Source organism: Pseudotabrizicola alkalilacus, from assembly GCF_003443995.1.
Taxonomy (GTDB): domain Bacteria; phylum Pseudomonadota; class Alphaproteobacteria; order Rhodobacterales; family Rhodobacteraceae; genus Pseudotabrizicola; species Pseudotabrizicola alkalilacus.
Map to the genome: position 1 here is coordinate 1 of NZ_QWEY01000012.1, position 57,671 is coordinate 57,671.

47 protein-coding genes and 5 pseudogenes (1 of these 52 running past the window's edge) are annotated in these 57,671 nt (G+C 60.0%); 17 read left to right on the forward strand and 35 right to left on the reverse strand.

Annotation, left to right across the window (positions count from 1 at the left end):
- Positions 1-281 precede the first annotated feature (281 nt).
- From D1012_RS18000 to D1012_RS18035, 8 genes are all read left to right on the forward strand, one after another.
- Complete coding sequence (locus tag D1012_RS18000; RefSeq protein ID WP_118155533.1) at positions 282-962, forward strand: SOS response-associated peptidase; 681 nt, start codon at positions 282-284, stop codon at positions 960-962.
- Entirely contained in the window at positions 946-1,581 is a 636-nt protein-coding gene (locus D1012_RS18005; protein ID WP_233517174.1) for an ImuA family protein, read from the forward strand. The genes D1012_RS18000 and D1012_RS18005 overlap by 17 nt, the downstream gene beginning before the upstream one ends.
- The gene (locus tag D1012_RS18010; protein ID WP_118155534.1) at positions 1,508-3,007 is read left to right on the forward strand and encodes a Y-family DNA polymerase; all 1,500 of its coding nucleotides are present in this window, start codon (positions 1,508-1,510) and stop codon (positions 3,005-3,007) included. Before D1012_RS18005 ends, D1012_RS18010 begins: the two co-directional genes overlap by 74 nt.
- A complete protein-coding gene (locus D1012_RS18015) occupies positions 3,004-6,366 on the forward strand; it encodes an error-prone DNA polymerase (protein WP_118155535.1) in 3,363 nt (1,120 codons plus the stop codon). Before D1012_RS18010 ends, D1012_RS18015 begins: the two co-directional genes overlap by 4 nt.
- 89 nt (positions 6,367-6,455) lie before the next feature.
- Positions 6,456-7,895 (forward strand): IS1182 family transposase, encoded by a 1,440-nt coding sequence (locus D1012_RS18020; protein ID WP_118155536.1) that lies wholly within the window; start codon positions 6,456-6,458, stop codon positions 7,893-7,895.
- A 917-nt stretch (positions 7,896-8,812) separates the two neighbouring features.
- On the forward strand, positions 8,813-10,447 hold the full coding sequence (locus tag D1012_RS18025; RefSeq protein ID WP_118155537.1) for an FAD/NAD(P)-binding protein: 1,635 nt from the start codon (positions 8,813-8,815) through the stop codon (positions 10,445-10,447).
- Positions 10,448-10,484: 37 nt separating this feature from the next.
- The gene (locus tag D1012_RS18030; protein WP_118155538.1) at positions 10,485-10,955 is read left to right on the forward strand and encodes a YciE/YciF ferroxidase family protein; all 471 of its coding nucleotides are present in this window, start codon (positions 10,485-10,487) and stop codon (positions 10,953-10,955) included.
- 290 nt (positions 10,956-11,245) lie between these two features.
- Complete coding sequence (locus tag D1012_RS18035; protein WP_118155539.1) at positions 11,246-13,321, forward strand: catalase; 2,076 nt, start codon at positions 11,246-11,248, stop codon at positions 13,319-13,321.
- A 559-nt stretch (positions 13,322-13,880) separates the two neighbouring features.
- Here D1012_RS18035 and istB read toward each other — a convergent pair.
- The 5 genes and pseudogenes from istB to D1012_RS18060 all read right to left on the reverse strand — a co-directional run bounded on the left by istB (position 13,881) and on the right by D1012_RS18060 (position 21,986).
- A complete protein-coding gene (gene istB / locus D1012_RS18040; protein ID WP_199489556.1) occupies positions 13,881-14,696 on the reverse strand; it encodes an IS21-like element helper ATPase IstB in 816 nt (271 codons plus the stop codon).
- A complete protein-coding gene (gene istA, locus D1012_RS18045) occupies positions 14,693-16,159 on the reverse strand; it encodes an IS21 family transposase (protein WP_118155540.1) in 1,467 nt (488 codons plus the stop codon). The genes istB and istA overlap by 4 nt, the downstream gene beginning before the upstream one ends.
- Before the next feature lie 279 nt (positions 16,160-16,438).
- Positions 16,439-17,071, reverse strand: a pseudogene (locus D1012_RS18050) (tyrosine-type recombinase/integrase).
- Between the two features lie 93 nt (positions 17,072-17,164).
- Positions 17,165-20,419, reverse strand: a complete 3,255-nt coding sequence (locus D1012_RS18055) for a PAS domain S-box protein (RefSeq protein ID WP_118155541.1) — start codon at positions 20,417-20,419, stop codon at positions 17,165-17,167.
- Positions 20,420-20,753: 334 nt separating this feature from the next.
- A complete protein-coding gene (locus tag D1012_RS18060; protein WP_118155542.1) occupies positions 20,754-21,986 on the reverse strand; it encodes a GAF domain-containing sensor histidine kinase in 1,233 nt (410 codons plus the stop codon).
- Positions 21,987-22,157: 171 nt separating this feature from the next.
- Here D1012_RS18060 and D1012_RS18065 point away from each other — a divergent pair, with 171 nt between their 5' ends.
- The 3 genes from D1012_RS18065 (at position 22,158) to D1012_RS23270 (ending at position 23,349) form a co-directional block, all read left to right on the forward strand.
- Positions 22,158-22,394 (forward strand): alcohol dehydrogenase catalytic domain-containing protein, encoded by a 237-nt coding sequence (locus tag D1012_RS18065; RefSeq protein WP_118155543.1) that lies wholly within the window; start codon positions 22,158-22,160, stop codon positions 22,392-22,394.
- Between the two features lie 71 nt (positions 22,395-22,465).
- Positions 22,466-22,615 carry a hypothetical protein gene (locus D1012_RS22715; protein ID WP_158569392.1) on the forward strand — a complete coding sequence of 50 codons (150 nt, stop codon included), beginning with the start codon at positions 22,466-22,468 and terminating at the stop codon, positions 22,613-22,615.
- Positions 22,616-22,806: 191 nt separating this feature from the next.
- Positions 22,807-23,349 carry a helix-turn-helix transcriptional regulator gene (locus D1012_RS23270; RefSeq protein ID WP_118155544.1) on the forward strand — a complete coding sequence of 181 codons (543 nt, stop codon included), beginning with the start codon at positions 22,807-22,809 and terminating at the stop codon, positions 23,347-23,349.
- A 29-nt stretch (positions 23,350-23,378) separates the two neighbouring features.
- Here the strand turns inward: D1012_RS23270 and D1012_RS18075 are convergent, their stop codons facing one another.
- From D1012_RS18075 to D1012_RS18085, 3 genes are all read right to left on the reverse strand, one after another.
- Positions 23,379-24,386, reverse strand: a complete 1,008-nt coding sequence (locus D1012_RS18075; protein WP_118155545.1) for a nucleotidyl transferase AbiEii/AbiGii toxin family protein — start codon at positions 24,384-24,386, stop codon at positions 23,379-23,381.
- On the reverse strand, positions 24,379-24,969 hold the full coding sequence (locus D1012_RS18080) for a DUF6088 family protein (RefSeq protein WP_118155631.1): 591 nt from the start codon (positions 24,967-24,969) through the stop codon (positions 24,379-24,381). Before D1012_RS18080 ends, D1012_RS18075 begins: the two co-directional genes overlap by 8 nt.
- A 66-nt stretch (positions 24,970-25,035) precedes the next feature.
- Entirely contained in the window at positions 25,036-25,350 is a 315-nt protein-coding gene (locus D1012_RS18085) for a hypothetical protein (RefSeq protein WP_199489563.1), read from the reverse strand.
- Here D1012_RS18085 and D1012_RS18090 point away from each other — a divergent pair.
- Positions 25,343-25,531: pseudogene (locus D1012_RS18090) on the forward strand (transposase); the annotation flags it as partial. The gene D1012_RS18085 and the pseudogene D1012_RS18090 sit on opposite strands and share 8 nt — an antisense overlap.
- A 511-nt stretch (positions 25,532-26,042) precedes the next feature.
- Here the strand turns inward: D1012_RS18090 and D1012_RS18095 are convergent.
- From D1012_RS18095 to D1012_RS18155, 12 genes and pseudogenes are all read right to left on the reverse strand, one after another.
- Positions 26,043-27,104: a serine/threonine-protein kinase gene (locus D1012_RS18095; protein WP_118155547.1), complete on the reverse strand. Its 1,062-nt coding sequence runs from the start codon at positions 27,102-27,104 to the stop codon at positions 26,043-26,045.
- Positions 27,101-28,165, reverse strand: a complete 1,065-nt coding sequence (locus D1012_RS18100) for a serine/threonine protein kinase (protein WP_118155548.1) — start codon at positions 28,163-28,165, stop codon at positions 27,101-27,103. The genes D1012_RS18095 and D1012_RS18100 overlap by 4 nt, the downstream gene beginning before the upstream one ends.
- Positions 28,166-28,167: 2 nt before the next feature.
- On the reverse strand, positions 28,168-29,235 hold the full coding sequence (locus D1012_RS18105) for a PP2C family protein-serine/threonine phosphatase (RefSeq protein WP_118155549.1): 1,068 nt from the start codon (positions 29,233-29,235) through the stop codon (positions 28,168-28,170).
- Positions 29,236-29,368: 133 nt separating this feature from the next.
- The gene (locus D1012_RS18110; protein WP_118155550.1) at positions 29,369-29,605 is read right to left on the reverse strand and encodes a hypothetical protein; all 237 of its coding nucleotides are present in this window, start codon (positions 29,603-29,605) and stop codon (positions 29,369-29,371) included.
- Between the two features lie 23 nt (positions 29,606-29,628).
- The gene (locus D1012_RS18115) at positions 29,629-30,009 is read right to left on the reverse strand and encodes an N-acetylmuramoyl-L-alanine amidase (protein ID WP_118155632.1); all 381 of its coding nucleotides are present in this window, start codon (positions 30,007-30,009) and stop codon (positions 29,629-29,631) included.
- Positions 29,916-31,757 carry a prohead protease/major capsid protein fusion protein gene (locus D1012_RS18120; RefSeq protein ID WP_233517175.1) on the reverse strand — a complete coding sequence of 614 codons (1,842 nt, stop codon included), beginning with the start codon at positions 31,755-31,757 and terminating at the stop codon, positions 29,916-29,918. Before D1012_RS18120 ends, D1012_RS18115 begins: the two co-directional genes overlap by 94 nt.
- Positions 31,758-31,762: 5 nt before the next feature.
- Positions 31,763-33,286, reverse strand: a complete 1,524-nt coding sequence (locus tag D1012_RS18125; protein ID WP_118155551.1) for a phage portal protein — start codon at positions 33,284-33,286, stop codon at positions 31,763-31,765.
- Entirely contained in the window at positions 33,283-33,492 is a 210-nt protein-coding gene (locus D1012_RS18130) for a phage head-tail joining protein (RefSeq protein ID WP_036640093.1), read from the reverse strand. Before D1012_RS18130 ends, D1012_RS18125 begins: the two co-directional genes overlap by 4 nt.
- Complete coding sequence (locus D1012_RS18135) at positions 33,492-35,474, reverse strand: phage terminase large subunit family protein (RefSeq protein WP_118155552.1); 1,983 nt, start codon at positions 35,472-35,474, stop codon at positions 33,492-33,494. The genes D1012_RS18130 and D1012_RS18135 overlap by 1 nt, the downstream gene beginning before the upstream one ends.
- 107 nt (positions 35,475-35,581) lie before the next feature.
- Positions 35,582-36,043, reverse strand: a pseudogene (locus tag D1012_RS18145) (DUF2793 domain-containing protein); the annotation flags it as partial.
- A gap of 2 nt (positions 36,044-36,045) precedes the next feature.
- Positions 36,046-36,426, reverse strand: a complete 381-nt coding sequence (locus tag D1012_RS18150) for a type II toxin-antitoxin system VapC family toxin (RefSeq protein WP_118155553.1) — start codon at positions 36,424-36,426, stop codon at positions 36,046-36,048.
- Entirely contained in the window at positions 36,426-36,638 is a 213-nt protein-coding gene (locus tag D1012_RS18155; RefSeq protein ID WP_118155633.1) for an AbrB/MazE/SpoVT family DNA-binding domain-containing protein, read from the reverse strand. Before D1012_RS18155 ends, D1012_RS18150 begins: the two co-directional genes overlap by 1 nt.
- 70 nt (positions 36,639-36,708) lie before the next feature.
- Between D1012_RS18155 and D1012_RS18160 the strand changes: the two are divergent.
- A pseudogene (locus D1012_RS18160) lies at positions 36,709-37,671 on the forward strand (phage tail tape measure protein); the annotation flags it as partial.
- Positions 37,672-38,035: 364 nt separating this feature from the next.
- Here D1012_RS18160 and D1012_RS23275 read toward each other — a convergent pair.
- Positions 38,036-38,203 (reverse strand): annotated as a pseudogene (locus D1012_RS23275) (alpha/beta fold hydrolase); the annotation flags it as partial.
- 271 nt (positions 38,204-38,474) lie between these two features.
- Here D1012_RS23275 and D1012_RS18170 point away from each other — a divergent pair.
- The gene (locus D1012_RS18170) at positions 38,475-39,206 is read left to right on the forward strand and encodes a LysR family transcriptional regulator (RefSeq protein WP_199489562.1); all 732 of its coding nucleotides are present in this window, start codon (positions 38,475-38,477) and stop codon (positions 39,204-39,206) included.
- Positions 39,197-39,784: a hypothetical protein gene (locus D1012_RS22875; RefSeq protein WP_199489558.1), complete on the forward strand. Its 588-nt coding sequence runs from the start codon at positions 39,197-39,199 to the stop codon at positions 39,782-39,784. Before D1012_RS18170 ends, D1012_RS22875 begins: the two co-directional genes overlap by 10 nt.
- Before the next feature lie 232 nt (positions 39,785-40,016).
- On the opposite strand, the gene D1012_RS18180 is transcribed toward D1012_RS22875, so the two are convergent.
- Genes D1012_RS18180 through D1012_RS18200 form a run of 5 tightly spaced genes read right to left on the reverse strand, consistent with a single transcriptional unit; the run spans position 40,017 to position 44,898 of the window.
- Positions 40,017-41,090: a DmpA family aminopeptidase gene (locus tag D1012_RS18180; protein ID WP_118155556.1), complete on the reverse strand. Its 1,074-nt coding sequence runs from the start codon at positions 41,088-41,090 to the stop codon at positions 40,017-40,019.
- Position 41,091: 1 nt separating this feature from the next.
- Positions 41,092-41,928 carry an ABC transporter permease gene (locus D1012_RS18185; protein WP_118155557.1) on the reverse strand — a complete coding sequence of 279 codons (837 nt, stop codon included), beginning with the start codon at positions 41,926-41,928 and terminating at the stop codon, positions 41,092-41,094.
- Positions 41,921-42,805, reverse strand: coding sequence for an ABC transporter permease (locus tag D1012_RS18190; RefSeq protein WP_118155558.1), 885 nt, complete (start codon positions 42,803-42,805; stop codon positions 41,921-41,923). Before D1012_RS18190 ends, D1012_RS18185 begins: the two co-directional genes overlap by 8 nt.
- Positions 42,805-43,872 (reverse strand): ABC transporter ATP-binding protein, encoded by a 1,068-nt coding sequence (locus D1012_RS18195; RefSeq protein WP_118155559.1) that lies wholly within the window; start codon positions 43,870-43,872, stop codon positions 42,805-42,807. The genes D1012_RS18190 and D1012_RS18195 overlap by 1 nt, the downstream gene beginning before the upstream one ends.
- Positions 43,873-44,898, reverse strand: a complete 1,026-nt coding sequence (locus D1012_RS18200) for a polyamine ABC transporter substrate-binding protein (RefSeq protein WP_118155560.1) — start codon at positions 44,896-44,898, stop codon at positions 43,873-43,875.
- Positions 44,899-45,018: 120 nt separating this feature from the next.
- Between D1012_RS18200 and D1012_RS18205 the strand changes: the two genes are divergently transcribed.
- A complete protein-coding gene (locus D1012_RS18205) occupies positions 45,019-45,885 on the forward strand; it encodes a MurR/RpiR family transcriptional regulator (RefSeq protein ID WP_118155561.1) in 867 nt (288 codons plus the stop codon).
- 233 nt (positions 45,886-46,118) lie between these two features.
- Here the strand turns inward: D1012_RS18205 and D1012_RS18210 are convergent, their stop codons facing one another.
- The 9 genes from D1012_RS18210 to D1012_RS18255 all read right to left on the reverse strand — a co-directional run bounded on the left by D1012_RS18210 (position 46,119) and on the right by D1012_RS18255 (position 57,277).
- Positions 46,119-47,135, reverse strand: a complete 1,017-nt coding sequence (locus tag D1012_RS18210; RefSeq protein ID WP_118155562.1) for an alpha/beta fold hydrolase — start codon at positions 47,133-47,135, stop codon at positions 46,119-46,121.
- Complete coding sequence (locus D1012_RS18215; protein ID WP_118155563.1) at positions 47,128-48,813, reverse strand: carbamoyltransferase family protein; 1,686 nt, start codon at positions 48,811-48,813, stop codon at positions 47,128-47,130. The genes D1012_RS18210 and D1012_RS18215 overlap by 8 nt, the downstream gene beginning before the upstream one ends.
- Positions 48,813-49,064, reverse strand: coding sequence for an acyl carrier protein (locus D1012_RS18220; RefSeq protein ID WP_158569394.1), 252 nt, complete (start codon positions 49,062-49,064; stop codon positions 48,813-48,815). The genes D1012_RS18215 and D1012_RS18220 overlap by 1 nt, the downstream gene beginning before the upstream one ends.
- 11 nt (positions 49,065-49,075) lie before the next feature.
- Positions 49,076-51,229, reverse strand: a complete 2,154-nt coding sequence (locus D1012_RS18225; RefSeq protein ID WP_118155565.1) for a cytochrome P450 — start codon at positions 51,227-51,229, stop codon at positions 49,076-49,078.
- Positions 51,226-52,926, reverse strand: coding sequence for an AMP-binding protein (locus tag D1012_RS18230; RefSeq protein WP_118155566.1), 1,701 nt, complete (start codon positions 52,924-52,926; stop codon positions 51,226-51,228). The genes D1012_RS18225 and D1012_RS18230 overlap by 4 nt, the downstream gene beginning before the upstream one ends.
- Position 52,927: 1 nt before the next feature.
- Positions 52,928-54,457: a B12-binding domain-containing radical SAM protein gene (locus D1012_RS18235; RefSeq protein ID WP_118155567.1), complete on the reverse strand. Its 1,530-nt coding sequence runs from the start codon at positions 54,455-54,457 to the stop codon at positions 52,928-52,930.
- Between the two features lie 821 nt (positions 54,458-55,278).
- Complete coding sequence (locus D1012_RS18245; protein WP_118155569.1) at positions 55,279-55,710, reverse strand: YqaA family protein; 432 nt, start codon at positions 55,708-55,710, stop codon at positions 55,279-55,281.
- Positions 55,711-55,712: 2 nt separating this feature from the next.
- Positions 55,713-57,020 (reverse strand): MFS transporter, encoded by a 1,308-nt coding sequence (locus D1012_RS18250; RefSeq protein WP_118155570.1) that lies wholly within the window; start codon positions 57,018-57,020, stop codon positions 55,713-55,715.
- Entirely contained in the window at positions 57,020-57,277 is a 258-nt protein-coding gene (locus tag D1012_RS18255) for a metal-sensing transcriptional repressor (RefSeq protein ID WP_118155571.1), read from the reverse strand. Before D1012_RS18255 ends, D1012_RS18250 begins: the two co-directional genes overlap by 1 nt.
- 342 nt (positions 57,278-57,619) lie before the next feature.
- On the opposite strand from D1012_RS18255, the gene D1012_RS18260 reads away from it, so the two are divergent.
- Positions 57,620-57,671 carry the beginning of an NCS1 family nucleobase:cation symporter-1 gene (locus tag D1012_RS18260; RefSeq protein WP_118155572.1) on the forward strand. It continues 1,388 nt past the right edge of the window, so the window shows 52 of its 1,440 coding nt (coding positions 1-52); the start codon lies at positions 57,620-57,622; its stop codon lies off the right edge, out of view.

Sequence of the window (57,671 nt, forward strand, 5' to 3'; positions counted from 1 at the left end):
GAGTGATCCGCTGCGGAAACCTCTGTCGAGCCCCAAAGCTGACCGACTCGATGCCCCCTCCGCTATGTGCTCGGGGCACATCTCAGCAGTAGCCTCGTCTCGAGGTTCCCCCAGTCCCAGGTCAGTGAAAATTCGTTTGTCGCTAATCCTGACTGTTGCGCGACCCGCCTCATACCGCCGTCGCTCTTGGCCCGCCGGTGTGATCCGCCCGCCTCTCTCAGGACTGGACAAGTTCCCCGAATGTTCGCACCCTTGGGTCTTCCCGATTCCGGACCCCGCCGATGTGCAATTTGTATTCCCAGACCAAGAGCCAGGACGCGATGCGTCATGTGTTTGACGACATCGTGGAGGGTGGTGAAGGGTTTGACGACCTGACCGGCAACCTGCCACCGATGCCGGGGATTTACCCTGATTACCCGGCGCCGGTGTTTCGCCATGGGGTGCAGGGCGGCTGGCAGCTGTCGATGGCCCGCTGGGGGATGCCGACGCCACCGCAGTTTCTTGCGGGCAAGCGCACCGATCCCGGTGTCACCAACATCCGCAACCTTGCCTCGCCACATTGGCGGCGCTGGCTGGGAGTGGAACATCGCTGCCTCGTGCCCTTCACCAGCTTTGCCGAGCCGGACAACCGCCCCAGCCCCGGCGAGGGCAAACCGGTGTGGTTTGCGCTTGGGACGGATCAGCCGCTGGCGTTCTTTGCCGGCATCCGCACTGACTGGACCTCGGTGCGCAAGCTCAAGGAGGGCGAGGTGACGGTGGATGCCTTCGGGTTCCTCACCTGCGCGCCCAACCGCGAGGTGGAGCGCATTCACCCCAAGGCCATGCCGGTCATTCTGGTTCGGCCCGAGGAATGGCGCACCTGGCTGACCGCGCCGATCAAACAGGCGCTGCATTTGCAACGCCCCCTGCCGGATGGCGAGCTGGACATCGTGGTGGAGGATGTGCGTGACAACCCTGCATAACCTTGCTTCCCGCCCGGCACCTGCCGATCCGTTCACCCTGACCAAGACCCGGGTGCATGAGGCTGAGGGCCCGGGGCGGCGCAGCTTTGCGCTGTTCCAGACCCTGCGCCATCCCGGCGCGGTGCTTTGGGTGCTGCCCGCGCATGAGCCGCAACGCCCGATGCTGCGCGGCCTGCCTGTGGGACTGTCGGAGCGGTTGCTGCTGCTGACCCCCAGGAGCGAGACGGATCTGTTGTGGTGCGTCGAGGAAGCGTTGCGCGCGGCTCCGGTCGCACTGGTCATTGCCGAGCCGCAGCAGCTCTTGTCCCTGACCGCAGGCCGCCGGTTGCAACTGGCGGCAGAGACAGGGCGGACCACCGGGCTGATGCTGATCCGCGAGGATCACGGCAGCTCTGCCACCGAGACGCGCTGGCGCTGCGACCCTGTGTCCGCACACGTTCCCGTGTCCCGGGCTGCGACACATGCGGCAGCGGACTCGACTTTGCACCGCTGGGCCCTTAGTAAGAACAAAAAGGGAACAATTGGACATTGGGTTGTGAACTGGCATGGTGCGTCGGCTGCTTTCGATCTGGTTCCCGAGACTGGCGAGCGACGCCAGCCTGCGGAACCGGCCCGTTGAAGGGCCGTTTGCGCTGACCCATCGGTCGGGTAATTCCGATCATCTGCATTGTCTGAACTGTGCTGCGGAACAGCGTGGGCTGCATCGCGGCATGCCGCTCGCCGATGCCCGCGCGATCTGCCCCGATCTCTCCACTCGCCCCACCGATCTGGCACGTGAAGTGGCAGCACTGGCCAGCCTGCGCCGTTGGGCCAGCCGCTATGCCCCGATGGTCGCCAGTGACGGGGCTGATGGGCTGATGGCCGACATCACCGGCGTCGCGCATCTGTTCGGCGGTGAGGCGGAGCTCCGCTCTGACCTGCACGCCCGGCTGGAGCGCGCCGGGCTGTCGGTCAGCAGCGCCATCGCAGGCACGCGCGGGGCTGCCTATGCGCTGGCACGCCATGGCGGTGGGATCATTGCCGATGGCGATCTGGCGCAGGGTGTCGGGCGACTGCCGGTCTCGGCTCTGCGCATTGACCATGCCACCGCGGAGGCACTGGCCCGTGTCGGCCTGTCGCAGATGCGCGACCTGATCGCCCAACCCCGCGCGCCTCTGGCCCGCCGCTTTGGTCAAGCGCTGGTGCTGCGGCTCGATCAGCTGCTTGGTCACCAGCCTGAGCCGGTTGCCGCCGGAGCGGAGCCACCGCATTTCGGGGTGCGGATGACCCTGCCGGAACCGATCGGCCTGCAGTCCGATGTGATGGCGGGCCTCTCGCGCCTGCTCGACCGGCTCTGCGCCACGCTGGCGTTGCATCACCACGGCGCGCGCCGTCTGCGGCTGGAGCTGCGCCGGGTCGATCATGGCACGGTGCAGGTCGAGATCGGTCTGGCGCGCGCCATGCGCGATCCGGTCCGCATGGCAGCCTTGTTCGCCAAAGGCGTGGATGAGGTCGACGCAGGCTTTGGCATCGACGCGATGCGCCTGTCTGCCCCGATCACTGAACCGCTGCCGCCCGAGCAGATCGGCAGCGGCCCCGTCCTGCGGCATGAGGATGCGCTGGCCGATCTGATCTCACGCCTTGGCAACCGGATCGGCTTTGACCGCGTGCTCCGGATGCAGCCTGCCGACAGTAAGATCCCCGAGCGCAGTTTTCAGCTGGTCGCTGCGGCGTGGTCCGAGCCCGTCGCTGCCCCGCCTCGGCACGGCCCGGCGCGGCCCCTCACGCTGTTTCCCCCCGAGCCCGTCAGCCATGCTTCCGGACACCCGCCGGCGCAGTTCCGATGGCGGAGGATGCGTTTCACCACCCTGCGCGCGCATGGCCCGGAACGGATTGCACCGGAGTGGTGGTTCGATGATCCGGCATGGCGCAGCGGTATGCGCGACTACTGGCGGATCGAGACCCGCGAGGGTCCGCGCCTGTGGCTATTCCATACCCCGCAAGCCCCGGACTGGCCTGTGCCCGCAGGAGCGCAAAACTGGTGCGTGCAGGGGGAGTTCATATGACCCCCTACGCCGAGCTGTGCGTGACGTCGAACTTCACCTTCCTGACCGGAGCCTCGCACCCCGAGGAGTTGATGACGCGGGCGGCGGAGCTGGGTCTCAGCGCCATCGCCATCACCGACCGCAACTCTGTGGCGGGCGTGGTGCGGGCGTTTTCGGCACTTAAAGAGCTGACCCGGCAGCGCGAAGAGGCATTGGCCACCGATCAGGCCGCGCAGGACGGGCCGAGCATCCGGTCGCAGCACGTCACCGACCATTCCAGCCGTCAGACCGTGCCGCATTTCAGCGGGGCAACCGCCGCCCCTGTCCTGCCCGACACGCCGCTGCCCCGGTTGATCCCCGGTGCGCGGCTGGTGCTCACCGACTCTGCCGTCGAATGGCTGGCCCTGCCGACCGATGTCGCGGCATGGTCGCGGCTGACGCGGCTGCTCTCCTTGGGCAAGCGCCGTGCGCCCAAGGGTGACTGTCATCTAACCTGCGCCGATCTCTTGGACTGGGGCACAGGACTGATCCTGATCGCCTTGCCACCCGATCTGATGGAGGCCGATGCCCGGCAGCTTGCCGCCGCCCGCGCCGATATGGCCCGCATATCAGCGGCCTTTCCCGGCCAGTGCTTTCTGGGCGCTGCCCCGCATTACGATGGCCGCGATCAGCCGCGTCTTGACCGGTTTGCCACGCTTGCCCAAGGCGTGGCCCTACCACTGGTCGCGGTCGGCAATGTGCTGATGCACCGCGCCGCCCGCCGCCCGCTGGCCGATGTGCTGACTTGCCTGCGCCTTGGCTGCACCATCGACAATATCGGCCAGCACCGCCTGACCAATGGCGAGCACCGGCTGAAGTCCGGAGCCGAGATGGCGCGGCTGTTCCACCGCTATCCCGCCGCGATCCGGCGCACGGTCGAGATCGCAAATGCCTGCGGCTTCCGGCTGGATGAGCTGCGCTATCAATACCCTGATGAGGCACAGGATGGCGAACCCGCACAGGCAAGGCTGGAGCGGTTGACGCGCAACGGGCTGATCTGGCGCTATCCCGACGGCGCCTCGCCCAAGATCATCGCCCGCGTCGAGAAGGAACTCGCCCTGATCCGCGATGTCGACTATGCGCCCTATTTCCTGACCGTGCATGATATCGTGGCCTTCGCCAGATCGCGCGGCATCCTGTGTCAGGGGCGCGGATCGGCGGCCAATTCGGTGGTGTGTTATCTTCTGGGCATCACCGAGGTGCCGCCCGAATCCATCACCCTGATCTTTGAGCGCTTCATCAGCAAGGAACGCGGCGAGCCGCCGGATATCGACGTGGATTTCGAACATGAACGCCGGGAAGAGGTGATCCAGTGGATCTATGAGCGCTATGGCCGCGAGCGTGCCGGCTTGACCGCCACCGTGATCCATTTCCGCTCCCGCGCCGCCATCCGCGAGGTCGGCAAGGTCATGGGGTTATCACAGGATGTAGTAGCCCGCCTCTCAGGCCAGATCTGGGGCTGGTCCTCCTCTGCACCCGGCCAGGACCGGATGCGCGACGCAGGCCTTGATCCGACCGACCGGCGCATGATGCTGACCACCCGGCTGATCGGCGAGATCATTGGTTTTCCGCGCCATCTGAGCCAGCATGTCGGCGGCTTTGTCATCACCCAAGGCCGCCTCGATGAACTCTGCCCGATCGAAAATGCCGCGATGGAAGATCGCACCGTGATCGAATGGGACAAGGATGACATCGACGCGCTGGGGTTGCTGAAGGTCGATATCCTCGGCCTCGGCATGCTGACCTGTATCCGCAAGGCGTTCAAACTGCTGGCCGATCATCGCGGGCTTGGCCTGACGCTGGCCAACACCCCGGCCGAAGACCCAGCAATCTATGACATGCTGTGCCGGGCCGATGCGATCGGGGTGTTTCAGGTCGAAAGCCGGGCGCAGCTGAATTTCCTGCCCCGGATGCGGCCACGCGAGTTCTACGATCTGGTCTGCGAGGTCGCCATCATCCGCCCCGGCCCCATTCAGGGCGGCATGGTGCATCCCTTCATCAACCGCCGACAGGGGAAGGAGGCCGTCGAAGATCTCGGCCCCGCCATGATGGAGGTGCTCGGCCGCACCTACGGCGTGCCGCTGTTCCAGGAGCAGGCGATGCAGATCGCTGTCGTGGCGGCGGGCTTTACCCCGGCAGAGGCTGACCGCCTGCGCCGGTCCCTCGCCACCTTCAAACGCATGGGCACCATCGGCTCCTTCCGTGACCGCTTTGTCTCCGGCATGCTGGAACGCGGCTATGACGCTGATTTCGCGGCCCGCTGCTTTGCGCAGATCGAGGGCTTTGGCAGCTATGGCTTTCCTGAAAGCCATGCCGCCAGCTTTGCCCGGCTGGTCTATATCTCCGCCTGGCTCAAGTGCCATCATCAGGCGGTGTTCACCTGCGCCCTCCTGAACAGTCAGCCCTTGGGTTTCTACGCCCCGGCGCAGCTGGTGCGCGATGCCCGCGACTGCGGGGTCGAGGTGCGGCAGGTTTCGGTCAACCATTCGCTGTGGGATTGCACGCTGGAGCCTCGCGCCGATGGCGTGCTCGCCCTGCGGCTGGGGTTCCGCCAGATCAAAGGGCTGCGTGAGGAGGATGCAAACTGGATCGCCGCTGCACGTGGCAACGGCTATCCCGATGTCGAAAGCCTGTGGCGCCGCGCCGGGGTGCAGCCCGATACGCTGGAGCGGCTGGCCGAAGGCGACGCCTTTGCCGCCCTCGGCCTTACGCGCCGCGATGCGCTCTGGGCGGCCAAGGCGCTGCGCGCCCCTGCGCCATTGCCGCTGTTTGGGCCGGATGGTGAAGGGGGCGTCGAGCCTACAGTCACCCTGCCGCGCATGACCCTGGGCCAGGAGGTGATCGAGGATTACCTGTCGCTCCGCCTGTCCTTGCGCGCCCATCCGATGGAACTGCTGCGCCCGCGGCTACCCGAAAGCCTGCCGCATGATCGGCTGCCAGAGGCCAAAGGCCGCGTCACCGTTACCGGCCTTGTTATCACCCGCCAGCGCCCCGGCACCGCCTCCGGCGTGATCTTCCTGACGCTGGAGGATGAGACCGGCACCGCAAATATCGTGGTCTGGAAAAAGGTCTACGAGACCTTCCGCAAGGCGGTGATTGCCGGCCGCCTCATCCGCGTGCGCGGCCGGATCGAACGGGACGGTCCGGTGATACATCTGATCGCAGAACAGGTCGAAGACGTCTCGCCGCTGCTGACCACCCTCGGACGTCCGGTGATGATCCCGTCCAACGACGGGCGGGCGGATGAGACGAAACGGCCTGTCGGTGGCAGGGAGCAGTCCAGCGCCCGCCACCCGCGCGAACAGGCAAGGAAGCTGTTCCCAAGCCGGGATTTTCATTAGAGGGAAAAGGCAATCGAATGACGCGAAGGGCGGAGGCTGTGTAGAAACCCTGATTTATGCTATGCTTACGCATGGTTGGGAGGCTTTGCATGGCAGGTTTCATCGAGGGTGTCAGCCGCGATCAGACGACGCTTTTCCCTGATCGGTTGGATGACTGGATCGGGGAAGATCAACTAGTGCGCGTGGTCGATCTGTTTGTTGACCAGCTGGATCTGACCGCACTCGGATTTCAACGTCATACCGCCGCGCGCACGGGGCGGCCTGGGTATCACCCGGCTGTGCTGCTCAAGCTTTTCATCTACGGCTATCTGAACCGCATCCCCTCCAGCCGCCGCCTGGAAAGCGAAGCCGGTCGCAATGTCGAGGTGATGTGGCTGATCGGTCGACTGGTTCCTGATCACAAGACCATTGCGGATTTCCTGCGCCAGAATGGCCCGGCGATCCGTAAGGCATGCGCGAAGTTCGTCGAACTCTGCCGCCGGATTGGCGTGCTGAAGGGCGAGGTCGTGGCCGTGGATGGCAGCAAGTTCAAAGCGGTGAACAATCGGGACCGGAATTTTACCAAAGGCAAGATCGCCAGTCGCCTTGCGCATCTGGAAGTCGAGGCCGGCCGCTATATTGAGGAAGCCGACCGGATCGACCGTCAGGAAGCTGGCGCAGCACGGGCTGAGCGGTCGGCGCATTTGACCGGCCGATATCACCGTATCCGACAGGAGATAGAACGCTTGCTGGCCATGGACAAAGCACTGGCCGATGCACCAGACGGGCAGATCTCGCTCACAGATCCCGATGCCCGGGCAATGGCGACACGCGCACAACATAGCGGGCATGTCGGCTATAATGTTCAAAGTGTTGTTGATGCGGAGACGCATCTGATCGTGACGCACGAGGTCACCAATCAGGGGCATGACCGGGATCTTCTGACCAAGATGGCCACACAGGCGAAGGCTGTTCTGCAGCGCGAGGAACTGCACATCCTTGCCGACAAGGGCTACTTCAGCGCCCTCGAAATCCTCGCTTGCCACAAGGCGGGTATCACCGCGACTGTGCCGCGATCGGACACGTCCGGTGCTCGGTCAAAGGGGCACTTTGTGAAGGCTGACTTTGCCTATGAACACGATGCCGACATCTATCGCTGCCCGGCGGGGCAGGTGCTGACACACCGCGCCACCACCGAGCAGCAGGGTCTTCAAATGCGGCGGTATTGGACCAACGCGTGCAAGGATTGCGCCCTCAAGAACCGCTGCACCACGGGGCACGAAAGGCGGGTCTCCAGATGGGAACACGAACACCTGGTCGAAGCCTCGAATGCCCGCCGCCGCAGCCCGGCCGCCCCAATGAGCGTCCGCCGCTCTACAGTCGAGCACCCGTTTGGCACGATCAAGTCCTGGACGGGACCCTGCCATTTCCTGACCCGACAGCTTTGGGGCGTGCGCACGGAAATGGCGCTGAATGTGCTGGCCTACAACATCAAACGCATGGTTGCCTTGGTTGGGATCAAGGGACTGAGGGCGGCAATCCCAGGGTAGATCGGGCCAGGATGGGCTTCCATCAACGGTTTGGCGTGCGTCAAGGCGTCTTTTCGAGCCCCCAGGCACGTCCACAACCAAGTTTGCGGCCGATCCGAGCCAAAATCCACGCGCAGGACAAAACCGCGACCCGCGCCCCCCTCGTCATCGAGTTTTCACACAGCCTCGGCGGAAAGCCGACCGATGCATATGCAGCAAACCTATAAGCGCTCTGCCAGAGGTCGCTATTCGATCTCGATGCAAGCAGCGGACGATGTTACTGGTTCGGATAAGCGCAGAGAGCCTTTAGCGGACGGTGGCGGCCACCCATAGCAGAGCCTTCACGCCAAAGTTTTTCCACGGTTACGAACTAGATAAAAAGCCGCACTGTGTCGCCGCTGGACGGTTCCGTCCGATCATGCCGCCCCTCACTTCCCGGTCCTAGGCATGAGCTTTCTTGCCAAAAAATCGTTGGCCACGGCTAGCTCTCCGATCTTGGCATGCGGGTCACGGACCGTGTCTTGGCGACCTCGGCTGCCACAGCGACCTTGCCGCCTCGCTCAAAGATGCCTCCACCCCCGTCAAGAAGCGATCGTTTCGATTGGTGGATTATCGTCGGGTGCACCCCGTATTCGGCGGGCAGTTCCGACACCGTGCGCTCTCCTCCGTTACGGCCCCCAGCGTAACCCGACCATTGAAAACCGCAACGTGGTTCCTGCGTTTTGACCTACTTTTATTTCCTCGCGCTTTGAGATCAGCAGACTTCAGATTGCAGATTCCGTCACATTCCGTTTTCGGGGTAGCTCAGACGCGCAGCTTCAAGGTGCAGCACATCAAAGCCGCATACTGCTCCGCTAGTCGGCTCAAAAGATATTCTTCGACACGGAACCAATATGATCGCGTGAGCGTTCGTAGCCAGACCTTCGGAGAAATCGACCATGCAATCTGCAAAACGTATTGCGATCGTTGGAGCTGGGCCGATGGCTATCTATACCATCAAGGAATTGATCAAGAGCGATTTTCCACTCAATATCACAGCATTTGAAAGCTCCGATACCCCCGGTTGCGGCATGCCATACCGCCGGAGGATGAACGCAGACTACATGTTCTGCAACGCATACAGCAAAGAGATACCCCCTGTTACCCGCAGACTGGTCACATGGCTGCACGATCAGGACGATGATACTCTCGCGCATTTCGGCCTAGATCGCGATGGGATCGACAGCCGATCTTTCTACCCTCGTGTATTGATCGGTAACTTCTTAGCAGATGAATTGCGCGCGCTCTGCGACCAGGGGAGGGCGCAGGGTCATCAAGTTGCGATATTGCCCCTACACACCGTCGTGAATATCGCACCCGATGAGGGCGGGGTTTTCGTCGACGGCACCACACTGGATGGGGAATTCCGCCAGGTATTTGACGATGTCGTTCTCGCTACCGGACACAGCTGGCCCAAGTCGCCCCGGATTGGGTCGGCGGACTTGATTTCTCCTTGGCCCTACACCGCAGTCACAGAGCTTGAACCAGGAAACATCGGAATACTTGGTTCATCGCTGTCCGCCATCGATGTGATCGTAGCCTTGGGCACAGAACACGGTACATTTCACGAAGCAGAGGACGCAGTTACTTGGTTTCCGAAGAAGGGTCGTGAGTCAGTTTCAGTCACCATGGTGTCGCATCTCGGGATCATGCCTGAGCCTGATTTCTTTTATGCCTATCCTTACGAACCTCTGACTCACATCCACCCTGACGCTGTGCAGGCCGAGATAAACGTGGGTGCCGATGGCCTGCTCGCGCGGGTTTTCGGCTTGCTGATCGCCGAGCTTGATCATGTCGCACCTGATTACATGTCTCGTTTAGGGTCGGGCGTGCGGACGCTGAACGGTTTTGCGGATGCTTACTTTGCAGATCGGGTCAACACCGGAGGGATGCGAGCGTTGCGAGAGACACTGGCTTCCTCCGTCGAATCTATGCGGCAAAAGCGAACGCAGTCGCACCGTTACGCACTACTGCGCGCGCACGAGAATTTTGAAGCCCTCTTCGCGCATTTTAACTCTGAGGATTGGGACAGTTTCCGGGCTAACCTTTTGAACGTCTTCAGCGACTGCTATGCCGCAATCCCACATCTGTCCGTCCGGCGAGTGCTGGCAATGCATGACGCAGGTGTCCTTCGCATCATTCCTACTGGCGAAGATAGCGATTTTCGCAATGGCGAAAATGGCACGGTGATTTCGACAACGGTGGATGGCGATATTGCGTTCGACGCATTGATAGATGCCCGCGGACAAGCTGCTGCGCCCCTCAGCGCTCTGCCATTCCCGTCACTAATTGCTGGTTTGTCTCAAAATAATGCGCCTTTACATGCACCGTTCAGACTAGAACTTCTCAACAATTGTAGTGGACGCGTCTATTGCCTGTCGATGCCGCAGCTACTTCAGACCAATCCTTTTTCCCAAGGCCTGGCCAATTGTCACGAGCTGGGGAAGACCGTCGCCAATGACATAGTCACGGTGCTCGAGACGACGAGGAGTGATCCTCAACCCGCTAGCCGGTTCGAAAAGTCCACCTGTTGACCATCCCAACCGAACATCCAACCAATGGAGGCCCACAATGAAGACAATGGCAGAAGCGTTCCACCACACGCTGAGAGACATCTACTATGCTGAAAACGCTTTGACGAAAGCGATCCCGAAAATGATTGACGCGATCGGCGAGGGCGATATCAAGACAGCTTTCAAAGACCATCTGAAAGAAACCAAGGCGCAGGTTGAGATATTGAAGGAGGTTTTTTCGACCATCGACAAACCGGAGGAGGGCGAAAAGTGCGACGCAATAGACGGCCTCATCAAGGAAGCAGAAGGTATCATTAAAGACGCCAGCGGAAAGGCTCTGGCTGCATGCCTGATCGCTGCTGCCCAAGCAGTCGAGCATTATGAGATCGCGCGGTATGGCACGCTTCGTCAATGGGCCAAGGAACTGAATAACACCGAGGCACATGCACTTTTGACTAAGATTCTCGACATGGAAAAAGCAGCCAACGCAAAGCTGACCGGGATCGCTGTGGCAGCCTCCCGATCGTAAAGGAAGAACAATCGGCCGATCACATAGGTCGGCCCAGGTTTTGGTGCAACTTCATCGGGTCAAAGCCGAACAAGTTTGGACGTTCAGCGTGATTCAGGCTGATCAAAGTCGATCCTTGTCACCTCGGCCCCCCGGCAGATCGAAATGCTCATGCACAGCTATCTTGGCTGAACGCACGAGCATTCTGGGAAACTCTGCAAAAGAAAGTCCAGCGCGATCGACTTGGCGGCATCGGAGTTGCTCCACTTTCTACTCGGTCAGTAAAACTTCTAACAGAAAGGATCGGAACGATGGCCCGCAAACAAGCCACGGCCTCCACACTTCCCCAAGGCGAAGGTGGCGAAACTCAACAGCGCGCTGACTCCACGCTGACCACCAATCACGGGATGCCAGTCTCGGACAACCAGAATTCGCTTAAAGCCGGGGCGCGCGGGCCGACTCTGCTGGAAGATTTCGTGCTGCGCGAGAAAATCTTTCACTTTGATCACGAACGTATTCCGGAACGCATCGTCCATGCCCGGGGAACCGGAGCGCATGGCTATTTCGAATGCACCGAAGCTATTCCAGAGCTTAGCCGGGCATCGCTGTTCCAGAAAAAGGGCGCGCAATTCCCCGTCTTCGTAAGGTTTTCGACCGTTGCCGGCTCAAAAGGGTCGAAGGATACACCCCGCGACGTGCGCGGCTTTGCCGTCAAATTCTATACCGACGAAGGCAACTGGGACCTGGTCGGCAATAACATCCCGGTCTTTTTCATCCAGGACGCCATCAAGTTCCCAGACCTGATCCACGCCGTAAAGCCAGAGGCGGATCGCGGTTTTCCGCAGGCGGCCTCGGCGCATGATACGTTCTGGGATTTTATCTCGCTGATGCCGGAATCGATGCACATGGTGATGTGGGCGATGTCGGATCGCGCGCTCCCCCGCAGTCTGCGGATGATGGAAGGCTTTGGCGTCCACACCTTCCGTCTGGTGAATGCCAAGGGCGAGGCGACCTTTGTCAAGTTTCACTGGCGCCCGCGCCTCGGCGTGCAGTCAACTCTGTGGGATGAGGCGGTAAAGATTTCCGGCGCCGATCCCGACTATCACCGCCGCGACCTGTATGACGCGATCAAGGAAGGTAACTTCCCAGAATGGGATCTTGGCATCCAAGTCTTTGACGAGGCATTCGCCGATGCACAGCCCTATGACGTGCTGGATGCAACGAAACTGATCCCCGAAGAAGACGTGCCGTTGCGCATCATCGGGCGGATGGCTCTGGACCGCTGGCCGGACAACTTCTTTGCGGAGACCGAACAGGTCGCTTTCCTGCCCACCAATATCGTGCCGGGGATCGACTTTTCGAATGACCCGCTGCTGCAGGGTCGGCTTTTCTCTTACCTCGACACCCAAAAGTCGCGGCTTGGGACAACGAACTTTCACCAGATCCCCGTTAATGCCCCGAAATGCCCGATGCACAACTTCCAGCGCGACGGCATGATGCAGACCGTGGTTCCCAAGGGCCGCGCGAACTACGAGCCGAATAGTCTTGATGAAGCGGGAGAGGATGGCGGGCCTCGGGCTTCGGATCAGGGCTTCGTGTCGGTCGCGCGTTTCGAAGAACCTGCGACGGAAAAGCGTCGGGTGCGGGCCGAAAGCTTTGCCGATCACTTCAGTCAGGCCCGGATGTTTTTCGCCTCTCAGACCGAGGTCGAGCAGGGGCACATCATTGCGGCCCTCGTGTTCGAACTGTCCAAGGTCCAGCTTCCGCATGTCCGCGACCGGGTGCTGGCGCAGTTGCGCAACATCGGTGAGGATGTGGCAAACAGAGTGGCGGACGGCCTCGGAGCAGAGCTTCCGCCCGCGATAGCGCCGGCAAAGCCGGTGCTTGATCTGCCGGTTTCGGACGCCCTGTCGATCCTGAAGAAAGAGCCCGTTCTGGCGGGCCGGTGCCTTGGGATTCTCGTCACCGATGGCGCGGACGGCAAATTGGTCGAGATGCTGCAAGGGGCAGCAAAAGAGGTGGGGGCTTCCGTCAAGATCATCGCACCGAAGGTCGGTGGGGTCGTCCTAAAAGGCGGTAAGCACTTGGCCGCAGACGAAAAGATCGATGGTGCTCCGTCGGTTCTGTTCGATGCGGTGGCACTGGTGATCTCGGCCGAAGGGGCACAGCTTCTTATGGGCGAGAAGGCCGCGCTCGACTTTGTCTCCGACGCCTTTGCGCATTGTAAGGCAATCGGGCACTCCACCGGTGCAAAGGCGCTGTTGGACAAGGCCGGGGTGGCTGCAGATAAAGCCGTCATCGCGTTGCCGGATGGCGTGGACACACTGGTTGAGCACCTGTCGTCCCGGGAATGGTCTCGCGAGAAGGCGGTAAAGCTGCCGGTGTGACCCGGATACGAGAAGGGACGATCAAGGCTTTTTCCGGCTGCCCTGCAGGGCAGCCGGATCCTCTGATCGCTTCCGGTTCGGCATCGCGATCGGTCAGAGCATGGTATCTGAACGGTTTGCCTTTTGACGCCATATCCTACGTCGGGCGGGGCAGGAACCGAAGGCTTGCAACCACGCCCGTCTCGCCGTTGCGCAAGACAAGGTTGCTGCGTAACCGGCCGATTGCTACCGCGGTGACTGGGCCTTGATGCGTGCGACGAGTTCTGCGTCATCGACGAAGTCGTCGAGGAAGGCGTGCCAGGTTTCGGTGTTGAAGGCCAATAAATGTCGCAGAGATGGAGGAGCTTCTGCGCAGCGAAGGGCGCCTGCTCTATGGATAAGCTAGTCGCCATAAAGATCGGCTCAGGTGACGCTGGCACGCGGAACGTTTGAACCCAGTTAATCGTGCTAACTTCTCGATTGCGAACAGCATGTAGCGCGTCAACCAGTTTGTCCGAGCGCGACAACCACCTTGGCCGGTTTGAGGCGGATGGGGTTGGCGTAGATTGAGGTGTCTGGTTCAGATTTCTCCTTCGGTATGGTTGTCGTTGGTGGTTGTCGGTGGCGCTTGATCCTGGACCAGTTTGCTGGCGGCAGCGGTGCGCTGACGGAAGCTTTCGGCGTTCATTTCCAGTATTGTCGCGTGATGAACTAGCCGGTCGATCGCGGCGACGGTCATGGCTTTGTCCGGGAAGATCTGATCCCAGCCGCTAAAGGGTTGGTTGGCGGCGATGGCAATGCTGCGGTATTCGTAGCGCCGGGCGATCAGTTCGAAGAGGACGCCAGTCTCGGCCTGATCCTTGTGGGCGTAGGTGATGTCATCGAGGATGATCAGGTCGAAGCGGTCCAGTTTGGCCAGGGCGGCTTCAAGGACAAGATCACGGCGGGCGACCTGCAGCTTTTGCACCAGATCGCTGGTTCGGGTGTAAAAGACGCGGTGCCCGGCTTCGACCAGAGCGTGGCCTATGGCGCACAGAACATGGGTTTTACCAGTGCCGGAATTGCCAATCGCGATGAGGTTGCCGCCACCGTCTAGCCAATCGCCGGCAGCGAGGGCTTCGATCCGGGCGCGCGGGAGCGATGGCAGGGCTTTGAAGTCGAAGGTGGCCAGCGTCTTACCGGCCGGCAGCTGCGCCTCGGTCAGATGGCGGCGGATGCGGCGCATGTCGCGCTCGGCCAGTTCGTATTCTGCCAGAACGGCAAGGAACCGGGCTGCGGGCCAGCCTTCAGTGTCGGCCCGAGAGGCGATCTCCGGCCATAGCTTGTGGAAACTGGGCAGGCGCAGCGCGGTCAACATGCTGGGCAAAGTGTGGATGTCGATCTCGCGGGCGGTCATGCGGCGCCCCCCAGAAGAGCATCGAAGCTGGCGAGGGATGGGTGGGCCACCGGGACATCTGTGGGCAATGTCATGTGCCTTGGCATCAGCCGCAATGTCAGGGTCTCGGGATCTGGCAGGGTCCCGCAGGCAAGGTCAGCGGCGAGCAGATGCGCCAGTTCCGCCTCGCAGGCCCGTTCGTGGGCGATGAACAGCAGATCGACCATGCGGCGGCAGGCATCCCGGCGCGGCAGGTCGCGCTGCAGGACCTTCCAGGCTTCTGCGTATTCTGTGCGGGGGAACAGGTTGTCGCGGTAGACCGAGTTGCACAGGGCCTGCGGTTTGCGGCGCAGAGCATGGATGACATGGTGGTAATTGACGACATGGACCCGGTGCCCGTCATCCCGCCCACGCGCCCGGGGATGGTGGACGACGAGGGTAGCGCCGAGGTATGCTTCGATGCGGTCATCATAAACATGCACCCGCAGACGTTGGCCGATGAGTTGTGACGGCGCGCTGTAGAAGACGCTTTTGACCAAGAAGCCGCCAGTCCGGGTGACGGGAACAACGGTCTCGATGAAGTCGGTGGTGCGACGTGCCGGCAGAGGTTTGAGATGCGCCTGCTCTGCCAGAACGGCGTCGGCCCGCTGCCGGTTGCGCCGGGCCACCAAGAGATCCACGAAGCGCCGGTAATCGGTGATGGACACGAAGTCGCGGTTGCCGCGCAGGATCAGCGCCTGTGCAATGGCGGTCTTGAGATGCCGGTTTTGCGATTCCACCGCGCCGTTCTCGTGGGCCTCACCCCGGTTGTTGCGGCTCGTCTCCATGCCGTAGTGCCCGACAAAGGCCTCATAACGCTGGTTAATGTCCTGACGCTGGTCAGAGGTCAGGTTGCGGAAAGCGGCCGACAGGCTGTCGGTGCGGTGGTTGTGTGGCACGCCGCCCAGCGACCAAAGGGCCTGTTGTAGGTTCTCGGCCAAAGCCGTGAAGCTCTCCCCGCCCAGAACCACACCGACATGTTCCCAGCGGCTGTAGACCATCACGAAGTGATAAAGCAGATGCGGGAACGGCTGCCCCGCGATCATCACGCCGAGATCGTCCGCATGGGTGAAGTCGGACTGCGCCATATAGCCGGGCTCAGGCGATTGACGGAAGATGATGTCACGCTCTGGCCCGTTCAGCGCCCGCCACTGCCGGACCCGCCGTTCAAGGGTGCGTCGGATGCGGTCATCAGGGAAAGCCAGCGGATGCAGACTTTGCAGATGGCGCAGCAGGGTGACGGCCTGAAGGGCGCTGTCCTTGGCCAGCAAAGGAAGCAGGTCGGCTTCCCAATATCCTTCAAGAGGGTCCGCGACGGTGCGGCCATGCGCGATCTTGCGGTTGGATGGCAGCGTCGGATCGGCGTCAATGCGGCGGGCCGTGCGTTCGCTGAACCCGGCGCGGGCGGCCGCGGTTCGCTGACTGTGGGTCTGGAGGTCTGACATATAAAGTCTCCTTGCTGGTCGGTGATGGGTTTGTAGGCCAACCCGGATCCTCCGCTGGACGACAGAAGAACCCGGCTTACCAACCCGCAGCGACCAGCACCTAACCCGAAAAACTATGAGGCCGGTGAGACTGCCCTCCAGACGGGCATGCCCGTCTTCCGTTCAGCCCCACCGGCCAAGATGGTTGACGCAACCGGCCATGGTGGTTGTCGCTCAACACAGCAGCCGACACATACATTTGGGCTGACCGGCGCATGAAACAGCGATCGGCAGGTGTGGTTACAGATCTATCCCTTCTGACAAGGACAGCGCGTTGTCCAGGTCGACCCCAAGACAGCGAACAGTGCTGTCCATCTTGGTATGCCCGAGCAAAAGTTGAACAGCGCGCAGGTTACCAGTCTTCTTGTAAATCTGGGCAACCTTCGTCCGTCGCATCGAATGGGTGCCATAGGCGCTCGGTTCAAGGCCGGTCGAGAGAACCCAGTCGCGCATGATCCGCGCATACTGGCGTGTCGCTAAGTGCGGGCTGGCATGGACACGGCTGGGCCAAAGATATTAGCAACCGATAATCTCTGGATCTTTAATCCAACGCTCCACCGTCAGTCGCGTGGTTTCGGTGATCTCGAAGCGGACAGGTTTGCGTGTCTTGCTTTGCATCACGGAGGCGCGTTCCTTAACGCGGCCGACGGCGTAAACATCGTTCACCCTCAGGCAGACCAGATCGCAACCCCGGAGCTTGCAATTAATGGCCATGTTGAACAGCGCCAGATCGCGCTTACTATCGGCCATTTCCAGCCGGACACGGATGGACCAGAGATGCTTGGGCAGCAGGGGGCGTTTCTGGCCAACGATGCGGCCCTTGTTCCATGGCGCACGTGCGGGGCGAAGGGCAGGAAATGTTTCGATGGGCATACCAGTCCCTTCAGCTGGGCTAGCTTGCAAATGAGAATACCGCTAAGTTAGGCACATTAACCAAAGCTTGGTCAGGCGGTGGCGATCTGACTATTATGTCTCTTCGGTTTGGACGCCAAGAATACGTTCAATGTCGGCTTGGCTGTAAGGCTTTTCCAGCCAGGTCACACTGTTCCCAAGCCCGTATCGCTCAACCGCTTCGGTCACGGACAGACCTGAAGCAACGATGATCCTGATTGCTGGCCAGCGGGCCTGAACCTCGGCGATCAGCGACGCCCCTGAAACATCAGGCAAACCAATGTCGCTGATGAGAACATCAATCTGATTGCCCTCAAGGATTTGAAGTGCCTCCCTCGCCGTCCCAGCCTCGAACGTTGTGTGGCCAAGGTCCTCGACCATATCCACGGTCGACATGCGAATGAGAACCTCATCTTCGACCAGCAGGACTTTGTAACACGTTGGCTGGGAGTGCGTTTCGCTCTCTTTCGCGGTCGGCTGCCGTTTCGCAGGACCACGGCCATCAAGACAATAGCGCAGCCGATGCGCCAATTCTTCTTGTGTGTAAGGTTTGCTGATCAACTCGACGTTCTCATCCAGTCGCCCCCCATGGACGATTGAATTCTCTGTGTAGCCCGACGTAAAAAGCACCGCCAGTTCGGGCAGCCGTTCTTGTGCAAGGCGCGCCATCTCGCGGCTTTGCATGGAACCCGGCATCACCACATCGGTGAACAGCAGATCAACCGCAACACCACTTTCGATGATGGCAAGACCGCTTGCGGCGTCCCTTGCCCGGAGAACCCGGTAACCAAGTTCCGACAGTATTTCGACCACCGTTGCGCGGACATCATCGTCGTCTTCCACCACCAAGACAGTTTCGCTTCCGCCACGCACAGGTCCCAGATCTACGACAGGACGATCAGCTTCAGCCTGCTTGGTGCGGGGCAGGTAGATGCGGATCGTCGTGCCCTCGCCCGTTTCGCTATAGACCTTGATATGACCGTTCGATTGTTTAACCAGGCCGTAAACCATGCTCAATCCGAGTCCGGTGCCCTGACCCGGCGGCTTTGTTGTGAAAAACGGCTCGAACACTTGTTCAAGCATTTCGGCAGGGATGCCGCAGCCTGTGTCCGTCACTGCGATCATGACATATTGCCCAGCCTCCACTTCGGGGTGTTGGCGGGTATAGCGGTCATCAAGCTGCGCGTTTCCAGCCTCGATGGTCAGCTTTCCATGCCCGTTCATTGCGTCACGGGCATTGATGGCAAGGTTAAGGATGGCGTTTTCAACTCGGGTTTCGTCGACGAACGTGTTCCACAATCCACCGGAAATAATCGTCTCGACCTCGACACTCTCGCCTAGAGCGCGACGGAGCATATCGTCCATCCCTCGCACGAGGCGACCAAGGTTCACAGCCTTGGGAGCGAGGGGCTGCCTGCGCCCGAACGCCAGAAGCTGTGACGCGAGCTTTCCTCCGCGAGACACGCCCGATATTGCGTTTTGCACGCGCTGCTCGGCGCGATTGTTGCCAGCCACATCTTTCTGCAACAGTTGAAGATTGCCACCGATGACCTGAAGCAGGTTGTTGAAATCATGAGCAACCCCGCCGGTCAATTTGCCGATTGCTTCCAGCTTCTGAGATTGGCGCAGTTGTGCCTCGACAGTCTCCCGTTCCGCCATGACCTCTGCGACCCGAGATTGAAGCGATGCATTGAAGTTCGCCATCGCCTCGCGGGCTTGCAATTCGGCAGCAATGTTGCGGACTTCTATGACCGTGCCAACCGCCTTTCCCTTTTCATCCCGAATGGGACTGGCGGTAAAGGCCACAGGGTAGAAACTGCCATCCTTGTGGATAAACATGTCCTCGCCCTGAACTTGGTTTTCTTCCGGAAAGGCACGATCAATTGTGCATTCGTGCAATGGAAAAGGCCGTCCGTCCGGGTAGGTATGATGAATGACATCATGGAGCGGTCGCCCCAGTGTTTCCTCAAACCGATAGCCGGTCAGCCGCTCGGCTGCGGCGTTCATGTAGACGCACTGTTGCCGATCATCCATCAGGAAAACCGACATGGTCGTATTGCTCAAGACCGTATCCAGACGCTGGGACACCTGCCTGAGGGCACGCGCGGCCGCATCGCGCTCGGTGGTATCTTCTATTGCAGCAAAGTAGACAGCGCCGGCATCATCGTTCAGCAGTTGAAGTCTTACGGCGACGTTGTAGTCGGTTCCGTTCTTTCGGCGATGCATGGTTTCAAAATGCAGGACAGTTTTCTTCCCCGACCGAAGCGGTTCAATGATGTCCATAAACGCTTCGGTCGTCAGTGAGGGCTTGATGTCGACGGGCGTCAGTTCGACAAGCTCTTCCATGGAGTAGCCGAGGTTTTCCCTTGCGCCGCGGTTCACCAAAATGAACTTGAGCGTATGCGCATCAAAAACAAATGTTTCGCTTGCAGCATCCTCGACGATCCGTCCCAATCGCTCGTTTGCTGATGCGGCCGCAAGCCGTTGCAGTTCTGCTGCCGCTCGGCCTGCAAACAGCTCGAGCGTTTCCAAGGGCTGAAGCGACGGGTCTATTGGTTTGTCGTTGAGAACGGCAAGAAGGCCGATGCTCCCTCCCTTCGATCCCCGCAGCGGCACACCCATATAGCTCTCGACACCCATCTCCGTAAGAAGGGCGTCATCGGGAAAGAGATTGGCAACGTTGGCAGGATAAATGCAGGCTTCATCCACAAGCACATTCGCGCAGGGCGTGCCCTTCAGGTCATACTCGAAATTCTCCTGCCGACCTCCGTCGCTCCAGGCGGAAAGCACGCGCGCGCGGTTCGGATTGCAGGGGTGAAGATCACACAAAAGCACCCACCGCACTTGCAGTGCCTCGGCCAGCGCTTCCACGACCGCATCGAGGAACGGGCGGCCGACCAGTCGGGAACAATCGATCAATTTCTGTCGCGCGCCTTCGGCACGCTTTCGCGGCGTGATATCCCGGGCAACCTTTGAAGCCCCAATGACCCTCCCGCCCTGATCCTTGATGGGTGACACCGTCAAAGAAATATCGAGCGCGACCCCATCCTTTCGAACACGCAGGGTTTCGAAATGGCTTACAATCTCACCCTTGCTGATCTGCGTCAGAATCGCATCTTCTTCGCTATGGCGGCCCTCGGGAATAATGCGGGTAATCGAATTGCCGATCAACTCATGGGCCTGGTAGCCGAAAAGCTTGGTCGCTCCGTAATTCCAGCTGGTCACAGAACCATCGAGTGAAATGCTAATTATGGCATCTTCACAGTGCTCGACAATCGCCGCAAAACGGTCACCCTCGGACGCATCTGCGGGCCGTGGCATGTCGTTCATCCTTCACTCCATCTCAACCGTCAGCGGAAACATCTGCTTCGAACATGCCCTGCACCAGCGTTCCTGGCGGGGTCGCAAGCCGTTCGACTTTAGGCGCATCAGAAATGGTTTTCAACGAGATTGGGGTTTCCGCATATCGCAACGTGGCCCAGCGTTGGGGGTGAGCGGCAAAGTTCATCTATGATTGGAAAAAGCTGCCTTGCGGCCAGCGACGTTGCCTCAAGAGGTCGATACCCAAGCTGCAGACCCAGGCGTTCACGGCTATGACGATGCCGTCGCTGTCCCTGCAGTTCAGTATAGCTTGCCGGGCAGATCTAGGCATGGTTCCCGAAGATCAGGCGACTGGTAACAGTGTGGGCAATTTGAATGCAAATGTTGTGGTGCCATCTTTGCACGTCACGTCGATCCGACCGCTGTGAGCTTTGGCGATGGAAAAAGCAATAAAGAGGCCAAGACCCAGCCCTTCTCCGGCCGCATGTGTGCCGCGCCGAAAAGGTTGGAACAAATCACGCAGCAAATCGTCAGGTATGGCCTGACCATGGTTGGCGACGTTTATCTCAAGCTCGCTTGCGGTCAACAGCCCATATACATGAATTGGCGCACCACGTGTTCCGTGGCGGACGGCGTTCGACAAAAGGTTCCCAACCGCCTGCGCGATACGTAGCGCATCGCACCTGATGGGCCGGTCGAACGACAGATCAAGTGTGATTTCATGGTCCGGCCACGCAGCGCGGACTTCTTGAACGACTTGCGTCAAGGCCTCGGTTAATGGCGCGTCCCTCACTGCAGAAATGCGGATGCCGCCGCCTAACCGAGCCTTTGCATGCAGCATCATGTTTTCTATCATATCGGTCATGCGGTAGAGCGAGGACCGCATCAATGGCAGGATTATCTGCGCCCTGTCAGTCATAGACTCTTTGCCCAACTGCCGGAAGCCAGCATCAAGCGCCGCCACAGGATTGCGCAGGTCATGCGCAAGAACAGCGACAAACTCTTCCTGGATGCGAGCCAGTTCACGCTCGTGCGCGACCATAAGCTCCTGTGCATTCAGCCGCTCTTCTGTCTCGAGACCCTGGCCGATGATGTCGGCAAACATCTCCAGCATCGCTATCGCGCGTGGATGCTTTACGTCGCGCGGCTCGGTGTCGATGACGCAGAGCGTGCCAAAAAAGCTGCCATCGCGTCGACGGATGGGGATCGAGGCGTAGCTTCCGATGCCGAACTTTACCGCAATAGGATGCCCGCCGTAATCTTCATCGGTGGCCGAGTCGTTAAATATGACGTTGTTTGAGGTCTCTCGAACGGACTGGCAGAATGTTGATTGAATCTCGATCTCATCGCCCGCTGCCAAGCCAAAATTGACTTCGTCTATCGTGCGGCAGGCTACCCAGCGATCCTTTGTCACCCGCGCGACTGCTGCAAAGCGCATGTCTGTGGCAAGCATAATTGTTTCGAGGATCGTGCCGATAAGACTGCTCTCTGCAAGCAAGGTGATATCAGCTTGGAAGTCGTGTGTTCCCTGCAAAAACGCAGCGTGGTCCTGAATGAGGCCTTCCTGCGCTGCCATATGGCCCAACCACCTTTCGCGGTCTGTGGGTTCACAAAAACGTGAGCCGAACAGTATCTTAACCCCAACGAATGGGCAAGATTTTAGATATTGGATCCAACGCTACCACGACTGCGAACTGTTGGACGGACGTGAACTGACTGAAGGCTAGTATCCGCTCTCGAAGAATTTTTGATCGGCCACGGGCTGGTAGGCGGGATCGTGATGCTGTCCTCGGCAGTGCAAGCCTTTGCCGAAGAGCAGCGGGTCATCGCCGGCGTGATCACCCCCTCAATGTGGTCAAACGCCTGCCAATCTGAACGCTGTTCGCCGGACGGAGCGGGCACGAAGCACGGCTGGAAGCCACTGGGTGGCTGGAAGTTCAGCAAAACCATCAATGGTGCAAAAGCCGAATATATTCTGGTTTAGGACGCGATAGCCAACCTTGCGCCGGTGCGGATGCCCTGAGCGACGAACAGGTGTTGATGTGTCCCGACGTCATGTCCGCCAGCTTCGGCGGTGCCGAGATTGGCAAGATTCGCATCGGCGGCATGGTGGCGGTGTTCGGGCGGGGCCCATTGGTTCCTCAACACTATTCCGTGCGGCGTCGCAAGTGCAGCGACAATCGGGCGTTCAAAGCGAAGGTCTGAAAGGTCCCGCACTGCAGACACTACGCGGTCAATCTCGCCGCGGAGAGAACCAGCGACCGGTTTGGCAAAGCCGCAATGCGGCGTCGAGATTGCCCCTAATGGCCGTTTTGGGCCGTCTTTAGCCTTTCAACCGGCCGAAGACGTCAGTATTCCTTAGCAAACCTGATCTCAAAATAGCAAGAAATCCTTACATGTCTGCGTTGCCCTTGATTGCTCAAACCCGGCGCTCACGAGGGATGACACAGGCTGATCTTGCTCAGATCATTCAGGTTAGTATTCCAACAGTCAGGGCTCTTGAGCGTGGCGAAGGAAGCTTGCGGTTGATGGGCCGCGCGATGCAGGCGCTGGACCTTGGTTGGGGGTGGGTTCGGCAGGGTGAAGACGCAGCTGCCTTGCTGGCGGCGCGGCGGCGCGAAAAGGGTCTCACTCAGGCTGCGCTGGCCCAGAGGGCAGGGTGCTCCCGCCCGACAATTATAGCGCTGGAGAGAAATCTTTCGGGCAGTGTGTCTATCTTGCTTTCCGTCCTGGCAGCTCTCGAGCTGCGTCGGGCGCTTAGGACGCTGGACATACGGGGAAAGGGTGGCCTCATTCCTGCAACCAATGCGCCGATGCGGGATCTGGTCATGACGCCAGCGCCCTTGGCCGGCGCTATAATTGCCCATTACACCGATCGATTTGACGGCAGGATACTTGACCCTGCCCGTGGACAGGCCAGCCCCTACTGTAAATGTTGATCCCACCCGCGCAGCGACGCGGGTGGGCATTACGGCTCGGGCTGACCGCGCCGATTAATACGATTGGATATTGATTCACACCTTTGTATGACTTCGTCAAATTCAGGAGGTGTCCCGAAGATCATGCCCCCACTGATCATCTTGTCGTAGTCGGACTTCAAGTCCTTGAGGGCTTCACCTTCAGGAACAAGACGCATAGCCCCATTGATTGCGGCGTTGTAGTCCACGCCTGCGCTCCGAAAGAACACCGACTTGTGCATGGCTACCTGGTTGGCAAGCCAATCATCTTGAATTGCGGCATTCGCGATTCCGCTGTCATCGAGCATCATCAAATCATACCAATGCCGCGATTGTCGAGCTGCATCCAAGCGGTCTCTAACGACAAATGCATATATTGCCGTCGCTTTTTCCCAAAAAGTCCTTTCAGCATCCATAACTGATGCCTTGGCGACCGGGAATGAAATGTCCTTGAAATGTTCCGCGATGTCGCATGAGATGGTGTGGTGATTGTGGGGTTCCGCCGTTGATCGCCCCCCAAACTCAAGAAGGACCTCTGGCTTCACATATCCAGATTCTTGCGACCGGGACGGATAGACAATGCGAAGGTCCGATCCGCCTTCATATATCAGACCTCCACCGATCCCAAACTCGTCGAGTCGGGCCTGCAAGTGCGGCATACACTGCCCCTCAACCCACGACGCCAGTGCCTCATCAGAGCGACGTCTGAGCTTATCGCTTGCCGATCGGCTTGCGGGGGTGTCCGATTCATCGTCTTCCAGATTGAGAAGCTTTCGAATATTGTAAGTAATATCCAAATCTTCTGAGAACCTGTTGATGGCATGAAATGCTTTTGAAAGGGACGTTCCGCCCTTGAATACGAGAGAGTCGGAAAAGCTTGAGGAAAAGATCGCGTTCAGGCTCCATACAACCCAGATGTCCTTCTCTATAAGAAAGTCTGGCCTTTTTACCTGAAGTGCAGCGGCACCCAGGAGATCACGGGCATCCTTATCCGTCAGCTTGAAATAGTCCTCAGGCATGCGCAGCCTCCACTATCGTCTTTGCCAGCCAAGCCGGTAGAAGCCTGGCAAACCTAGCAGCTTCCATTACAATACCAGGTTCCCTTTCCGAAAAAGACCGGACAGCCTCATCTGCATGCTCTGGGCCGATCCACTCAAGTGCCCGAACCAGTTCACCTGAAGGTTTTCCTGCGTTCACGAGCTGCCACCTGGGAGCGTTCCGAAGCTCCACCTTGATCCCACTGAAATCAAGTTTACGGCTTGTTCCTGATGTTACATAGATCATTCTGACCGGGACTTGTGTGGTCATCCCGAGGACGTTGGCCGCAGCGGCTCCGCCCCTTGCAAACACCTCCCCTTCCTGCTCAGTGATCGAGGCGACAACGCGTTCAATTGGTGGGAGGTGGCGTCCAAATCGGGTTTCGGACGGGACTACATAGTAGCCTCGTGTTACCCTGAACAGGCTTCGTTCGCGGCAAAGTCTGGAGAGGGCTTGATCAATAGCGGCGCGTTCCCCGAGATGCTGTAAGCTCTTGGCGGAGAAGGCGTAACCTTCTGGCTGCCTTTTGGCTTCGACAAGGATTTTTTCAGAGATTGACTGCATGTCACCACCTTTGTCAGAAGTATAACATTTTATCTGACGATATTCAAGCATTGGGGAATAGCTCGATCAAAATCCGAACAGATCCCTCGGGTAGATGAGCCCCTTGGCCAACCCAATCCGCATCGCGGGCGTGGCGGCATCCTGTCCGCGCAACAACCAGTTGTGATAAAACCGCAGGATGGTGACTATCTTCGGAACCATGTCCGGATCGTAGAACCCGTAGGCGTGCCAGATCCTTTGCTGGTTCGATGCGGTGGGAAGGCCCCGTTCAAAGCCGGTCACACGACGCCGGGCCAGGTTGAACCAGGCATCCACCGGATGGATCGATGCCTCGCAGATCAGCCTGGCCAAACCGTCGAATCCAAGATGGCCCATCCACATGATCGTCCCCGGCGGCGGCCTGTCACCCGACGGCACAAGATGGCTGCCCTGCCGCCCGGGCTTCTTCCTGCATGTGCGGGTTTTGTCGCGGTTGTTCCGGCGCCTGTTTCTTGAGGGGCTTCTCGCGTTGCACCGCGCCGGGGAACTCGCCTTCTTCGGCGACCTGGTGAACCTTGCGGACGCCCGAACTGCGTTATGCCGATGCTCTGTCCTCGCGGCTTGATCCGGCTGCCATGCAGGAGGTCTGCCGGGCCATGCTTGGCTGAGGCGCGAGGATCATATGCAGGCGGCACAAAAGGGAATAAGATGATCACATTTTGGCATCAAGGAAGCATAATTTGGGCATGAAAATTTTTTCGCTTCGTTGTGTTTGGCAAAGCGTGAAGTCAAATTTTTTGGGCATGTTCAAGATGTTATGTCGCGAGCGCTTAAGGGCTCTAGGATCGATTTGGACATTCCGAAACAGTTCGCAGATCGCGTCCCCGCAACCAGAAATACCTCGATAGATCAAAAGCTTAAGAGCCGCCCCCAAGGGCGGCTTTTTGCGTTCCCAACGGCGGGTCAACAATAGGTCAACAAACGGACGGAAACGGCGTGCAAGATCAGCGGGATAGTGCGCGGGCAGGACGCCAGCCGCGCGAAAACCGCAGAAGAACGCGATCAATCGGGACGACGGCTGATCAGGGACGCCACTAGGGGCAAACTAGGACCGGAAATGCACGTTCTCGCGGATGTCCAGGGGCCGTAGTGAAGACAACTTTGGACCCAACCTTAGCCTGCCTCGGTCCGTAAACGCTGTCTTCGTGAAACATGACTTCCCTTCCACCACTCAAGATGAAGCCGAAGGTCTTTCCTGCAAGATTGTGGACCGTCCCATTCTTCCACGCACCCCTGAAGTAGACCAGCTCATCAGTGGCCGCAGCCAGATCTGATGCTGTCGGTCGAAGGGCTGGGTCAACGTTAAGGCAGCTTTCGACTATGCCTTGAAGGTCCCGCGATAGCTCTGAGAAAGCCGGCTTCGATGTCATGAATGCTGGCCAAGCCTCTCTATTATTCATTTTGACATTGGCTGGAACGATCAAGCCCTCCCCGAAGGGTAAAACACCGGAAAGCAGATGAAACATCATTGCGCCCAAGGACCAAACATCCGCTTCGACACCGACGGACTCACCTTTTTTTCGGAACATCATTTCTGGGGACATATAGGGGAGAGCCCCTTTCACCGTTCCTGATGTTGTTTTGGAAATGTCCCCCCGCTTTGCAATCTCCTCTTCGAACACTTGGTCTGTGAGGGTTGCAATGCCAAAGTCAGTAATCTTGACTGAAGTGAGAAGATAGCCGCCCGACACGACAACGTTCGAAGGCTTCAAGTCTCGATGCACGACTCCCTTCTGATGCGATGCAGCGAGCCCTTTCGCCAACATACGGAACAACCGCGCGGCAGTATGCGGGTCAAAGAAACCGTAGTTGGCAATGCAACTATCTAAAGTGCCCTCACCTGCGTACTCTTCTATCAAGTGCGGCGTATTTGAAACCTCAAAGTAGTCAAGGGTCTTTGCGACATGGTGATGGTTGACCCTTGCAGCGATTACAGCACTGTTCTTGAATTTCTTGTGGGCCTGCCCCTCTTGGGGAAACTTCAGAGCAACTTCGGCGTCACGCAAGATGTCATGAGCAGAGAAAACATGTTGCATGCCGCCGCTACCAATTGCTTTCGTGATCTTGTACCGCTCCGCCAGCACAGTTCCGATCATGGCAGATACTCCGGATTTGAAACGTCAAATGTCGCATAGTAAAAGCGACCAGGCTGTGCTTGAAATGCAAGTACACAACTCATCGGAAGCTTGGCTCCTGGCGCGGCTGTTGTATTGTTGATATTCACGACCCCGGTAACGCTGTCTACAATGAACCCGTTTCCGTCGTAGCGAATCTCGATCTGCGCAAAGATCGTCTTTCCATTGCTGACATTTGGCTTTGCAATTCTTTTGCTCTTTGATATCTCGCTGATGTTCCCGCCAATAACTATTCTAGCGCGATGCCGATCGCGGAGAAGTACCCGCTCAAAAGCTTGAACTACATCTGAGATGGCTGGACGATTTTCCGGGTTGCCGTCGAGGCAGCGCTGTAGGATCGGCATCAGCACGGCATCTAAACCGACCAGATGGGAAGACACGACTGTTGGAGCGGGAGCAGGTGGGACGCATTTCAAAGATGGTGGGAGCCCCGCCTTTACGATGGATAATGCAAGCACAGCAAACGAATAAACGTCGGTAGCTGTCGTAAACAGAACAGGCGGCTTTTGAAGGAGCTCAGGTGCCATATAGGGGAGAAAGCCGTAGGCACCCTTTGTGGAGTTGTCTACGCCCACCTCTCGCGAAAGTCCGAAATCGATTATTTTGACTAGGCCATCTTTCGTTACTCTTATGTTGTTTGGCTTAATGTCTCGATGCACTATTCCCGCTGAATGAATTTCCTCAAGCCCCTTTGCGATTTGCCAAAGTGTTGAGTAGTAGCGCTGGTCTATGTCGAATTCGCCTTCTTTAAGGTCCTCTCCCTCGATGTGTTCGAGCACTAAGCAATCATAAACTTTGCCGTGACTTTCAAAACTAAGTATGTCGAGCAATTGAACGACGTGATTAGATCGAACTTTAAGAAGTGCCTTTTGCTTGTCCTTAAGTCGCTTAGGGTCAGATTTGTCCTGCAGAGTTTTTATTACGACTGATCTATCTAGTCGTGTGTCTGTGCAGGTATAGGTTACGCTCATGCCCCCGGGTTTCATTGCTCCGGTTGCTTCGTATCGACCACAAATCAGCATGCTCACTTCTCACCGTCTTCGCCAAAGCCCATGATGATTTGGCTTTCCTTCTTTCGTCGCGTGCTTCCCGTCCTGGACTTGCGTGGCTTTGTCTTGTCCGCTTCTCGTGTGTTTGCCGGGGACTTAGTCGATTGTGCTGCTTGGTCCGGTGGTTTGGCAGTCGAAGGGATATCTGAACGAACTGATTGTGGCGCGGCAGGTGGAGCTTGGGCATGACTTGGTCCGGCCGAGCCGAACCATGAGATCTTCAGTTGGCCGGAACTGGACCAGATCGAGACGTCCGCATTGTTTTGCCCTCTGAGGGATGCCTGAGTCTCCGCTACGTCGAGGAAGATTGCTGTCGCGTTGTCGACACCACCTATCCAGTTCGATACATCAACAATCCTAGAAACAAGTTCGTCCTTGCCTTTGGCGCCTCGATGGAGCTGTTCAATCAAATTGTCGCCGATCATGTGGGCCCCATCACTAGTGATAAGAAGCCCACCGACCTCCATGTCTTCAACAGTTTTGATATGCGGTACGATTGGTCCCTGCATGCCCAAGTACTGCAGAAGGCCTCGACCTTCTGATCCGAATGCCTCTTCCATGGTGTCATCTACGGTCAGGCGTTTTAACCGCTTGGCATTAGTTTGTGACGAAAAGGCATAAATGCGTGAGTCGCCGACATTCAGACTGACTATTCGATTCGCCTCAAGCAAGCATGCGGAAATGGTTGCCCCGCTTTGAGGATACTGCTTTCGGATCGCTGCGCTTGCAGCCTGCACGGATCGTTCGAGGCGCCGCTCAGGAAATTCCTTTCTCTCTTGAACCATCGTAAAGAAAAAGTTGGCCAACCCTATAGATGCGGCCTGCGCTCCATGCGCATGACCACCCATGCCGTCACACAATGCAGCGCAAATAAATCCATGACCGTTAGTTGACGACACAACGCGAAGTATGCCTGCGCGATCTTGGTTCTCGTTTCTTTGCTTTCCTACGTCAGTAACGATGGAGCCGAATGGGCCAACGGAAAGGCTCGATCGGGGGCCGCCGATCCCATCAATCCATTCGTGAATGCTCTCCAAGATCAAAGTGAGATTGTCCTTTTACTAGCTTTTCGACACCGGTTAAGCGTCGGAAAGGCCGATCGTTCCTGACGTTAGCCGACTATCGCCCGGTTCCGCAAGTTGCCAGGGTGGCGTCTGCGTGTCTGTACTGGTTGATCTAAGCCCTATTACCCTGTTCTTTAACCACATACCCAGCCGCGAAGTTCACCGCCCCCTGCGCAAGCGCAAGTCCACCCGCCACAAGGGACGCCCCCACCTCCCCACCGCAGGCTTCGGACAGCCCCGGCAGCCAGGGCGCGATGATCGCGGCCACGATCGGGCCGAGGAGGCTCGTCCAGCCGACAGCTGCCATCTTGCGGGTGGGGCGAAGAGTGGGTTGGTTGATCAGGTTCATGTTGGTCTCTCCTTTGATGGGTTTCAGGCCCGGTTGATCCAGTTGCGCACGACGAAGCCCGGGCAGGCTTTGGCGGCGTGGTCGTTGTGACCGGTGATGCGGGTAATGGCGGTCTCGGCGCGGATCGCGTCGATCTGGGCCCGCGTGGCTCGATCTTGGGCGACTGTGAAGTTCCGCTCGAAGGGATCAGTGGCGGCCGAACCGGCCCCGCCGATCAGACAGATATGGATCACGCCGCGGTTGTGGCCTTCGAGCCCGGCGCCGATTTCGGTCTCGGCGCGGCCGGGCAGGATCGCACCGTCGCGATCGATCAGGTGGTGGTAGCCGATCTTGCGCCAGCCGCGCTCTTCGCGGTGCCAGCGGTCGATCTCTTTGCGCTTGGCCGTGAGGGGCTGCCCCCGCATCCAGTCGGGTGCGGTTGCGGCACAATGGATGGTGGCGGTGACGTTCTTGCGCGCCTCCACCGACCGGACGCCGGGCGGGGTGATGATGTAGCGCGGCAGGACGCTGATCTGGCGGCCTCAAGGCCCCGCTGGTTGCCAAAGAGGCGATAGGCCTCGGCGAGGGTGGTTTCAGAAATCGTGCCCGCCGTGCCGAGGTTGGCGTGGGAGGCGTGAAAGAGCGGGTTGCCGTCGGCCATGTTCGGGTTGGTCGAGAAGATCGAATAGACCAGATCGCTTTCCAGATCGGCCGCGGCGGCGCCGAAGGCTGAAGGGATACGGGTGAAGGCGTCGAGATCGTCGTTGATCAGGGTTTGACGGGTGATGCCCACGATCCGGCCATAGGTCACCAGCGCATAGACCTCTCGGCTTTCGCCGATCGTGCCATAGGTGAACTCGCCCGATTCCGGCACGCGCAGCAGGTCTGGCGCGCCGCCGAGCTGATTGCGGGCCACGGGCTTGAAGTCGGTGATGACGGCTTGCCGCGCCCAGGCGGTGAAGGTGCGGGGCGTGGTGTCATAGGCGGCGCGCAGCGTCTTGTTGGCGACATTCGCCAGGATCAAGGGAAAGTCACTGGTCGAGTGCAGACCCGAACGGCCGATCAGGGCCTCGGTGGCGAGTTCCATCTTCGACATGCCGCGGGTGGCGATGCCGCGCCGGTCAAGCGCGTGGCGGGCCAGTTCGAGAAGGGTCAGGCCGCGGAATTCCCGGGCGCGGTCTGTCAACTGCGCCCGGCCGGGGTTGTGGCGGTGCAGCAGGGCCTCGGACATGGCGTCGCGATAGGCGGCGTCGGTCGCGCCGGTGCGGCGTGCCGTCGCCGCCACAGGTTCCGATCCCCGGGCCGCCGGGGCATCGGCGTCGGCCAGCTTGTCGAGGATCGCAGCCCGGGCGGCGTCGAGCGAGAGGCCGCGGCGGATCAGGTCGGCGGCAAAGCCTGCGCCCAGCGCGTGGCGTTCGCAAAGTGCCAGCACCTCGGCCGCGGCGCGGTTTGCCTCCGTGCGAATGGCATCAGGGCTGGGGTCTGCCGCAGGCGGCGTGACGGGCGCGGCGCGGGTTTCGGCGGACGCGTCGACTTCGGGGATCTGGGTCTCGGGCATGGTGGTCCTCGTCTGGTTCGGGGAAAGGGCGGGCGCATCGGCCCGGGTCAGGAGGCAGGGGGTCAGAGTTTCAGGTCGCGCATCGGTGCTGCGGATATGCGCCCCGGGATCGGCGGGCATGGCGACGGCGGAGATTTCCATCGGCTCCCAGTCGATGGCCCGCCACAACTCGCGCTGGCCTTGGGCTTTCGTGATGTCGTAGCGGTGGACCCTGTAGCCGACGGAGACGGCCGAGACCGTGCCATCCATGATCCGCTGGACGATCGGGGCGGCATCCGGCGCCGAGGTCAACCGCACCCGGGCAGAGCCCTGGCCGCCCTCGATCCGCGCTGTGCCGGGCAGGACGGCGCCCACGACGGATTCCAGCCCCCAGGATCGGTGCGAGTCGAGGAACGGCGCGCCTGCATTCAGGCGTTCCATCCGCACCGCGCCGGGGGTGACGACCAGTTCTTCGTCATATTCGACGACATCGTCCCAGCCCTCATAGCGCCGCCGCTGGACGGTGGCGCCGGTGGTCCAGATCACGTCGATCGTCATGTCGTCGCCCTCGCCGCGGACAAGCCGCAGCGAGGCCTCCCGCGTGATCAGCGGGAGGTTCAGGGTTTCCGGGGGCATGGTGGTTACCTTTCGCCGGGGGGCGGGCTGCTGCCGCCTGCGTCCACGGCTTGCGCCAGACCCGCGCGGCTGACGCGGCGGGGATCGGCGTCGAAGATCAGGCCCAGCTGATCGAAGAGAGCGGCATATTTCTGCCATTCCTCGACAACCTCGCGGGGGTCATAGCCGCGGCGTGCGATCTGCTGGGCGGGGGTGGAGAACCCGGCGCGGACCTCCAACAGATCGGCAGTCACGTCCTGCAGCGGGTTCACGCTTTCGAACCGGGGCGGGGCCCATTCGACCGCGATCTCCGGTTGCGGCAGGCTACCGGCTGTCCAAGCGGCCTCCATCACCCAGTCCCAGATGCGCTGGCAGAACATCGGGATCACCACCTGCCACTGGACTGCCTCCACCATCCGGCGGAACTCGTGCAGGCCCACGCGGGAGGAGGCGAAGTTCACTTGGCTCAAGTCGCCGGTCATCAGCTCATAGGGCACCCGGAACCCGGCCGAGATGATGTGCTGCTGCACCCGGTTCCATTCATAGATGCCCGAGGTCGAGGCGGGCGTGTTGAACTTGATGTCCTTGCCGTTCCGGACATAGCCGATCAAGCCGGGCTCGAACTGTTCGATCCGGTTGCCATCGGCATCCTGGACCACCGGCGCCATGGATTGCTGATCCTCGTCGGCACCAAAGACGAAGCCCACCATCGAGGCCTCGATCTTCTTCCGCACCAGTTCGGCCGTCTGCCAGTCGCCCAACTCGCGCAGGGCCCTCATTGCAGGCACGCCCCAAGGCACGCCGCGGTTCTGCACCCGCTGGCGTTCGAAGAGATGGGCGACGCCTTCCGCTCCGACCCGCAAAGATTCAAACCGGCGGCCAAAGACCGGCATCGCATCGCCCGGATGGTCGGGGAACACCCAGTAGCCCCGGCGACGGCCCAGCGCGTCGTATTCGATCCCCTGAACGATCCGCCCACCATCCGGCCGGTTGTCAAACTTGGCCCCGTCGAGGTGATCGGCCTCGTTGAGCTGGATCTGCACCGGGGAGGCGAGGCGATCACTGGCGCGGCGGCGACGGCGCAGGGCGAACACTTCGCCGCCTTCGATCATTTCGCGCACGGCAAGGGCGGTCAGGCCGTGGAAATCGGTATGCCCATCGGCATCAGCCCGCGGCGCCCAGCGCTTCCAAAGATCATCGGCAAGCTTGTTCAGCGCCGGATCGGCCGCCGCGGCCCGGGGACGAATGCCTGTGCCGACGATGTTTGACACCAAAACCTGCACGGCTTTGGCGGCGAGCGGGTCGTTGCGAACGAGATCGCGCATCCGGTCGCGCAGCGCTCCGCCTGCGACGGCAATTTCCGCGTCGGCGGCCGTGCTGCCCGCGCGCCAGCCATCCGTGCCACGGCCACGGGCGGCGGCATCATGGCCGCGGCGCAGATTGGCGATCGCCACCCGGGCGGCATAGCGCCGCGCGGCCGTGCGGGGCGCAACCGTGGCGACTATCCGATCGATCACGCCCCAAGGCACATCGGGTGGGGTGGGTTTCATGTGCGGCCCCGACTGAAGCTGGCCTTGCCCGCGACAGGGCGCGACCCGCCGGAACTGGCGGCCATCTGGCCTTCGATGAAGCGGATGCGGGCTAGAAGATCGGCGGCATTGCCATAGGTCAGCCGCCGCCCGTCATATTCCACCACCAAGGCCCCGGCAGCGTAGGCGCGGCGTAGCGCATCAAGTTCGGCTTGCGAGAAGGACATCAGAGCCATTTTCCACGTCGGGGCCCAAGCCAGCCGGTTGGCCGCTTCGGGGCAGATTGCGGTTGCGGTCGGTCAGGTTGACCGGCGGGGGTGGTGGCAGGCCTTGCTGGCCCGATCTGTTCTTCCAGCGCTTCCCAGCGGGCGTTGTCCCAGCGATCGATGCCCATCAGCCAGGCGGCGGCGCGGGCATAAACCCGGCAGTCGAGGGCCTCGTTGCGCTCCCGGGTCTGTTCCCATTCGAGCTTCTGATAGCCGGTGCGGGTCTTGCGGGTGACCAGCTGCTCGGAGGTCAGCTGCTTCACCCATTCGGCCGTGGTGCCTTTCGGGATATGGACAAAGCCCGCGGGCCAATCGGCCCCGGCCGCCCGTTCCTCGTCCGTCGGCGCGGCCAGGCGCAGGAAACGGTAGGTCTCGGCCTTGAACACGGCGCCTGCCACTTTCCAAAGCCGGACACCACGCCGGAGTTTGCGGCCGCCTTCGGTGGTTTCGACGTAGGTGGGACCATCGACCGGGGTGGATCGGTCAAATCCGGCCACGCCCTTGACGGCGATCACCTGCCCGTGCCCGGCCTGGCGCACCCAGGCATAGACCGCGTCGGTCGTGGCCCCGTCGCCGGAGTCGATCGCCACCCGTGCCAGTGCCATTCGGGCGCCGGAGGCGTGTTCCCATGTCATGCCGAGGAACTCGTTCAGATCGGCCCAGACCTCGGCCCGGGCGGTGTCGCCTTCCAGAACCACATGATCGACGAGCCAAGAGCGCAAGTTTCGCCCCCAACCCCAGACGTCGATCTCGATCCGGTCGCGCTGGACATCGATCCCGGCGGTCAGGATCAGCACACCGGCAGGGGCACGGCCCAATTGCCAATCTTCGCGCCGCTCATAAAGCCGCTGCCAGTCCGGCGCTTCGCCCCGTTCCGCCCAGGTTTCCCCGAGGACGGTGTTCTTCACGGTTTTCAGGGCGGAGTCGTTGCCCTGTGCCTGATCCCAGCGCCGCGCGATCTCCTCCCAGGAGAGCCACCCCAACGGTGAATAGAGCCCCGAGATATGAAACCCGATCACGCCCGCGGTTTCGGCCGAGGCTTGCACGTCCGGAGCGGCGGTCGGCAGCCAGTCGGCCCCGTTCTCCTCATCCATCATCCATGTCTTGTGCCGTTCGGCGATCGGCGCCTCGCAATGTTCACACAGGTAAGCCGCGGTCTCTGGCCGCCCCTTCTCCCAGCGCAGCCGTTCGAACTTCAGCCATTGCAGCCCGCCGCAATGGGGGCAGGGGACGTGGTAGCGGCGCTGGTCGGTCAATTCGAACTCCCGCTCGATCCGGCTGAGGCCCTTGATCGTGGGCGTCGAGGCCAGGAAGATTTTCTTGCGGTGGCCAAAGCTGTCGGTGCGGGCCTCGGCCAGCGCCACCGGGTCACCTTCGCCCTCGAGATCGCCCGGATAGGCGTCGACCTCGTCCAGAAACAGCCAGCGGGCGGGCATCGACCGCAGGCCGACGGCCGAGTTTGCCCCGGTCAGCACCAACTGGCCGCCGGGGAAACGTTTGGCCAGCACCGTGTTTCCGGCGTCACGCGACCGCGCGGGCAGAACGAGGGCCCGCAGATCGGGGCTTTCCTCAATCAGGGGTTCGATCCGCTGCTGGCTGAGGCGCTTGGCCAGATCGGTCGTTGGCTGCACCGCCAGGATCGGTCCCGGCGCACGGTGGATGCAGAAGCCGATCCAGTTATTCCCGGCCTCGGTCGCCCCAACCTGCGTCGACTTCATGAACACCACCCGCTGCGCCGGGTTGTTCGGCGACAGGGCCTCCATGATCGCCTTGAGGTAAGGCGTCCGGCTGGTCCGATAGGGCCCGGTCTCGGACGCAGCCCGCGACGACAGGATGCGGTGTCGGTCGGCCCATTCGGCCACGGTCTGGGCCGGATCGGGCGCCAATCCCCGCGCCCAGGCGATGGCGATATCCTCGGCCCCCTCAAAACTAGCGAAGTTCAACTTTGACCTCCGACATTTCGGCCAGATGGCGGCGCAGGTAGCGCATCAGCACTTGTTCAACGGCATGCGGCTCGGCCCCGAGTTCGGCGGCGATGTCGGCTGCGACACGCGGCGGCCACTGTCGCCTCGATCCCGGCGCCTGCGTTGTTGATCAGCACCGCCGGGGTGTTCATCGACAGACGGTTGTAGCTGTCGGCCGTCGCGCCACCGAGGCCGAGAAGCTGCGCGGTCAGGTTGGCCTGGGGCATGCCGACCTGTGTCACCGCATTGGCGAAGGTGACGGTCGGCGTGTTCACGACCGTCGTGCCTGCGGCCCCCGCCGTGGTCGAGCCGATGTTGACGACGGTGGTCGATCCGGATGCGCCGCCGGTGCCGAGGTTCACGGTCTTGGTGACGCCGGTGGTCGTCGCCCCAGTGCCCATGCCGTAGGTAGCGGTCGTCGTCGTCGTGCCAATCGCTGCCGCGGCCGCCGAAACCGTGACGGTGCCTGACGCGGTCAGCGTACCCGAGAAAGTTTTGTTGCCGGTGCGCAAGCTGAATGAACAGATCGCCTCAGACGACGGGGGCGGGTTCAGACCTTGATCTTTTCGACCAGCGTCACGCCCGGCAGGTCTTTGAAATGCGTATCGCAGGTCAGCAGCGCCGCGCGACGCGAACGGGCGGTTGCCCAGACAATGGCATCTGCCGTGGCCAGCTTGTGGGCCCGGCAGGCTTCGGCGGCGGCCAGAGCGATCTCGGTGTCGAGCGGCACGACCTGACAGACCTGCGTGAAGGCGATCACCTGATCCGCCTTGTCCTCGCCAACTTCGCGCGCCAGCCACTTCGCCAGTTCCAGTTGCACCATGGTTGGCACCAGCCAGTCGGCCTGTTCGGGCAGATGTTCAGCCAGCTTCTCGCCGGTTAGGGATCCGATCAGCCATTCGATCCAGGCCGAGGTATCGACGAGGATCATCAGACTCGGTCTGCGCGGTCACGGTACTCCGTGGCAGACGCTCCGTGCGCGAAACCTTTCAGCGCCTCCCGCTTCGGGACCGGCACCAGAAGAACGCCCGTGCCCTTGGGAATGAAGGCAAAGGTCAGCCCCGCTTCCCAGTGTTGCGCGGCCCGGATCGCCTTGGGGATCGAGATCTGGAACTTCGAGGACAGGGTCGCAGTCTCGGACATGATCATACGTCTCCTTGATCGATGCAGATAACGTAAGACAAACACCCCCGAATATCAAGGCTGCTGACCTATGGCCGAAAAGCGTGTCTCAGTCCGACTGGTCGCGGAAGGCGGCCGTCAGGTCCGGGCCGAGCTGGAAGGGATCGGTGAGGCGGGCACGCGGGGTTTCGGTCGTCTGTCCTCCGAGATGGAACTGGCCAACGCCCGCCTCGGGAGCTTCGCCCGCAAAGCCGGGATTGCGCTGGCGGCGGTTACCGCCGCTGCTGCCGCTGCGGGTGTGGCGATGGTCCGCTTGGGGCTCGACGTCATCGGCGCGCAGGCGGACATGGCCGCCTCGCTCCGCACCACTGTGGAAAGCCTGCAAGTGCTGACATGGGCCGGGGAACTGGCCGGTGTCTCAATGGGCGAGATCGAACAGGCCACCAAGAAGCTGACCACGCGGCTTTCCGAAGCTGCTGCCGGATCAGGCTCGGCGGTGGGGGCACTGCAGAGGCTGAACCTGACAGCCGCCGAACTACAGGCCTTGCCGCTCGACCAGCGCATCGTCGCCATTCAGGAGGCACTGAACCAGTTCGTTCCGGAAGCAGAACGCGCTGCCGTGGCTTCGGACTTGTTCGGCGATCGCGCCGCACTGGCGTTCCTGCGCATCGACTCCGCTACGCTGCGCGAGGCCGCACAGGACGTGCAGGACTTCGGGGTGGCGGTCAGCGCGGCCGACGCGACGCAGATCGAACGCACCGGCGATGCCGTCGCCAAGCTGAGCCTGATCTGGCTGGGCCTGACCAACCGCCTGACCGCCGCCGTCGTCCCGGCGCTGGAGAAGGTGGCGAACGCTCTGGCCGACATGGCGCGCGGCACCGGGCCCATCGGCGGCGCAATCACCATGGTCTTCGACAACCTCGCCCGGCTTGCTACCTATGCCGCGACCTTCGCTGCCTTCATGGCGGGTCGCTGGGTGGCCGGGTTGGCCGTCGTTGCCCTGTCGGTGCGCGGCCTCGCCACGGCGCTGATCGTCGGCGCGGGGGAACTGGTCTCGATGCCATTCGTCAGGTAGGGCTCTCGGAAGCGCACGATGCGGACGCGGGGGTATTCGATCTTCGGCGCCCAGTCCTTGGCGCCGATTGCGATCCACATGCGCTGCGCTCCCCCACATACGGATTGGCCCAAAAGGAACCGCCCGGCTGCTCCCAAAGGTGCTGATAATTCCACGGACCGTCCCGAGCTTTGCCGCCCGTTGACGATCTGTCTGGTTAGGGTGGGTGGGTTGGGTGAGGTGATCCCGGCCCATCCCCGCAAGTGTCACGTCACATGCGATGGGCGTGGTGTCATGTCGGCACGGTGGCTCTGCCACGTCGCTGACAGTTTTCGGGACAAACATTGTTAGTGGCTGGAAGCACCTAACCAAACCCACCCACCTGAGCCGACATCGAGGTATCAACCTGTGGGTCCAGGGGACGTTCTGACAGGCCAAAGCCCAGAAGATCGAAGACATGGGTGCGGAATCCCTGCTGCACGACGCGCGGTGCAATGTTGCGCCAGATCAGGGATGAGGATGGCGTGCCTTGAAGAAAGACAACAGACGCGCCTTCTCTGTGGCTTCTGCTGGCCGTTCACGATGACCTGTTCCGTGATGAGCTGGTTCATGGGGGCTCTACATACTTGCATTCAGCCCTCAGGATAGTTCGCCCTTTGCTTGCGGTAAAACGAGGTTTTTGACGAGAGTGATCGAAATGTGTCATGTCGGTGATCATGACACGGCTGGAAATCGGGGCACTTCAGGCCCTTTGTGCGATTTAGAATCAAGGCGGCGTATCCCGCGCCGCCGCTGCGCTTGCGCTGTCGCTATCGGCGGTTTCTCACAAGATCAAGAGGTTGGAGGACGTACTTGGCTGCGACCTGGTGGACCGTCGGACGGGCCAGCCCCGTTTCACGCGGGAGGGTGAGAAGCTGCTTTGCTATGCACGCCGGATCCTCGCCCTGCAGGACGAGGCGCTTCATGCCCTGAGCACCGAGCCTCTGAGCGGCCGGATAAGATTGGGTGTAACCGAGGACATGACGAGCAGCGGGGTGTCCTGCGTCCTCGGGCGGTTCACCCGTCTCTACCCCGCAATCTCGGTGCAGATCAGCGTCGCGCAGAGCGGGGTGAGCGCGGGTCGGCTGGACCGGGGTGCGCTGGATGCAGGAGTCTTTCAGGTGTTTGCTGACGATCGTCGGCCAGACGACGTGACGCTGTTCGAAGACAGCCTGAACTGGGTCAAATCGCCTGAACTGGCACTGGACATGGGGCGCCCGATGCCACTGCTGGCCTTCGATGTCGACTGTTTCTACCGCGACTGGGCACTGCACCGTGCACCGCTACCGGGGGCAGGGTTCCGCATCATGATGGAATGCGCGAGCATTGCTGGCATGACTTCAGCCATCCGTGCCGGACTGGGTGTCATTCTTCTGAACGGTCGGCATATTGAACCCGGTTTCGACATCGTGACGGACCACTTCCCGCCGCCGCCAACCTCGCCTGTATCGTTCGCACCGGTCCGAAAGCGCGCAATGCGACCATCGTGGCCCTGATCAGGATCGTGTCGATCAGGCTGCCGAGCGCACGATCCTGGGCGGCGATGAAGTTCCGCTCGAAGGGATCGGTGATGGCCGAACCCGCGCTGCCCGATCAGGCAGATGTGGATTATGCCGCGATTGTGGCCTTCGACCCCGGTGCCGATTTCGGTCTCCGCGCGGCCGGGAAGGGTGCCAGCGCCCGCACCTCGACCGTGAAGGCATGCGGCCCACACCTGATCTCGCCGATGCTGCTGCGGCGCATCAGGATGCGCTGGCAGACCGCCTGCCAGTTCACCAGTCAAATCTCGACCGCGGCATTGTGCCAGACCTCATCGCGGCGGCGTAAGTTCGCCCAGCAGGCATTGCGTTCTTCCTCCCCCGTGACCAGTTCGACAATCTGGGATGCGCCGTTCCGGTCCTTTCGGTTGGGCCAGAGTCTACCTCAACTGGATGAGGTGGAGGGGCAACGTCAGGGTGAAAGCTGCGACCGGGTCGTCATTTGGTGCCTTCTCGTGCCAAATGACATTCACGTTCCGACCAGCCTCATCGTCGTTGAGCAGGTGCTGCAGCAAGTTGTAACGGCCGAGCGCTGATCACAGACGGAGTCCACCGTCGCGACCGATGTGAAGCGCCAACGCCGGGAACTGTTCAGAAACGATCAGCAGTCAGGCGGTATGGCTGCCTGATGCACTTAGGGGCTGCCAAGCCAGCCTGCAGTGATCGCCATCAAGCGGGCGAGATCGGAGGCCGGGTCTCAGCCATCGGCAAGCGGGTGCAAGAGGGACAATCCGTGTCTGCGACAGCCAACTCCTTTGGCCGTGACTGTTAAGACCCGAAGATTTCACACAAGCGTTTGGTGTCGAGCGCCTGGCAGACGTGCCCCGGTGGTTTGACGGTCTCAGCCGCCTCGCCGGCGACGAGGGCGTTTACCACGGCTTCCTCGATGGCCTCTACGCTGGCGAGGTAAAGCGGATCAATGCGTTCGATGTTCAGTTCTTGTTTCGTCAGGACGGGTGGTGCATGTTGTGGCATCGGGCCTTCGTTGGCGGTCGAAAATGCCAGAAAGATGTCGCCCGAGTTGTTGCCACCGGGCGTGCCGCCGCGACCGATCCCGATGGCGGCGCGCTTGGCAAGCTGGCGCAGCGACAGACCGGAGAGCGGTGCATCCGTGGCGAGGATCACGATGATCGACCCCATTTCAGCCGTGTGGAGCGCGCCCTCTGGCATCAACCGGCCAACCGGGCGGCCAAGGATGGTCAGCCAGGGGCGCAGACCGTGGTTCGCCTGCACGAACGCCGCCACGGTATAATCCTGTCCACCGATCAGGATGCGGCGGGACGAGGTTCCGGTGCCACCCTTGAACTCATAGGCGATCATGCCGTTGCCGCCGCCGGTCGAGCCTTCGGCAACCGGCCCGGAGGCGCTGGCATTCAGGGCAGCAAGAGCATGTTCCGGCGTGATATGCAGCGCGTTGATGTCGTTCAGCACGCCGTCATAGGTTTCAGCCACCACTGGCATTGCCCATGCGTGTTCCTTGCGGAAATATTCGGCATAGTGATCAATCATCCAGCGCGTCGCCCCATGATGCGCAGCGCCGACACCGTGGGTGTTGGTGATCAGGATCGGCCCCAGGAAATAGCCGGCATCATTGATCCAGTGTGAGCCCGTCATTTCACCATTGCCGTTCAGGGCATATTGTCCGGCCCAGACCGGCTGCGCTGTCGTGCCAGGGCGGGGCAGGATGGCGGTTACGCCGGTGCGCATCTTGCGTGCCGGGTCGGTCAAGGTGCAAAATCCGACCTCTACTCCCGGTACGTCCGTGATGGCGTTGAACTGACCCGGTGTGCCGGGGAATGGCAGGCCAAGATCGCGGGCACGAGGCTTTGGGGTGGCAGTCATGTCAGTCAGTCTTTCTGGAACGAAGCCACAGGCCAAGAGCGGCGATGATCACCGAGGCAAGAATGATCAGTGTGGCGATGGCGTTGATCTCTGGCTTCACGCCTCGTCGGATCATCCCGAAGATGAAGACCGGCAGCGTCGTATCACCGACACCAGAGATGAAATAGGTGATCACAAGATCATCCATCGAGATGACAAAGGCCAGAAGCGCACCGCCCATGATACCGGGGGCAAGCTGGGGCAACAGCACCTTGCGCAGCGTGGTCCATTCACTGGCTCCCAGATCGGCTGAAGCCTCTTCCAGCGCGGGGTCAAGCCCAGCGATGCGGGCCTGCACGATGATGAAGACATAGGATGTCAGGAAAGTGCAGTGGCCGATGATGATGGTCACAAGCGACAACTGCATTCCCAATGTCACGAAAAAGATCAGCAGGCCGATGCCCAGCACGATGTCTGGCATCATCATGGGTAGCATCAGGAACCCGTTGTAAAATCCCCGCCCCCGGAACCGGTAGCGGGCCAGTGCGATCGCTGTGGCGGTGCCGATCACCGTCGAGATTGTGGTGGTGAACACCGCCACGGTCAGCGAGGTGCGTAGCGCGGCCAGCATCTGGTCGGTGCTTTCGATATATGCAGCCCGGTTGCCCACGCCGGTCGCGCGGTCTGACAGGCCGAAAAGCCCAGCATACCAGTCTAGCGTGAAGCCTTCCCAGATCATCATGTTGACGGGGTTTGCATTGAAGGAATAGCCGATGATCACCAACAGCGGCGCATAGATAAAGGCGAAGAAAAGCAGTGAAAAGCCGGTCAGGGCGATCCATCCCCAAGGGTTACGCATTGCCGCTGCCTTTCCTTGCCCGCGCGACGGCTATCAGCAGAACCGTCAGGACGACCGCCATGATGATCATCGACAGCGCCGATCCAAAGGGCCAGTTGCGTGATGACAGGAACTGTTGTTCGACCAGATTGCCAACCATCAGCCCTTTCGCTCCGCCCAGCACATCCGGTACGATGAAATTGCCGACCGAGGGGATGAAGACGATCACCGCGCCGCCCAATATGCCGGGCAGGGTCTGCGGCACCACAACCTTGACAAAGGTCTGCACCCGGTTGGCGCCAAGATCCAGCGACGCTTCGACCTGCGCGCGGTCCAGATTGTCGACCGAGGCGTAAAGCGGCAGGAACATGAAGGGGATCATGACGTAAACCATCCCCAGCACCACCGCTGTTGGTGTGTAGAGAATTTCGAGGGGTTGTCCGATCAGCCCAAGCTTTAGCAGAACCGAATTGAACAGACCGGTCGGCTTCAGAATCAAAAGCCACGCGTAAAGCCGCACGATCAGGCTGGAAAAGAACGGCAGCGTAATCAGGAACAGAAACGCCAGCCGCCAGCGATCCGGCAGGCGGCTGACCCAGAAGGCCACCGGATAGCACAGGATCAGCGTTACGATCACCGTCAGCGCAGCAAAGGTCAGCGACCGCAGCAGGATGCGCAGGTAGATCGGCTCGTAAAGCTCTATGATCCCGTCGGCCCAGCCGAAGATACGGCCGTAGTTCCAGTGATAGAAAGCCCATTCAACCCCGCCATAAAGGCCCGGCGTCAGAAAGGAGAAGACTGCAATGATCAACAGCGGCAGCACGAAGAACACGCCGAGGAACAGCGTGACTGGCGCAAGCAAGGCGCCAAGGATCACCGATTGGCGGCGCAGAGCCATCAGCCGCCCTCCAGCACATGCACGCGGGCAGGATCATGGGCGAGGTGCAGGCGCGTGCCTTCGCCGACCCCCAGACCGTCGCGGACGATAACGCTGATATCTGGCCCCCCGCAGTCTGGCGTGACGCTGAGATGCAGGTCCGGGCCAAGGTAGACCGCCCGCGCGACAGTGCCAAGAATACCCTGCGCGGCAATTGTAAAGTCGGCGGGTCGCAGGATCGCGGTCAGCCGTTCGCCTGTCTTGCGTCCGTCGGCAGGCAGCAGCACTTGCACCCCTTCGGCCGTGCGGGTCAGGGCGGTGCCGCCCTCTACCCGGTCCACTGTCACGGAAAAGAGGTTTGTCTCGCCGATAAACTCGGCCACAAAGCGATTGCGGGGATGGCGATAGATGTCGCGCGGGGTTCCAATCTGCTGGATTCCACCCGCGCGCATGACCACAATACGGTCGGACATGGTCAATGCCTCTTCCTGATCGTGGGTCACAAAGATGAACGCGATGCCAAGCCGGTGTTGCAGGCTTTTGAGCTCGATCTGCATCTGCTGACGCAAATTGCGATCGAGGGCAGAGAGCGGTTCGTCCAGAAGCAACAGCCGGGGTTTGGCGATGATGGCCCGCGCCAATGCCACGCGCTGGCGTTGGCCACCCGAAAGCTGGCCGGGCTTGCGTGCTCCCATGCCGCCAAGACCGACCTTTTCCAGCGTTTCGGCCACCTCGGCCTCCCGCTGGGCCTTTGCCACGCCTGCCACTTCCAGCGCATAACCCACGTTGCGCGCCACGGTCATATGCCCGAACAGCGCATAACTCTGGAAGACGGTGTTTACTGGGCGTCGGAAAGGGGGCAGCCCTGTCAGATCGGTGCCCCCCAGCCGTATCGTGCCACTGTCCAACATCTCGAACCCCGAGATTGCGCGCAAAAGCGTGGTCTTGCCGCAGCCGGATGGCCCCAGAAGCGTTACGAACTCGTTTGCATCCACGTCAAGATCGACGCCATCGAGTGCGCAGATCTTGCCGCCTTCCGGCGTTGCGAAGTCACGGCGCGCCGCCCGGATTTCCAGAAGCGGAGCCATTTATTGCGCGGTACGGATCGTGTTCCACGCGCGGTCGTAAACCCGCAGCGCGGCGCCGATGTCTTCAAAGATCTGCAGCCGGGCCATGGTTTCGGCGGGCACGTTGATATTTGGATTGGCCTTTATGAATTCCGGCGTCAACGCGTTTGCGGGCAGGTTCGGCGTGCCATTGAACTGTTGGGCCACGTTCAGGGCCGCGATCTCGGGGCGCAGATAGAACTCCATGAACTTCTGTGCGTTTTGCTTGTTCGGCGCGCTGGCCAGAACGCAGATATTTTCCTGATACATCGTGCCGCCTTCGGCTGGGATGATGTATTTGATGTTCGGCGTTTCGGTAAAGAACACGTTGCCGCCGACAAAGAACTGCCCGGCTGCGATATCACCCGAGGACAGCAGTGGCGGCACTTCGTAGGTAAAAGCCGAGATCGCGGCCTTGTGCGACAACACATAGTCGGTCGCCGCTTTTACCGCCTCCGGATCGGCGCTGTTGACCGGCGTGCCGGTCATGATGCTGCCGATGGCGATGACTTCGCGCATGTCATCCAGCAGCGTGATCTTGGCGCCGGTCTTTTCCGGGACGGCAAAGAAATCGGCCCAGCTGGTGATAGGGCCGGTCACGTCTTCGTTGTAGAAAATGCCCACCGTGCCCCAGGCGTAGGGCAGGCAGTATTCCGAAGCGGGATCTTCCTTGGCACGCAGGAATGCGGGGTCAATGCGCGCAAAATCCGGATGGGCGTTGATCCCGGTCTTTTCCAGCAGGTTCAGCTTGATCATGATGTCGTTCATGTGGACGGACGGGAACACAATATCATAACCCGTCGCCCCCGCCTGGATCTTGGCCAGCATTTCCTCGTTCGAAGAATATGTGTCGAGGGTTACGGCTATGCCGGTTTCTTCGGTGAATTTGGTCAGAACGTCGGGGTTGATGTAGTCCCCCCAGTTGTATAGCGCCAATGATCCTTCTGCAGCCGCTGCACCCGCCATCAGTGAAAGCGTAAACGCAAGGCCTGTTGCTTTGGTATTCATTACATCTCTCCCGGTTGCTGCCTCTTTGCGTCGGCGCGTTTGATGTGATTGCGTCGGCGACTCGGGCGTGGTATTTGTGACAGAAGGCTAACATTCACAAATAATGCTGTAAACATTGTCATGCGCGAAGCTACCCGAGAGCCCGATGAAACCGCTCTTGCTGCAAGATTGCGCAGCATGCAGGCCGATTTGACCAAATCCGAGGCAATGATCGCTCAGTGGTTTTTGCTGAACGAGGCGACATTGGCACTGGAAACGGGGACATCCATCGCGGCCAAGACCGGTGTGAGTGAGATCACGGTCAGCCGTTTCCTGCGCCGGATCGGCTTTCGCGGGATGGCCGAACTGAAAGCTGAAATCGGGTCGCCAGCCGCCAAGCTGCATATCCACGCGGCGGATCGCTACATTCGGTTGCTGGAGGGAGAGCTTGGCACTCTTTTGCGTCGCGACGCCGATGCTATCCTGAGCCTTGGCACCCAGATCTCACGGAGCGAATGGGAAGCTGCGGTCACGGTCATAGACGAGGCCGATGAGGTTTTTGTCACCGGTTTCCAGACGGTCCGGGGGCTGGCCGAAGATTTCGCGCGGCGGCTGGGTATCGTGCGTGGGTCGGTCCGGTTTTTGTCGGCACATGATGGCGGGCTGGTCGAATGGGTGCCATCGCGACGGCGGGTTGACGAGAAAAGGACGCTGGTTCTGGTGGATATGGTTCCCTACGCGCGCGAGGCAGAGACCGTCGTTCGCACCGCGCGGGGACTTGGGATCGAGGTCGTGGTGATCACCGACGAGCTAAACACCTGGGCGCAGGTACACACGCCCTTTGTCTTTCATGCCTCGACCAAGGCGGGGGCTTTTCTGGAAAGCACCGGGCCTTTGGCAACGCTCCTCAATCTGGTTACTCACGCGGTGGCAGGGCGAGACCCCGACAAAGCCCGGCAGCGGATCTCTGCATGGCCTGCGGTTCTGCGCGATCTGGGTCTATATTGAACAGGGGATGTTCTCGCAAAGCGGTGCCTTGATGCCGCTTCGCGCCTTTTATCATTCGGACCAGGAAAATCGATCAATGCATCGCCTGCGCAAGTGGCGGAAAGTCGGCTGGTGGTGCCGACGCCATCGCTTGCAGCTCAAGGCAGGTGTGGTGCAAACGCGGCTCAGCCAATACACCATTGCCCAGCCAGCCCAGACCTCGTTCACTCCGGATAGCGCAGCTGGCGGCAACGTCAGCTTTTTTGCAATTGCCGTTGAATTAGTGCGTCGGGCTGTTCCACAACAGAAATCCCGTAGTCGCGCAGCGTATCAGTGCGCCATGTCAATGGCCCTTGCTGGGGGTTGGTCTGGAACAGCTGAAGTGTCCAACTGCCCGCGATGGCAGGCGCGCTGAGGTCGAGGATCTGGCCGCCCGCCGATGCTTCACTAATGGGGACCACCTCCAGATGTGGCAGCACAGTTGACTCACATTCCCATATTGCCAGAATGTCATCGCCAGCTTGCAGTTTGCCGGTTTCGATGGAAACAGTGAACTGTCGTCCAGCAGAAACACTATCCGGTATGTTTTTGGGCAAAAAGACTGGTCGATGAGAGACAGGCAAATCCTCTGGCATGGAAACCGCGTTTCGGATCTCGTTTGCCAGCGCAACAATGGTTTTGGGAAGGAAATAGGTGCCGTGCGTGCCGGGCAATATCCGACAGTCGGCGTGAGTGAAAAGCCGGTTCCAGGCTGGCCATGGATCAAAGTTTCTCAGAAAGGGATTGTAATCCTTGCTTTCGGCACCAAACAGCAAGGTCGCCCGTAAAGGCAACGGCGGAAGTTCCATCCATTCCATCGCAATGAATCCACGAACATCCATGGCGTCAAGGATCAGGTTGCGCGCCATTTCAGCGGCGATTGGCGCACCTTGGCAATTCCCGCCCAAGCTGCATGGCCTGTTGCCGAGATAGGACGCGATTGCGATGGAATAAGACGTTGCAAGGAGACGGCTGTGTCGGGTTGTAAGTGTGTCTCGACGAACAACACCATTCAGGGACCGCATGCCGACCAGGGGCTGATCAGGGCCCAGGGCCTCGGCCAATGCCGGAAACTCATTGGCACTGTTAAAGACCCACAAGAGGGGCGGCTTGCTGCCGCCTTCATTCATGATGGAGATGTGATTGAAGGCTCCGATCTTTCGTCCCGGCCATGGTGCCACGAAATTGGCAATGACTTTCAGCCAGTGTTCACAACTTTGGGCGTCAGGCATCGCGTTTCTCGATCAGATGATCATCTATCAAGACGGAATCGAGCCCGGAAGTCGCAAAAACGGCAAGGGCATCTTCTACCGAGTGAACGATTGGCTTTCCCATCACATTGAAACTGGTGTTCAGGATAATGGGCACGCCCGTCATGCTGCCAAAGGCTTTTGTCAGGTCATGCAGCCATGGCGCGCTTGTTTGAGACACGGTTTGCAAACGTCCGGTTCCATCCTCATGAACGACGGCAGGAACGCGCGCCCTGGCCGCCACGCGCCACGGCAACGTCACCGACATATAGGGAGAAGGTTGCGGACGTTCGAACCATTCCGAGACCTTGTCGTCGGCGATCACTGGTGCAAAAGGCCGATAGGGCTCGCGTCCTTTGACATCGCGATTGATCCGGTCTTTCATATCCTGGCCTCGCGGGTCAGCAAGGATGGATCGGTTGCCCAAAGCGCGCGGACCAAACTCGGCCCGCCCACGCATTACGCCTATGATCTTGCCCGCCGCCAATTGCCTGGCGATCTGCCCCGCGCTGTCACCCGAAATATCGCGGACACGGCCCAATCCGCGCAGATGAGACAAGCGCGCCACTGCTTTTGGTGCCGGGGAACTGCCCAGATAGGCTGAACCATCCGATACCGGGATACGCAGTTCGCCTGTGGATTGCATCCAGCTTAGGACGGCCGCACCAATAGCGTTGCCATCGTCTGCAGGTGCGGGTGGAACAAAGACACGATCAAAGCCGGTGCGCCCGACAATGGTTCCGTTATAAGATGAGTTCAACGCGCACCCGCCGCTGAGGATCAGGGTTCCGCCCGCCCCCTCAAAGCAGGATGTCAGGATTTGGTCGGTCAGATCTGCGAACACAGCCTGGCCACTGGCGGCCAGATCAGCTGCCTGCAAGACGGGCGCACCCTCGGCACGGGCAAACCGGCGCAGCGTTTCATGCGCTGTCGTAAGCACACTTTCGTCGGCAAATCGCAAACGTCCGTTTTCGACACGCAGGACGGAGGCCAGGGTCTGCTGCAGCTCAGCCTTGGGGTGACCAAAAGCTGCGAGGCCCATGACCTTCCATTCTTCTCCCAAACGCCAGTCAAATCCGCACAAGGTGGTCAACCAGGCATAAAACGTTCCAAGACTGCCTGGCCCCCAAGACCGCCACCGGCGCTTGATCCTTCGGTCGCGCAGATCAAACAGCGATACCGCCCCTACCTCACCTTCGCCGTCTATCACCAGACAAGCGGCATCGCTGGCGGGTGCGAACACAGTGGCCGATACGGCGTGACACAAATGATGATCAAAGCGGCGTATGTCAGGCATCACGGAGGCAAGGCCCAGCCGCAAAAGCGTTGCACCAGCCCCGGACTGGGCCGCTGATTGCAGTTCCCGCAGCCACAGTCCGTCAGAGCTCGGGAGCAGCACGTTGGATAGCTGCAAGGGTACATCGGCCTTGACGTGCTTCCAGCTCGTTGCAACCTGTAAACTGTCCTTTTCAGGATCAAAGCCGATGGCCGCCAGGGCCGACTCCAGATGCGTTACATGATCAGGCGCAATACCCCAGGCGCGCTTGTCCTGAACAAACCGCTCTGTCGACTCGGCAAAAACAACGCGGCCCGTTTCATCTACTATGGCGAGAGCCGGGTCATGGCCCGAAGTTGAAAGGCCAAGGTGGTACTGTCCCATCAGGCTTTCAGACGCTCTGAAATCTCCCGCACGAACGAACCCAGCGTGTCATGTGCAAAAATGTCTGCAGGATCAATTTCCACTTGAAATTTATCCTCAATTTCACCGCTCAGCAAAACAGCCTCGATGGATTGCAGGCCAAGATCCGTCAGCACGGATTCTGCCGTGATCTCCATATCGGCCGCCTTTGTCCGGATCTTGATTTGTTCAATCGCGAACGCAAGAACCTGTTCTTCAATCGACTGTGACATTCTTCTTTCTTTCATGAGGCGAGCGCGCAGGGCAGGGCCGAGAGTGCAACGGTTTGTGACATCGGAAAGTAGCGCTGGCCTTGGTTTTCAAGGGATACGTCGGGAAAGCGTGCAAAAAACGCCGGAACCGCGCGGCGGATTACAAACCGGGACAATGCTGCCCCTACACAACGATGGATGCCCTGTCCAAATGACAGGTGCAAGGCACCGGGGCTGCGATCATGGTGGATTGCCTGAAGGGTCAGGCGCGCCGTATCGCCAGCCTTCATCGCCATTCCGGCCAGTTCCAGATCATCACGGGCCATGCGGTAGATATACTTTGGGCTTGCGCACAGGACGATCAATTCCTCAAGCCGGGTGGCAATCCAGCCGGGTGTTTCGATTCCGGCACGCTCTTCGACCGGACCCGACAGAATCAGATGCAGTATATTTGCAAGGGTGTGTGACAGATTAAAGCTGGCCCCGTACAGCACCAGGATAACCGCTTTAAGATCATCGGACGAAAATCCTTCGGGCGGTTGTGCCAAGAGATTGCTCAGAAGCGAGCCCTCTGCGGTTTCCGGCACTGTCAGGAGTGCTATGGCATCGGCAAATGTCTCCTGAACGGCCAAAAGGTCTCGCATTGACAGCCACGGCTCCAGAACGGCCTGAAGCTGTGGCGCCAAAATCTCAAACTGCTCCTGATCTCGCGGGACAACCCCAAGGAGCGGCGCAATCACGGTGCGACGCAACACATCGGTAAAGCCGGTTACCAAGTCGGGCTTGGGCATACGCTTCAGGTCGTCCAGCGCGCCCTCGATGGCACGGTCTGTCAGATCTGCCCAGTCTTGCAACCGTGCGCCACCTAGGTGGCCACCAATCGCTGAGCGCAAGGCGTCATGACGCGGACCATCCATGAAAAACAAGGCATTCTGCGCGATGCTCACGGCTACTGTCAGGTCGTGCCCACTTTTTTGGGACAAAGCTGAGAGGTATTTGGTCATCGACGGCGGTGAGAATCTGTCATTGTCACGCACGATCTCATGGGCAAGTAATTGATTGCGGATGTCGCACAGGCGTGCGTTTGCCCGGTACGATCCTTGGATCGTTTCGCAAGGCAACGCCGTCGGGGCCTGCATCATGTGTGTCTGGACAAAGCTGCATCGTTCTTTGCTCAACACAATGTTCGGGTAACGTCGTGCCAGCGCCGGAATCGCTTGGGCAAAGACCATTTCACTTAGAAACGAGCCGGGGCATTTATGTGCTCCGCTGCCAAAGCTCATATGCCGGACGCCTGATTTGGTATCACTGCGCAGGCAGTTATTGGTTTTGACGACGTCAACGACCGCCGCCTGTCCCTGTTGAAACGTGCAGCCGGCGACTTCGGTCGCTTCGGTCGCCACGCGCACAAGGGTGCGTGTCGATTGATAAAGGCTGAGCAGGCGCGGCAACTCACGTTCGGCCCAACCAGGGCGCGCCGCATCGTGCCAGGCGTAGTGCGGCCCTGTGAGCAAACCATAAAGCGCAAAAGCAACAGACTGCGTGGCCGAGTTCGATCCCACCAGAATTCCCAGAACCAGATATCGCGCGTCAATCCCGGCAGGCAAATCGGACTTCCGACGATAAAGGTATTCGAACAGCGTTTCTGGGCGGTCGGGGGCCTGATGCTCTGTGGGGGGCGGAAAGGCGCTGATCAACAGTCCCACCGCGTGGTCAAGTTTGCGCAGGGTGGGCACCGAAAGATAGGGTTCTGTCAGTCGCTGAACCGTCTCTATAGCACGGAAATGCGTCTCGCTTTCGTCGATCTTCAGGCCAAATATCTGCGGCATGGCCCGCAAGAACAACGGAATCGTGAAATTGGCGACCAGATCAGGTTTTGGTGCAGCGGCAAGCTGTTCAAGGGCATGGTCAACCCCGGCGGCGATCGTGCCTGTCCATTCCTTGAGCCCTTCTTTGCTGAAAAAAGGCGCAATGACGCGCCGTGCCTTCAGGTGATCATCGCCGGTCATCGCAACCAGCGTATTCGCTGACAGTCGGCTAAGATTCTCCAGCTTTATATTGCTGCTTTGGGTCAGTGCTGCAAGATATTGGTCGATCCTCGGCAGGTCCAGCTCTCGCAATACCGCCGCGGCCTCTGACGGGGTGCTGAAAAAAGACTGCGGATCTGCCCAGATGTTGCCGTTCATTGCAGTTCTTTCCGTCTGAAAAGATCGTTGGGGTTGGAGGCATAAGAGGTGGCCAACACCTGACGGCGTATCTTTCCGCTGCTTGTCCGGGGCAGGGTGCCCCGCGCAAGAATGCGGATATCGTCAAGCACTATGCTGTAGGTGCCAGCGACCGCGCGACGAATGGCCGAGACAAGCTGATCAGGGGAACGCTGAGGCGTCATGCCTTGCCGCACCTCGATAAACAGCGCTGCATGGCCATTTATCGCATCCGGCGGCACAAAAACGGCGGCAGCCATCGGATTCAGTGCAGCATCTTCTTTTGCGGCAAGCCACTCTATTTCGGCGGCGGCGACATTCTGACCGTTGACGATGACAGTGTCTTTTAAGCGTCCGCTGATCACAAGAAACCGGCTTTCGATTCTCCCCAGGTCTCCCGTTCGCAGCCATGATCCGCCATCCGCCGTCTGGACAAAGGTTTGAGCGGAGTCCTCTGGTTGCCCAAGGTATGCGGTACCTGCGGACGCCCCGTGCAACCACAACTCTCCAGTCGCCCCGTCGGGCAGCGCATCACCAGTCTGTGGATCGGAAATCCGGATATTCGCGCGCGTTTCCGCAGACAAAAGGCATGGCGCAACGGTGGTGTCGGAAAGCGTGGCTTCGGCCGCCGCAATGCCCGGCTCTCCGGCGATGAACAGCGTGTATTCCGCCATACCATAGCAGGCAAACGCAGCCTTTGGATCAAGCCCTTGCCTTGCGAACCGTTCACTAAAGCGTCCCAATAGATCTGACGGAATCGGCTCTGCCCCACAAAACGCGCGCCGCCAGCTCGACAGATCCAGGGCATCGCAGGCGCTTTCCGGAACACGGGTCAAACATTCCTGAAATGCGAAGGCAGGCCCGCCACTGAATGTTGCGCGGTAAGTTGAAATTGCCTGCAGCCACGACAACGGGCTGCGGATCATCTCAAAAGGGCTCATCTGCAAGGATTGCCCCCCGCTGAGAAGGGTGTAGAGGATTCCCCCCATCAGCCCCATGTCGTGATAATGGGGCAGCCAGTTGACGGTGACCGTTTCGGCGTTGACGCCCCACAGCCGCTGCACCAGCGCGCAATTCGCCCGGAGTTGCTGGGCGGTGATCGGAACGGCCTTTGGAAAACGGGTGGACCCCGATGTGTGCTGAATGATCGGAGCAACCACCCTAGGTGTGAATACGGACGAGGTCAGCGTCACATTGGGGCCGTCTACCAGATAGACCGGGCACAACTGTTTGCCCTCTTCATCACAAAGCTGGGCCATGATGGCTGCCTGATGGGCACTGGTGCATAAAACTGCAGTCGCACCACATGTTTGCGCAATATGGCGCATCCGGCCCGGTGGGTCGGTCGGTCGCGGCGGTGCGATCGGCACCAGACAGCCTTCACCGATAAGCGAAGCAAGCAGGGGGAACAAAAACGCCTCGCCAAACGGGAGTGCCGCGATCAGCACATGCGGCCCATCTCCAAGGCAAGACGCCCAATCTTTCAAGCAACGCTCTGCGCCTTCGAGCAGCTGGCTGCCCGTGTAATGGGTCGCGCGGTCGCCCCGCCCCAGCACAGAGATCTGGCGCGTCCCGGCGCGCGCCTCCAGAACGTCCAGAACATCCTCCCGCAGACTGGAGCGCTTTTCAAGCCTGCTCTCCCATCCCTTGAGATGGCTGTTCCGAGTATCGCTTTCCATGTCAGGACACGCGTTCAATCTGTGAAGATCTGAGCATGGAGGACCGTTTGATGGCGAAATAGGTATTTAGATACTTGACCAGAATCGGCGAAAGATCCCATGCGATTTCAGGGCGCGCGCGTGTCAATTCGTTCACGGCATCAATCACGCGTCTGGCACTCGGGTCTTTCGCCCCGGACCGCATGAGCTTGAGCATGACACCCGACCCGGCAATTTTTGCCTTCGAATGACGGCGCAAGTGTTCGGGCGCAGGTTTCAGAAGTGAAGCGACATGCTCAAACCGCTTTATCACATTGTCCGGCTCAAAAAGCGCGTCCACAAGCCAGATTGCGCCTTCAGCCAATTGTTTGCGGGTCATGTTCTTTGGTATGATATTTGTCCAGCAATCCGTGCCAGCAAAACTTACCTCATTGCTGTCCTCAACAAGGCGCCCCTCTGCCTTCATTGTCGCGTATAGCGGTGTGGCGACAGGTGCAACCAGAACAGTAACCCTGATCGTTACAACCGGAAGCGCCATACCAAATTCAAACTGGCGCTCAAAGCAGTTAAGCGTGTCACTGTCAAAACCGATCATCATTCCAGAGGAAACCACGATGCCTGATTTCACAACAGCCTGGGTTTGCTTGACAAGATCCTGCTTCAGATTCTGGCGTTTTTTGGATTCTTGAAGAGCTTCGTCGCTATTGGTTTCAATGCCAATAAAAATATCGCGTACGCCTGCTTGGTTGCACAGATCCATGACACCTTGGTCACGGGCAATATCTATGGATGCCTGAGTTGAGAATTGGACAGGTTCGCGATTATTGCGGCCATTCCATGTTTCCAATACTTCCAGCAATTCACGAGTTCTTTTGCGGTATACCGTAAAGTTGTCGTCCGACAGGCTGATATTCCGATAGCCGTGATCATACAGCAACTGGCATTCTTCAATGACCCTTTCAGGCGGCTTGTGCCGCTGGGTACGCCCCAGATACTGGATGACATCACAAAAATGGCATTCAAACGGGCAACCGCGGCTGGTTTGAATTACCCCAGAGACGACTCGCTCATTCCGATAAAGATCCCAGCGTGGCAACGGGGACAGGGCCATATCGGCCTTGCCGCCCACATATCGTGGTTTAAGCGTTCCAGTCCGCAGGTCGCGCATGAATTCTTCTGCTGTGGTTTCGAATTCCCCGATAACCAGACAATCGGCTTCGCCTTCAAAAACCTCTGGCGCCAATGAAACATGCGCACCTCCCATCACGACTGTTCGTCCCAGTGCTTTGAACGCCTGTGCGATTTCTATGCCGCGCCTTGCCTGTGAAACATTCATGCTGATGCAAACGACCTGGGCAGGATTGGCAAAATCCACGTCTTCGATCAATTCATCACACAGTGTTAAATTTACATCCGCATCAAAGAACGCTGCAACCGTTACAATTCCTGCGGCGGCCATGAGCGTGAACCGGTCATCCAGATTGAGGGACGCGTCGGAAATAAGGGTGTCGCGCCCGAATTCAGGGACCGGAGCAATAAGATAAACGTCCATTGTGGCAAAGCCTTATTTCTGCAGTCCACCTTCTACAAGGTGGCATGTCGCCCTCTCGGGCGTTGTTTCTAATTGGCGCTTATTGATGGGCTTGTGGGCAGATTTCCGTGTGTTCTTCAAGCAATGGTGCCTCAAATGATAAGCTCTGCGCCGCAGAAACAGGACAGGCAAAGATCTTGCTGTGCCACCGGCTACAGTCACCAGATTTTAGGTCTCACATCTCCGCGATACAGTGCACACACGCTATTTCCCCACCCTCAAGAACAACGGAGTTCACTTCAACACAAGACTTTGAGATTGTATTCGGAACGGTAGACGCAATCAACCCCTGCGCCATGGCACGTACAGAGTACAGTCAGTTCAGCGGCAAGTTTCACATGGTCTCCGGTAACGAACGCGACATACGCCAGATCAGCGCTCAAAACTGTCAAGGCAAGCGCGATGACGCCTGTGTGCACCAACATGACGGCAAGGTGGTGCAGATACAGGTTCGGAGACAATCGGGCTGGCCGCGCTGAATGACGTCTGGCATGTTTCGAAGACGGCGGGCTGGAGTGCCCGCTGAGTCTGTCTGTGGGGGCACATGCCGTTTGATTTGGAGACGCACCGGTTGGGCTCGCGATCTGCACCGTCAGGCGTAGCCGTGGGATTGGATGGCAATGCGTTTGTGTCCCCATCGCGCAGCAAGGCGGCAGCTCTGGCAGGGCGTCTTACCTGCCGTGTTGTGCAAGAGGCCGGTCGGAGCCCTATGGGTTTGAGGCGGACATCAGGGCAGGATCGGTCACGCCGGATTGTCAGTGCCCGCACTCTGCCTGAGACCCTTAGCGTGCCAGACTTTGCGTGGCCCAGGCCAGCACCAGATAGCGCCCGCCTTTGGCGAGGGTGACAATCAACACGAACCGCCAGAGGGGTTCGCGCAGAACGCCGGCCACAAAGGTGAGCGGATCGCCGATCACCGGAACCCAGGCTGCCAGCAGACTCCAGCGCCCCCAGCGCGCATACCAGCGGGTGGCGTTGTCCATTTGCGTTTGCGAAAACGGAAACCAGCGGCGGTTGGAATAGCGGATCAGAAACCGCCCCATCACCCAGTTCACAACCGATCCGAGCACATTACCTGCCGTTGCCACACTCACAAGCAACCAGATCGGGTGACTAGCAGACAGGATCAACGCGACCAGCACCGCCTCGGATTGCGCCGGGATCAGCGTGGCGGCGGCAAAGGCAGCCAGAAACAAGCCGACAAGCCCGGTCATGCTCAGGCCGCACGCGGCCAGCGTCGGTGCAGATCGTCGATCACATAGGCATGGGCGTGCACGGCAGCGTGTTGGGCCAGATGAGGGTGATCGGGCGGAAGATCGGGGTGGTCATGGGTCAGCGCGCTGGCATCCTGTGACGGCCAGATCCACAGCACGGCCAGAAGACCAATCGTACCTACCCCGGCGAGGACAATCGCCGCAGCGGATAATCCCGCGCCCGCCCCGATCCAGCCCGCCAGCGGATAGGTGACCAGCCAGCAGGCGTGGGACAGCGCGAACTGCGCGGCAAAAACTGCCCCCCGATCCGCCTCGCGCGCAGAGCGGTTGATGATGCGGCCTATCGGGGTCTGGGTCAGCGAAAAGCCAAAGCCGATCACCGCCCAAAGGGCGATCAGTGCTGCAAGGCCGCCCACCAGCGGCACCAGTGCCACACCCGCGACCATCAGGACAGCCCCGCCGATCATCACCGGGCGGTCCTCTGACCGGGCAAGGAGGCGCGGCAAAAGAATGGCGGCCAGCATTGATCCGGCCCCAAATCCTGCAAAGGCCAGTGCGACCGCTTCGCCGCCCAGTCCCAACCGCGCCTGCACCAGCACAACCGTGTTGACATAGACCATCGCCCCCGCTGCGGCCACGGCGGCCTCCATCACCATCAGCCCGCGCAAGCGGGGCGTCCGGGTGTAAATGCGGATGCCTTTCGTCACATCGGTCCAGAAATGACCGGGCGCACCCCGCGTCTGATCCGGCAAGCGGGTCGTCACGACCAGCAGAGCAGAAACAGCGAACCCCACAACGGTGCCCGCAAACAGCACCGGAAAGCTCACAACAGTCAGCAGCAGCGCCGCGATCATGGGCGAGGCCAGCTGCTCCAGGTCTTCGGCCAGACGCAACAGTGACAGCGCGTTGGTATAGTCACCCTCGTCCTTCAGTACATCGGGGATCACCGCTTGAAACGCGGGGGTAAAGCCTGCCGAGGCAGCCTGCAGAAAGAAGATCAGCACATAAATCTGCCAGACCTGATCGACAAATGGCAGGCAGGCAATCACCCCTGCGCGGATCAGGTCCAGTGTCACAAGAAAAGCCCGGCGTGGCAGACGCTCGGCGATGGCGGCGGCAACAGGGGCCAGCGTGACATAGGCGATCATCTTGATCGCCAGTGCGGCGCCCAGCACCGCCCCCGCATTGTCGCCCGCAAGGTGCCAGGCCAGCAGGCCAAGCGCGACCGTAGCAAGGCCTGTGCCCAAAAGTGCCACCATCTGCGCGGCAAAGAGGTGACGGAATGTCGGATTGCGCAGGGTGTGCAGCATCACAACAACTTTGTCAGGGATTTGATCTCGGCCAGATCATGTGCGCCGCCGCTTGTCACACAATGGTCGATGTGATCGTGGATCAGCGCCCGCTTTGCCTCGGCCACCGCGCGTTCGACAGCGTGCAGCTGCGTGGCCAGATCGACGCAGGGCCGCCCCTCGCCGATCATTCCGATAACCCGCCGCAAATGCCCTTCGGCGCGTTTCAGCCGGGTGGCAATGGCAGGATGGCTTGCATGGATATGCGGTTCTGACATCCGCCATGGATATCCCCCCTGGGGGGATATGGCAAGGCCCAAGCAAGGACCGGTCGCCAATAAGGCGAAAGGGCCTCTTGATCCATTCCATTTCAAAATTTGCCAACAGATTAAAATTTAATCTTCAGTCTCAATGTGTTGTCGCGAATTGATGGGTATCTCAATAAAGTCTTTCGCTAAAAACCTATAAGTCAGCCATACGAATGTCTGCTAACATTTTAGCATAAATGTTTACCGCCATGCCAGTGGACACACCATTCTCACGCAGATTTGACCTGTGTGAGCCGCAGGCAGCGCTGCATCAAAAAGACAAAAACACCTTCAACCGGGAGTCACACTACAATGGCAATCAAAGGAACCTCTACCGAACTTGTCGGCGACGCGGACGCTTTGC

What these genes read in the sequence shown, in the direction of transcription:
- D1012_RS18155 (WP_118155633.1), bottom strand. Translation starts at nt 36,638, where the DNA reads ATGTCCGAGACTGCGACCCTGTCCTCGAAGTTCCAGATCTCGATCCCC.
- D1012_RS18125 (WP_118155551.1), bottom strand. Translation starts at nt 33,286, where the DNA reads ATGAAACCCACCCCACCCGATGTGCCTTGGGGCGTGATCGATCGGATA.
- D1012_RS18120 (WP_233517175.1), bottom strand. Translation starts at nt 31,757, where the DNA reads ATGCCCCCGGAAACCCTGAACCTCCCGCTGATCACGCGGGAGGCCTCG.
- D1012_RS18180 (WP_118155556.1), bottom strand. Translation starts at nt 41,090, where the DNA reads ATGACTGCCACCCCAAAGCCTCGTGCCCGCGATCTTGGCCTGCCATTC.
- D1012_RS18250 (WP_118155570.1), bottom strand. Translation starts at nt 57,020, where the DNA reads ATGCTGCACACCCTGCGCAATCCGACATTCCGTCACCTCTTTGCCGCG.
- D1012_RS18150 (WP_118155553.1), bottom strand. Translation starts at nt 36,426, where the DNA reads ATGATCCTCGTCGATACCTCGGCCTGGATCGAATGGCTGATCGGATCC.
- D1012_RS18060 (WP_118155542.1), bottom strand. Translation starts at nt 21,986, where the DNA reads ATGGCAGCGCAGGAAGGCCTCATTCAGGACCACGCTGCGTTTTTGCAG.
- D1012_RS23270 (WP_118155544.1), top strand. Translation starts at nt 22,807, where the DNA reads ATGTCTGCGTTGCCCTTGATTGCTCAAACCCGGCGCTCACGAGGGATG.
- D1012_RS18230 (WP_118155566.1), bottom strand. Translation starts at nt 52,926, where the DNA reads ATGGAAAGCGATACTCGGAACAGCCATCTCAAGGGATGGGAGAGCAGG.
- D1012_RS18220 (WP_158569394.1), bottom strand. Translation starts at nt 49,064, where the DNA reads ATGTCACAGTCGATTGAAGAACAGGTTCTTGCGTTCGCGATTGAACAA.
- D1012_RS18020 (WP_118155536.1), top strand. Translation starts at nt 6,456, where the DNA reads ATGGCAGGTTTCATCGAGGGTGTCAGCCGCGATCAGACGACGCTTTTC.
- D1012_RS18245 (WP_118155569.1), bottom strand. Translation starts at nt 55,710, where the DNA reads ATGACCGGGCTTGTCGGCTTGTTTCTGGCTGCCTTTGCCGCCGCCACG.
- D1012_RS18030 (WP_118155538.1), top strand. Translation starts at nt 10,485, where the DNA reads ATGAAGACAATGGCAGAAGCGTTCCACCACACGCTGAGAGACATCTAC.
- D1012_RS18100 (WP_118155548.1), bottom strand. Translation starts at nt 28,165, where the DNA reads ATGCTGATTTGTGGTCGATACGAAGCAACCGGAGCAATGAAACCCGGG.
- D1012_RS18085 (WP_199489563.1), bottom strand. Translation starts at nt 25,350, where the DNA reads ATGTGGATGGGCCATCTTGGATTCGACGGTTTGGCCAGGCTGATCTGC.
- D1012_RS18190 (WP_118155558.1), bottom strand. Translation starts at nt 42,805, where the DNA reads ATGGCTCTGCGCCGCCAATCGGTGATCCTTGGCGCCTTGCTTGCGCCA.
- D1012_RS18000 (WP_118155533.1), top strand. Translation starts at nt 282, where the DNA reads ATGTGCAATTTGTATTCCCAGACCAAGAGCCAGGACGCGATGCGTCAT.
- D1012_RS18185 (WP_118155557.1), bottom strand. Translation starts at nt 41,928, where the DNA reads ATGCGTAACCCTTGGGGATGGATCGCCCTGACCGGCTTTTCACTGCTT.
- D1012_RS18195 (WP_118155559.1), bottom strand. Translation starts at nt 43,872, where the DNA reads ATGGCTCCGCTTCTGGAAATCCGGGCGGCGCGCCGTGACTTCGCAACG.
- D1012_RS22715 (WP_158569392.1), top strand. Translation starts at nt 22,466, where the DNA reads ATGTCCGCCAGCTTCGGCGGTGCCGAGATTGGCAAGATTCGCATCGGC.
- D1012_RS18055 (WP_118155541.1), bottom strand. Translation starts at nt 20,419, where the DNA reads ATGAACGACATGCCACGGCCCGCAGATGCGTCCGAGGGTGACCGTTTT.
- istB (WP_199489556.1), bottom strand. Translation starts at nt 14,696, where the DNA reads ATGACCGCCCGCGAGATCGACATCCACACTTTGCCCAGCATGTTGACC.
- D1012_RS18210 (WP_118155562.1), bottom strand. Translation starts at nt 47,135, where the DNA reads ATGCCTGACGCCCAAAGTTGTGAACACTGGCTGAAAGTCATTGCCAAT.
- D1012_RS18255 (WP_118155571.1), bottom strand. Translation starts at nt 57,277, where the DNA reads ATGTCAGAACCGCATATCCATGCAAGCCATCCTGCCATTGCCACCCGG.
- D1012_RS18235 (WP_118155567.1), bottom strand. Translation starts at nt 54,457, where the DNA reads ATGGACGTTTATCTTATTGCTCCGGTCCCTGAATTCGGGCGCGACACC.
- D1012_RS18015 (WP_118155535.1), top strand. Translation starts at nt 3,004, where the DNA reads ATGACCCCCTACGCCGAGCTGTGCGTGACGTCGAACTTCACCTTCCTG.
- D1012_RS18205 (WP_118155561.1), top strand. Translation starts at nt 45,019, where the DNA reads ATGCGCGAAGCTACCCGAGAGCCCGATGAAACCGCTCTTGCTGCAAGA.
- D1012_RS18095 (WP_118155547.1), bottom strand. Translation starts at nt 27,104, where the DNA reads ATGATCGGAACTGTGCTGGCGGAGCGGTACAAGATCACGAAAGCAATT.
- D1012_RS18225 (WP_118155565.1), bottom strand. Translation starts at nt 51,229, where the DNA reads ATGAACGGCAACATCTGGGCAGATCCGCAGTCTTTTTTCAGCACCCCG.
- D1012_RS18075 (WP_118155545.1), bottom strand. Translation starts at nt 24,386, where the DNA reads ATGCCTGAGGACTATTTCAAGCTGACGGATAAGGATGCCCGTGATCTC.
- D1012_RS18080 (WP_118155631.1), bottom strand. Translation starts at nt 24,969, where the DNA reads ATGCAGTCAATCTCTGAAAAAATCCTTGTCGAAGCCAAAAGGCAGCCA.
- D1012_RS18200 (WP_118155560.1), bottom strand. Translation starts at nt 44,898, where the DNA reads ATGAATACCAAAGCAACAGGCCTTGCGTTTACGCTTTCACTGATGGCG.
- istA (WP_118155540.1), bottom strand. Translation starts at nt 16,159, where the DNA reads ATGTCAGACCTCCAGACCCACAGTCAGCGAACCGCGGCCGCCCGCGCC.
- D1012_RS18025 (WP_118155537.1), top strand. Translation starts at nt 8,813, where the DNA reads ATGCAATCTGCAAAACGTATTGCGATCGTTGGAGCTGGGCCGATGGCT.
- D1012_RS18215 (WP_118155563.1), bottom strand. Translation starts at nt 48,813, where the DNA reads ATGGGACAGTACCACCTTGGCCTTTCAACTTCGGGCCATGACCCGGCT.
- D1012_RS18115 (WP_118155632.1), bottom strand. Translation starts at nt 30,009, where the DNA reads ATGCGGGGGCAGCCCCTCACGGCCAAGCGCAAAGAGATCGACCGCTGG.
- D1012_RS18010 (WP_118155534.1), top strand. Translation starts at nt 1,508, where the DNA reads ATGGTGCGTCGGCTGCTTTCGATCTGGTTCCCGAGACTGGCGAGCGAC.
- D1012_RS18110 (WP_118155550.1), bottom strand. Translation starts at nt 29,605, where the DNA reads ATGAACCTGATCAACCAACCCACTCTTCGCCCCACCCGCAAGATGGCA.
- D1012_RS18130 (WP_036640093.1), bottom strand. Translation starts at nt 33,492, where the DNA reads ATGTCCTTCTCGCAAGCCGAACTTGATGCGCTACGCCGCGCCTACGCT.
- D1012_RS18035 (WP_118155539.1), top strand. Translation starts at nt 11,246, where the DNA reads ATGGCCCGCAAACAAGCCACGGCCTCCACACTTCCCCAAGGCGAAGGT.